This is a genomic window from Candidatus Bathyanammoxibius amoris (assembly GCA_024451685.1).
GTDB lineage: Bacteria > Planctomycetota > Brocadiia > Brocadiales > Bathyanammoxibiaceae > Bathyanammoxibius > Bathyanammoxibius amoris.
The window spans coordinates 1-57,671 of record JAMXCW010000005.1; the positions used below are offsets into that span (position 1 = coordinate 1).

46 protein-coding genes (1 of these 46 running past the window's edge) are annotated in these 57,671 nt (G+C 51.5%); 23 read left to right on the forward strand and 23 right to left on the reverse strand.

Annotation, left to right across the window (positions count from 1 at the left end; all coding sequences use genetic code 11):
• Positions 1-1,665 (reverse strand): tetratricopeptide repeat protein (locus NOU37_04220; protein MCQ4574430.1); only part of this gene is annotated, 1,665 nt, incomplete at its 3' end.
• 582 nt (positions 1,666-2,247) lie between these two features.
• Here NOU37_04220 and NOU37_04225 point away from each other — a divergent pair.
• The 5 genes from NOU37_04225 to NOU37_04245 all read left to right on the forward strand — a co-directional run bounded on the left by NOU37_04225 (position 2,248) and on the right by NOU37_04245 (position 8,989).
• On the forward strand, positions 2,248-3,555 hold the full coding sequence (locus NOU37_04225) for a porin (GenBank protein MCQ4574431.1): 1,308 nt from the start codon (positions 2,248-2,250) through the stop codon (positions 3,553-3,555).
• Positions 3,556-3,585: 30 nt separating this feature from the next.
• Positions 3,586-4,983: a glutamate decarboxylase gene (locus tag NOU37_04230; GenBank protein ID MCQ4574432.1), complete on the forward strand. Its 1,398-nt coding sequence runs from the start codon at positions 3,586-3,588 to the stop codon at positions 4,981-4,983.
• A 52-nt stretch (positions 4,984-5,035) separates the two neighbouring features.
• Complete coding sequence (locus NOU37_04235) at positions 5,036-6,463, forward strand: APC family permease (protein MCQ4574433.1); 1,428 nt, start codon at positions 5,036-5,038, stop codon at positions 6,461-6,463.
• A gap of 230 nt (positions 6,464-6,693) precedes the next feature.
• Positions 6,694-8,007, forward strand: a complete 1,314-nt coding sequence (locus NOU37_04240; GenBank protein MCQ4574434.1) for a porin — start codon at positions 6,694-6,696, stop codon at positions 8,005-8,007.
• Positions 8,008-8,563: 556 nt separating this feature from the next.
• A complete protein-coding gene (locus NOU37_04245; protein ID MCQ4574435.1) occupies positions 8,564-8,989 on the forward strand; it encodes a cyclic nucleotide-binding domain-containing protein in 426 nt (141 codons plus the stop codon).
• Positions 8,990-9,035: 46 nt separating this feature from the next.
• Here NOU37_04245 and NOU37_04250 read toward each other — a convergent pair whose 3' ends face one another.
• The gene (locus NOU37_04250) at positions 9,036-9,731 is read right to left on the reverse strand and encodes a TIGR04283 family arsenosugar biosynthesis glycosyltransferase (protein MCQ4574436.1); all 696 of its coding nucleotides are present in this window, start codon (positions 9,729-9,731) and stop codon (positions 9,036-9,038) included.
• Positions 9,732-9,854: 123 nt separating this feature from the next.
• Between NOU37_04250 and NOU37_04255 the strand changes: the two genes are divergently transcribed.
• Positions 9,855-10,193, forward strand: a complete 339-nt coding sequence (locus NOU37_04255; GenBank protein MCQ4574437.1) for a hypothetical protein — start codon at positions 9,855-9,857, stop codon at positions 10,191-10,193.
• A gap of 48 nt (positions 10,194-10,241) precedes the next feature.
• Here NOU37_04255 and NOU37_04260 read toward each other — a convergent pair whose 3' ends face one another.
• The 4 genes from NOU37_04260 to miaA form a co-directional block, all read right to left on the reverse strand.
• Entirely contained in the window at positions 10,242-10,811 is a 570-nt protein-coding gene (locus NOU37_04260; protein MCQ4574438.1) for an isoprenylcysteine carboxylmethyltransferase family protein, read from the reverse strand.
• 60 nt (positions 10,812-10,871) lie between these two features.
• On the reverse strand, positions 10,872-11,828 hold the full coding sequence (locus NOU37_04265; protein ID MCQ4574439.1) for an HD domain-containing protein: 957 nt from the start codon (positions 11,826-11,828) through the stop codon (positions 10,872-10,874).
• Between the two features lie 33 nt (positions 11,829-11,861).
• Positions 11,862-12,254, reverse strand: coding sequence for a hypothetical protein (locus tag NOU37_04270; GenBank protein MCQ4574440.1), 393 nt, complete (start codon positions 12,252-12,254; stop codon positions 11,862-11,864).
• Positions 12,255-12,320: 66 nt separating this feature from the next.
• A complete protein-coding gene (gene miaA, locus NOU37_04275) occupies positions 12,321-13,244 on the reverse strand; it encodes a tRNA (adenosine(37)-N6)-dimethylallyltransferase MiaA (protein ID MCQ4574441.1) in 924 nt (307 codons plus the stop codon).
• Positions 13,245-13,536: 292 nt separating this feature from the next.
• Here miaA and NOU37_04280 point away from each other — a divergent pair, with 292 nt between their 5' ends.
• From NOU37_04280 to NOU37_04295, 4 genes are all read left to right on the forward strand, one after another.
• Positions 13,537-14,892 (forward strand): DUF262 domain-containing protein, encoded by a 1,356-nt coding sequence (locus tag NOU37_04280; GenBank protein MCQ4574442.1) that lies wholly within the window; start codon positions 13,537-13,539, stop codon positions 14,890-14,892.
• Between the two features lie 38 nt (positions 14,893-14,930).
• Positions 14,931-15,482: a hypothetical protein gene (locus NOU37_04285; protein ID MCQ4574443.1), complete on the forward strand. Its 552-nt coding sequence runs from the start codon at positions 14,931-14,933 to the stop codon at positions 15,480-15,482.
• Positions 15,483-15,657: 175 nt separating this feature from the next.
• Positions 15,658-18,870: an exodeoxyribonuclease V subunit gamma gene (locus tag NOU37_04290; GenBank protein ID MCQ4574444.1), complete on the forward strand. Its 3,213-nt coding sequence runs from the start codon at positions 15,658-15,660 to the stop codon at positions 18,868-18,870.
• The gene (locus NOU37_04295; protein ID MCQ4574445.1) at positions 18,867-22,355 is read left to right on the forward strand and encodes a UvrD-helicase domain-containing protein; all 3,489 of its coding nucleotides are present in this window, start codon (positions 18,867-18,869) and stop codon (positions 22,353-22,355) included. Before NOU37_04290 ends, NOU37_04295 begins: the two co-directional genes overlap by 4 nt.
• A gap of 54 nt (positions 22,356-22,409) precedes the next feature.
• Here the strand turns inward: NOU37_04295 and NOU37_04300 are convergent, their stop codons facing one another.
• Together NOU37_04300 and NOU37_04305 are read right to left on the reverse strand one after the other, a co-directional pair.
• Entirely contained in the window at positions 22,410-23,192 is a 783-nt protein-coding gene (locus tag NOU37_04300; protein ID MCQ4574446.1) for a glycosyltransferase, read from the reverse strand.
• 132 nt (positions 23,193-23,324) lie between these two features.
• A complete protein-coding gene (locus NOU37_04305; protein MCQ4574447.1) occupies positions 23,325-24,305 on the reverse strand; it encodes a methyltransferase domain-containing protein in 981 nt (326 codons plus the stop codon).
• A 698-nt stretch (positions 24,306-25,003) separates the two neighbouring features.
• On the opposite strand from NOU37_04305, the gene NOU37_04310 reads away from it, so the two are divergent.
• Both NOU37_04310 and NOU37_04315 read left to right on the forward strand, forming a co-directional pair.
• Positions 25,004-26,212: a glycosyltransferase family 4 protein gene (locus tag NOU37_04310; GenBank protein MCQ4574448.1), complete on the forward strand. Its 1,209-nt coding sequence runs from the start codon at positions 25,004-25,006 to the stop codon at positions 26,210-26,212.
• The gene (locus tag NOU37_04315) at positions 26,209-26,955 is read left to right on the forward strand and encodes a class I SAM-dependent methyltransferase (protein ID MCQ4574449.1); all 747 of its coding nucleotides are present in this window, start codon (positions 26,209-26,211) and stop codon (positions 26,953-26,955) included. Before NOU37_04310 ends, NOU37_04315 begins: the two co-directional genes overlap by 4 nt.
• A gap of 68 nt (positions 26,956-27,023) precedes the next feature.
• Here NOU37_04315 and NOU37_04320 read toward each other — a convergent pair whose 3' ends face one another.
• The 4 genes from NOU37_04320 to rnpA form a co-directional block, all read right to left on the reverse strand.
• Positions 27,024-28,166, reverse strand: coding sequence for a DegT/DnrJ/EryC1/StrS family aminotransferase (locus tag NOU37_04320; GenBank protein ID MCQ4574450.1), 1,143 nt, complete (start codon positions 28,164-28,166; stop codon positions 27,024-27,026).
• The gene (gene alr / locus NOU37_04325; protein ID MCQ4574451.1) at positions 28,105-29,322 is read right to left on the reverse strand and encodes an alanine racemase; all 1,218 of its coding nucleotides are present in this window, start codon (positions 29,320-29,322) and stop codon (positions 28,105-28,107) included. The genes NOU37_04320 and alr overlap by 62 nt, the downstream gene beginning before the upstream one ends.
• Positions 29,323-29,469: 147 nt before the next feature.
• On the reverse strand, positions 29,470-29,679 hold the full coding sequence (gene yidD, locus NOU37_04330; GenBank protein ID MCQ4574452.1) for a membrane protein insertion efficiency factor YidD: 210 nt from the start codon (positions 29,677-29,679) through the stop codon (positions 29,470-29,472).
• Entirely contained in the window at positions 29,676-30,065 is a 390-nt protein-coding gene (gene rnpA, locus NOU37_04335) for a ribonuclease P protein component (GenBank protein MCQ4574453.1), read from the reverse strand. The genes yidD and rnpA overlap by 4 nt, the downstream gene beginning before the upstream one ends.
• 275 nt (positions 30,066-30,340) lie before the next feature.
• On the opposite strand from rnpA, the gene NOU37_04340 reads away from it, so the two are divergent.
• From NOU37_04340 to cobA, 5 genes are read left to right on the forward strand one after another with little or no spacing between them, the layout of a single operon-like run.
• Positions 30,341-31,312, forward strand: coding sequence for a KpsF/GutQ family sugar-phosphate isomerase (locus NOU37_04340; GenBank protein ID MCQ4574454.1), 972 nt, complete (start codon positions 30,341-30,343; stop codon positions 31,310-31,312).
• Positions 31,313-31,315: 3 nt separating this feature from the next.
• Positions 31,316-31,822, forward strand: coding sequence for an HAD-IIIA family hydrolase (locus NOU37_04345; protein MCQ4574455.1), 507 nt, complete (start codon positions 31,316-31,318; stop codon positions 31,820-31,822).
• 25 nt (positions 31,823-31,847) lie between these two features.
• Positions 31,848-33,755, forward strand: coding sequence for an LPS export ABC transporter periplasmic protein LptC (gene lptC / locus NOU37_04350; protein ID MCQ4574456.1), 1,908 nt, complete (start codon positions 31,848-31,850; stop codon positions 33,753-33,755).
• Positions 33,756-33,814: 59 nt separating this feature from the next.
• Positions 33,815-35,827 carry a HEAT repeat domain-containing protein gene (locus NOU37_04355; GenBank protein ID MCQ4574457.1) on the forward strand — a complete coding sequence of 671 codons (2,013 nt, stop codon included), beginning with the start codon at positions 33,815-33,817 and terminating at the stop codon, positions 35,825-35,827.
• Entirely contained in the window at positions 35,824-37,335 is a 1,512-nt protein-coding gene (gene cobA / locus NOU37_04360) for a uroporphyrinogen-III C-methyltransferase (protein ID MCQ4574458.1), read from the forward strand. Before NOU37_04355 ends, cobA begins: the two co-directional genes overlap by 4 nt.
• A 236-nt stretch (positions 37,336-37,571) precedes the next feature.
• Here the strand turns inward: cobA and NOU37_04365 are convergent, their stop codons facing one another.
• The 8 genes from NOU37_04365 to NOU37_04400 all read right to left on the reverse strand — a co-directional run bounded on the left by NOU37_04365 (position 37,572) and on the right by NOU37_04400 (position 46,224).
• Complete coding sequence (locus tag NOU37_04365) at positions 37,572-38,006, reverse strand: cyclic nucleotide-binding domain-containing protein (protein MCQ4574459.1); 435 nt, start codon at positions 38,004-38,006, stop codon at positions 37,572-37,574.
• A 144-nt stretch (positions 38,007-38,150) separates the two neighbouring features.
• Positions 38,151-39,500, reverse strand: a complete 1,350-nt coding sequence (locus tag NOU37_04370) for a hypothetical protein (GenBank protein MCQ4574460.1) — start codon at positions 39,498-39,500, stop codon at positions 38,151-38,153.
• 180 nt (positions 39,501-39,680) lie between these two features.
• A complete protein-coding gene (locus NOU37_04375) occupies positions 39,681-40,799 on the reverse strand; it encodes a response regulator (protein ID MCQ4574461.1) in 1,119 nt (372 codons plus the stop codon).
• Positions 40,786-42,453 (reverse strand): ATP-binding protein, encoded by a 1,668-nt coding sequence (locus NOU37_04380; protein ID MCQ4574462.1) that lies wholly within the window; start codon positions 42,451-42,453, stop codon positions 40,786-40,788. Before NOU37_04380 ends, NOU37_04375 begins: the two co-directional genes overlap by 14 nt.
• Before the next feature lie 74 nt (positions 42,454-42,527).
• A complete protein-coding gene (locus NOU37_04385; GenBank protein MCQ4574463.1) occupies positions 42,528-43,172 on the reverse strand; it encodes a hypothetical protein in 645 nt (214 codons plus the stop codon).
• Positions 43,173-43,269: 97 nt separating this feature from the next.
• Entirely contained in the window at positions 43,270-43,593 is a 324-nt protein-coding gene (locus NOU37_04390) for a DnaJ domain-containing protein (GenBank protein MCQ4574464.1), read from the reverse strand.
• Positions 43,593-44,792: a pyridoxal phosphate-dependent aminotransferase gene (locus tag NOU37_04395; protein MCQ4574465.1), complete on the reverse strand. Its 1,200-nt coding sequence runs from the start codon at positions 44,790-44,792 to the stop codon at positions 43,593-43,595. Before NOU37_04395 ends, NOU37_04390 begins: the two co-directional genes overlap by 1 nt.
• A gap of 283 nt (positions 44,793-45,075) precedes the next feature.
• Positions 45,076-46,224 (reverse strand): GAF domain-containing protein, encoded by a 1,149-nt coding sequence (locus NOU37_04400; GenBank protein ID MCQ4574466.1) that lies wholly within the window; start codon positions 46,222-46,224, stop codon positions 45,076-45,078.
• 533 nt (positions 46,225-46,757) lie between these two features.
• Here NOU37_04400 and NOU37_04405 point away from each other — a divergent pair.
• Both NOU37_04405 and NOU37_04410 read left to right on the forward strand, forming a co-directional pair.
• Positions 46,758-48,035, forward strand: a complete 1,278-nt coding sequence (locus NOU37_04405) for a hemolysin family protein (GenBank protein MCQ4574467.1) — start codon at positions 46,758-46,760, stop codon at positions 48,033-48,035.
• 13 nt (positions 48,036-48,048) lie between these two features.
• Complete coding sequence (locus NOU37_04410) at positions 48,049-49,026, forward strand: CNNM domain-containing protein (protein ID MCQ4574468.1); 978 nt, start codon at positions 48,049-48,051, stop codon at positions 49,024-49,026.
• 131 nt (positions 49,027-49,157) lie between these two features.
• Here the strand turns inward: NOU37_04410 and NOU37_04415 are convergent, their stop codons facing one another.
• A complete protein-coding gene (locus tag NOU37_04415; GenBank protein MCQ4574469.1) occupies positions 49,158-49,907 on the reverse strand; it encodes a nucleotidyltransferase family protein in 750 nt (249 codons plus the stop codon).
• Positions 49,908-50,242: 335 nt separating this feature from the next.
• Between NOU37_04415 and NOU37_04420 the strand changes: the two genes are divergently transcribed.
• From NOU37_04420 to sat, 4 genes are all read left to right on the forward strand, one after another.
• Complete coding sequence (locus tag NOU37_04420) at positions 50,243-50,689, forward strand: Rrf2 family transcriptional regulator (GenBank protein ID MCQ4574470.1); 447 nt, start codon at positions 50,243-50,245, stop codon at positions 50,687-50,689.
• A 73-nt stretch (positions 50,690-50,762) separates the two neighbouring features.
• Positions 50,763-52,460, forward strand: coding sequence for an adenylyl-sulfate reductase subunit alpha (locus NOU37_04425; GenBank protein MCQ4574471.1), 1,698 nt, complete (start codon positions 50,763-50,765; stop codon positions 52,458-52,460).
• Positions 52,441-52,788, forward strand: a complete 348-nt coding sequence (locus tag NOU37_04430) for a 4Fe-4S binding protein (protein MCQ4574472.1) — start codon at positions 52,441-52,443, stop codon at positions 52,786-52,788. Before NOU37_04425 ends, NOU37_04430 begins: the two co-directional genes overlap by 20 nt.
• 2 nt (positions 52,789-52,790) lie before the next feature.
• The gene (gene sat / locus NOU37_04435) at positions 52,791-53,972 is read left to right on the forward strand and encodes a sulfate adenylyltransferase (protein MCQ4574473.1); all 1,182 of its coding nucleotides are present in this window, start codon (positions 52,791-52,793) and stop codon (positions 53,970-53,972) included.
• Between the two features lie 70 nt (positions 53,973-54,042).
• Here sat and NOU37_04440 read toward each other — a convergent pair whose 3' ends face one another.
• A complete protein-coding gene (locus NOU37_04440; GenBank protein MCQ4574474.1) occupies positions 54,043-57,087 on the reverse strand; it encodes a S41 family peptidase in 3,045 nt (1,014 codons plus the stop codon).
• A gap of 105 nt (positions 57,088-57,192) precedes the next feature.
• Positions 57,193-57,671 carry the 3' portion of an N-acetylmuramic acid 6-phosphate etherase gene (gene murQ, locus NOU37_04445; GenBank protein ID MCQ4574475.1) on the reverse strand. 472 nt of this gene lie beyond the right edge of the window, so only the last 479 of its 951 coding nucleotides appear in the window; its start codon lies off the right edge, out of view; the stop codon is at positions 57,193-57,195.

A 57,671-nucleotide genomic window follows, 5' to 3' on the forward strand; every position in this document is an offset into this window, starting at 1 on the left:
CCGGGCGGCTTCCTGTCTCTGCTCCGCAAAAGCCCTCTGCGTATATTCCCTTTGGGCTTCCTCTAGCCTCCTCTGCTGTGCCCCCGCCGGATCGTTGACGTCGAACTCCGCCCTGCCAAGCTCCCTGTAGGTCAGCGCCTTTACGAAACTGTCTTCTACCTTCTCGGCGGACTTCTTGGCCAGCTCAAGGGTTTCACGCGCGCCGGCAGTATCCCCTGCCTGGGCCTGTTCTCTAGCCATCTTTTGGTAAGTCCAAGCCCTCTCAAAATCGTTCTCAATCCGGGCGGCTTCCTGTCTCTGCTCCGCAAAAGCCCTCTGCGTATATTCCCTTTGGGCTTCCTCTAGCCTCCTCTGCTCTGCCCCCGCCGGATCGTTGACGTCGAACTCCGCCCTGCCAAGCTCCCTGTAAGTCAGCGCCTTTACGAAACTGTCTTCTACCTTCTCGGCGGACTTCTTGGCCAGCTCAAGAGATTCACGTGCGCCGGCAGTGTCCCCTGCCTTGGCCTGTGCGCGGGCTATACTCTGGTAGGCCCACGCCCTCTCAGCATCGTTCTCAATCCTGGAGATATTCTCTTTCTCACCCGCCAGGTACATCTGCATAGCTTGCCTTCGTGTCTCCTCCTGCCTTCTCTGCTGTGCCCCCGCCGGGTCGTTGACGTCAAGCTCCGCCTTGTCAAGTTCCCCATAGACCAGCGCCTTTGCGAAGCTGTCTTCTACCTTCTCGGCGGACTTTCTGGCCAGCTCAAGGGTTTCACGTGCGCCGGCAGTGTCCCCTGCTTGGGCCTGTGCGCGGGCTATCCTCTGGTAGGCCCACGCCTTCTCAAAGCTGCCCGTAATCCTGGCTGCGTCTGCCCTGGCACCCGCTATGTCACCCTCATTAAGCTGCTTGGCGACCTCCTTCGTGTAGTTCCCCGGCCCTGTACCCTTAACGTCTTCAGGGTGGACGACTACGGGTTTGTCTGGAGGTATAAGTCTGAGGTCAACGGGGGCAGAGCCCTTGGTGCCCTTCTCAAAGAGGCGTGTTGTAGGCCCCATTAGGCTCAAGCCGGACGAGCTGGAGGATTTAGAGGCGCCAACGGGGGGTGAGATGTCAAACTTCTTTGCCAGACTATCAAGCATATTATTCACCCTATGTTTTGCCTCTTTGAGCTTTTGTTCCTCTAGGCGTTCTTTTTCTTCGCGCTTTTGCTTTGCAAGCCGCTCTTCTTCCAACTGGGCCTCAAACCTTTGTTCTCTAAGCCGTCTTGTCTCTGCCTCCCCCTGCTCTTTCTTTCTCTCTTTGGCCTCTTTTAGGTTGTCCCGGGCGGTTTGATGTTCCGGATTAACCTTTATCGCTTCTTCAAAACGGCTTATAGCGCTGTCATAATCTCTCTTCTCGTAGTATTCAATACCTTTCTTATTAACTATCCTGCTTTTGACCAGTAGGATATTTTTGCGGGTGACTGCATTATTCGGGTTAATCCTTAGCGATTCTTCGTACAATTTTAAGGCGTTTTCGTATTCCTTCCTGTTATCGTATTCAACACCTTTATTATTTATGGCGCCTGCGAGATTTAGACGGGCGGTTTCATTATTCGGATTAATCCTTAGCGCTTCTTTGTGCAATCTTATGGCGTTATCCCAATCACCAATCTCCTCGTACTTAAGACCTTCATTGCTTGCCAAAATACTATCATTTATCTGTTGCTGCCTCGCCAATTCCGCGGGTGAAAGACCTCCGCCGCTGCCACCACCGCCGCCACCACTACCACTACCGCCGCCACCACCGCCCCCTCCATCATGGGGAAAATGTGACTGCGGCTGATCCTTTTGGCAGATCGGACACCAAAACAGGTCAAAACCACCTCCTTCAACCAGAGAAGGGTAGCAAATGTCCAACGTAAGGGGCACTAGAAGAACACAAAGGCAGGTAAGCCATATTGAAGGCTTAAATTGCATCGTGAAACACCTCCCTTAAATAGGGATTCATGCTGAGTCTCTCTGCGGAAAGTCTATCACCAGAGAAAGAATTGTCAAGTTTTTATAGGAGAAGTATTTGCATTCCGGGCACTGCTCTCTGAGGGATGGACAGACCCCTGGAGGAAGAACTGAAACTACTACTGCCGAGGCCCTTGATAATGCTCTCACCGGGTATTACAATGGCCTCGACACTTACCCGGAAAGGGCGCCGCTTCTTGGAAAAATCTGTGAAAGACACTGCAGAGGCCTCTTACGTGAGTAGGGCAAATACACAGAGGGGAAGGCTATATGCGTCTGGGTAAACAAGTATCCGCGTGTGGATTAGTTTTTGCGACGTTACTCCTTTCACCCATCCTCATTGTTGCCGCCGGGCTTACTGATACTGAGATTGGAGAGTTCCGGGCGCTCCTGGAAGAAAGAAGACTGGGAACGCCTGAGGTTAAATCCGGGCCGTTTACTGATAAGGAGGCATCCGTGCTGCGGGGCTTGCTCGACCGGTTCAAGGGCGTAACGTTTGGCGGGTATATTAATAACTATTACCAGTATGAGAGTGTTGACCCTCCCGCGGGGGACAGTCGCGCCATTCCGCCGATGCTGTATAACAAGCAGGTGAACTCCTTTACGGTAAAAGACATCGAGCTCTGGCTCTACAAGGATGCACCGGATCCCGGTGACGTTGGATTCAAGATAACGCTTGACTGGGGAGACAGGGCCAGGCACCTTACCCCTGCTGGACCCGTACGTGACGATACTGCCGTTCAGCCCAATCCTCCCGGTACACCAACCGGCGGCAGGCAGACAACCTTTAGTCAAGCCTACGTTACATGGAATATCCCTGTTGGCAAGGGACTTACTGCAAAATTCGGCAAGTTTCCCGACTGGGTAGGCTACGAGCAACCTTTTTCGATATGGAATCCCAATTTCTCGGCCTCCTATATAAGCAAGATTGTGCCCGCCAGAAGCACCGGTGTCTGGCTCAGTTATGATGTCACGGACAGGTTTTTTGCCGACTACTACTTTACCAACACTACAGGTACGTTCGTTAACAACAATAAGAGCTTTTCCCACGGTATTAAGTTAAGATATTCTCCGCCGGACCTTGCGTTCTTCAAAAATGCCGACATAACCCTGGATACCATGTGGGGACCGGAACATGCGAGCAATAATTCAGATTGGTATCAGATTTACGATTTGACAATTGCATTTTCCCCACTCGATAAACTAAGATTAGTCACAGACAGCAACTGGAGTTATGACCCTGCGGGGATTGTGCGGCCATCGGGGCGTGTAAAGAAGGACAATAACGCATGGGGCGTGGCACAGTACTTTATATACGACTATACCGACAACATTGAATTCGTCCTCAGAGGCGAGTACTACTGGGACCAGGAAAATTTACAACGCCTTAGCGGCGGCAGTGGCGCGTCACTGGCGGAGGTTACCGGCACGATAAACCTGAGGCTGCGGGAGAATGTCTTGATCAGGCCGGAGATACGCTACGATAAGGTAATAAGTGTCCCTAACGGACCTTCACATATATGGCAGGGCAAGAACAAGAACGTTACGGGTTCAATCGCCGTGTCTTATCAGTTCTAATTATGTGTGGTTGAGCAGAGGAGAAGAATAATGCTTCACAAGAAATCTGACATTCACAAGCTGGAAGGTGACCGGTTAGTGCTCACGCCTACTTACGCTTTAAGTGAACTGAACAGGCCGGTTCCGAAGTACAGGATGCATGAGGAGGAGATGCTGCCGCAGACAGCGTATGAAATCGTGAGGGATGAGCTAATGCTGGACGGCAATTCCAGGCTCAACCTGGCGACCTTTGTTACCACCTGGATGGAGTCGGAGGCCAAACAGTTGATGGTAGAGGCGTTCGACAAGAATATGATTGATAAGGACGAGTATCCGCAGACGGCCGAACAGGAGCTGCGCTGTGTGCATATGCTGGCGGACCTCTGGAACATTCCCGACGCGGGCAACTCCATCGGCTGCTCGACTATCGGCTCGAGCGAGGCCTGCCTTCTCGCCGGGCTGGCGTTGAAATGGAAGTGGCGCGAACGGATGAAGGCCAGGGGCAAGCCTGACGGCAGGCCCAACATCGTAATGGGCGCGAATGCCCAGATATGCTGGTACAAGTTCTGCCGTTACTGGGACGTTGAACCGCGTTGCGTTCCCTGTGAAGGAGACCGCTTTATTCTTGACGCCGGGGAGGCGATTAAACTCTGCGACGAGAATACTATCGGCATAGTTGTTATCATGGGGAGCACTATGGACGGCAGGTATGAACCTGCGAAGGAGGTCAACGACGGGCTTGAGAAGTTGAACGCAAAGACGGGCTGGGAGATTCCTATCCACGTAGACGCGGCCAGCGGTGGTTTCGTTGCGCCGTTTATTCATCCGAAGCTGGAGTGGGATTTCCGTCTGAAGTGGGTAAAATCCATAAACGTCTCAGGACACAAGTACGGGTTGGTCTATCCGGGCGTGGGATGGGTAGTCTGGAGGGACGAGGAAGAATTGCCGCAGGACCTCATTTTCAACGTCAACTACCTGGGCGGGGAGATGCCTACCTTTGCCCTCAGCTTCTCGCGGCCCGGTGCCCAGATATGCGCGCAGTACTATAACTTCCTGCGGCTGGGCAAGGAGGGGTACAGGCGTATTATGGAGTCGTGTCGTGACACGGCATTGTTCCTGTCCGGCGAGATTGCCAGGATGGGGCCGTTTGAGCTCGTTAGCGACGGCAGCGACATACCGGTTTTTTGCTGGAAGTTGAAAGAACAGACCAACTACTCATTATTTGATTTAGCGGAGAAGCTTCGTGACCGCGGCTGGCTCGTACCCGCTTACGCCATGCCGGCAAACCGGGAAGACCTTGTTGTCCAGCGGATTGTCGTTAAACATGGTTTCAGCCGGGACATGGCCTACATGTTGCTTGATGACATTCGCCGGCATCTCAAACATTTTGCGTCGCAGCCGGGCCGTACACCCAAGAAATCCGGTACGCATTTCCACCATAATCACTAAGTGGTTTTTGTGAAGGTTAAACAAAACAATATCATCCGAGGAAGCTGAGACGATGACTGGCAAACCATCTCCCGTAGAGCACAGGATTAGCGTATTCAAACTAATGATGATCTCAACGGCCTTCATTATTAGTATACGTAACTTTCCGATAATGGCGGAGATGGGTTTTCATTTGGTCTTCTTTACGCTGATTGCGGCAGTGCTGTATCTGATTCCCGTCGCCCTTGTCTCGGCAGAACTCGCCACGGGTTGGCCGCAGCGGGGGGGCGTACATGTCTGGGTGAGAGAGGCCTTTGGCGAACGATGGGGATTTCTTGCCATCTGGCTGCAGTGGGTGCAGATGCTATTTGCCGGGGTGGCAATACTTTCCTTTATTGCCGCTTCCCTTGCCTATGTGTATGACCCGGAGTTGGCAAAGAATAAGGTTTTTTTGTGCGCGGTTATCTTAATCGTGTACTGGGCGTTGACGTTCGCCAACCTCTTTGGGATGAAGGTCTCCGGATTGATAAGTACGGTATGCCTCATTTGTGGCGTATTCGTGCCGTCTGCCATGCTTTTTATCTTCGCCGCAATCTATTTGATTGGAGGCAATGCTCCCCAGATTAGCCTGTCCTTTACCGAGCAGAACGTGGTCCCTGACTTTACCGATATTCGCAGCATGGCACTGCTGGCGGGTTTCATCCTTGGCTTCGCCGGTCTTGAGGTCTCGGCAGTCCATGCCAATGAGGTAAAAAACCCTCATCGCGACTACCCCGTTGCGATGTTTGTGACGGCCATTATTGTGTTTTGTCTTTACATTCTGGGAGGCATGGCCGTTGCTGTAGTGATACCGCAGAAAGATATCAGTCTGGTTGCAGGGATTATGGAGACCTTCGCGATAATCTTTAAGAAATATCACATTAGCTGGCTTATCCCCTTTGTCGCTATCCTGGTCGGGTGTGGCGCGATAGGACAGGCCAGCACCTGGATTGTGGGTCCCGTTAAGGGCCTGCTTGTTACCGCCGAAAGCGGGGGCCTCCCGCCCCTCTTACAGAGGGTAAATAAGAAGGGCATACCCATAGCCCTGATCATTCTTCAGGCAGCCCTAGTCTCGCTGTTCGGATTGGTGTTCCTTTTTATACCTGGCATAAACGCATCTTACTGGATGGTGGTTGACCTTGCCGTAATGCTGTACTTAATTATGTATGTCTTGATGTTCCTTGCCGCCATCCGCCTGCGCTTCTCGGAACCGAACGTCCACAGGGCCTACAGGGTTCCTGGCGGCAAGGCCGGTATGTTAATTTGTGCGGGTATAGGGCTTTTTACCTCAATCTTCACGTTCATAGTCGGCTTCTTCCCGCCGGAACAGCTCAAGACCGGTAGTGTCTTTATTTACGACCTGTCTCTGGGCGTGGGTGTCCTCGCCATGGTGGCTATCCCCATGTGCATCTATCACTTCAGGAAGCCAAGCTGGGTGGCAAAACCTCATGCCTCTCAATAGGAACTACCTCCCGCTCAAGAAACTTGATACTTGACACTGGAAGCGGAGCATACCAAAATAATCCTGTGAAATTTCGGATTTTGTGTCCGCCCCGAAGACAATCAGTTTCTATAAACCCGGGTGGCTTCTTAGGTCTTGGCCAGATGAAAGGGTATTGAAAGGAACGGTCATTCCGTAAAAAGGTTCTCCGTAGACTGAAAATATTATGCCGCCTCAGAAGGGGGGGACGTGTGTATTTAGGAAGGTGGGTGTCCCTGCGTATATTGGCGCTCGTACTGTTTCTATTTACACCGCTGCGAGTCATTGGCGCCGAGCTTACTGATACTGAGATAGGAAGTTTCCGTGCGCTCGTGGAAGAAAGAAGGCTGGGGCCGCCTGAGGTTAAAGGCGGACCGCTTACCGGGGAAGAGACGTCCGTGCTGCGGGGTCTGCTCGACCGGTTCGATGGTGTGGGGTTTGGTGGTTTTATAGCGAATTACTACCAGTACGAGAGTGTTGACCCTCCCGCGGGGGACCAAAATGCCATTCCGCCGATGGACATTGCCGTTCAGGTGAACTCCTTTACGGTGAATAACATCGAACTGTGGCTTTTCAAGGGTGCTCCCGAACCCGGTGATATCGGGTTCAATATAAGCCTCGACTGGGGCGATTTCGCCCGGCGCATAACCCAAAATGGTCCCGTACGTGACGATACCGCCGTTCAGCCCAATCCTCCCGGTGCGCCGACCGGTGGAAGGCAGACGACCTTCAGCGAGGCTTACCTCCTGTACAATCTTCCCGTAGGTAAGGGTCTTACCGTAAAGTTCGGTAAATTTCCGAGCTGGATAGAGTTTGAGTCCTGGGTGCCGCTCTGGAATCCGAATTTCACGAATTCCTACATAGACGTTTACGGTGCTATCGGCACCGTTACGGGTGTTGGCCTGGGTTACCCCGTTACAGACCGGTTCACGGCCAATTACTACTTTATCAACAGCTTTGACACGTTCGTCAACAATAATAAAAGCTTTATGCACGGGCTTCAATTGGACTACAATCCACCCGACCTTGCGTTCTTTAAGGATATTAATATAAACCTCGATACGCTGTGGGGCCCTGACCATGAAAGCAACAACTCGGACTGGCATCAAGTCTACAACCTGGAGTTCTCTTTCTCTCCGCTCGACAAAGTTGTCTTGATTACGAACAGCATCATTCACAGTGAACCCAAGGGGATAAAGCAGCCGTCGGGCAAGATAAAGAGGGACAACCACATGTGGGGCGTGGCGCAGTACCTTATATACGATTTCACCGATAGGATTGGCCTTGCTTTCAGGGGAGAATACTACTGGGACCATGATAATATGGGAGAGCTTGCCGGCGGTACCGCCGGTGCTTCCCTCGCAGAGGTTACCGGTACGCTGAACCTGAGGCTCCGGGAGAGGGTCATGGTCAGGCCGGAAGTGCGTTACGACAAGATAATCAGTGTCGATAATGGGCCGGCTCACATATGGCAGGGCCATAACAAGAACGTTACCGGATTAATCGCTGTGACATATGAGTTCTAGTGTGTTATTCAAATGTGAGGAATAAAGAGGCAGTTTTTAGTATATCACAGGTTACAGATTGGAAATGTGTGGGTGTTGTATCTATTTATATAAGGGTAACCCGGTTAGGAGAAAGGGGTTATAGAAAAGGCGTTCAAGTAATAGAGCTTTACTGTAAAATAAGACATCAGGGGCAGAGAGACGTACATGAGTCATGCCGGATGAAATAAGTATTGTTTAATAGCAGGGTTAGAGAGTACTTTCTCCGTTCCAACTTTTTCTCAGGTTTTTCCTGCAGCGGGCTTCTCTATATAAGCAACGTGTGGTACAATTATTAAAAAGAAAGTAGTAGTAGGCCAGTTAGGATTTATTTGGTTTTTTGGCGATTTTCACGGTGAATGCGGCGTGAGAATATTCTTCTATGGCAAAACGTTACAGGATTTGCTTCGTAATATATGGCTTGTCTCCAGGGCTATGTGTGTGAACAGTTAAATGTAATGTTCGTCAACACGCAAATTGGCAGAAGTATTAGTTCCAGGGCGCATAATCTCGTACGGTTAGTGTGAGGGTTAAGACAATGCAAGAAGGTGAACTCTTAGGAACAGTCTATAACGACGGTGATGTCATTCTCGAGGAGGGTGCCAGAAGTAGGGAGATGTATATAGTCCAGTCCGGGAAAGTGGAGATAATAAAGAAGGTTGGCGACAAGGAGGCGGTATTGACCACTCTGGACGAAGGCGGGATATTTGGCGCAATCAGTATGATCGATGCAAAGCCTCGCACGGCTACCGTCAGGGCGGTCGGTGAAACAAGGGTACTCGGGGTCGACCAGTTAGAGTTCCTCAGGATGGCAAAAGCGGACCCCGCACTTACGCAGAGGATTTTAATTAGTATGGGTAACAGGATAAGGGAGCAGAACGATAAGCTGTGTATGACCCTGGACAGGTTAGGGACGATTATGGAAGAACTTGCAGAACTGAGAGAGTTCTTTCATATCCGCTGATACAGCCGGACTTAGGCTTCAGAGGACTTAATTGAAATATGTATCTCTACCTGGCGTCGTCGTACAGCTTTTTTAGTCTCTCGGGTGACACGCCGCAGAAATAGGCTGCAAACAAGAAGAGATTCAAAAAGTGCTGCCTGTAGATGCCCCTGTCCAGGTATCTCCTTGCGGACGTTACCACAGGGTCCTGGATTATATGCAGGCGGCCGCGCCGCCTGAGCCTCCGTATTATGTCCACGTCTTCCATTATCGGTATGTCCTTAAAGCCGCCGAGTTTCTCAAATGTCTTTCGGGTGAGAAAAAGCCCCTGGTCGCCGTAGCGGGCCCACCACCAGCCGAAGCGGGTAAAGAAGGTCAGGAATCCGAGAAACGGACGTGAGGTGTCAAACCTCAACCTGAACGAGCCGGCCGTCACCCCCGGTCTTTTAAGCCCCTCAGCTATCTCCTCAAACGCGCCTTGCGGGATGACTGTATCGGCATGGAGAAAGAGCAGTATATCCCCGGAGGCGTGTCTTACGCCCATGTTCATCTGGGCGGCCCGGCCTCTTTTGCCCTCAATTACCCTGGCGTACGGGCCTGCGATCTCACGCGTTCGGTCGCGGCTCCCGCCGTCCACCACAATCACCTCAGAACGGCCTGAGCGCCACCTCTGCTCCGTAACGGCCTTCAGCGTGGCCGCAATCGTGTCCGCCTCGTTCAGCGCCGGTATTATGACAGAAATTGTTTCTGCACGTTCAGTCAAGAGATTTCAGCCCCTTGTAGAATTAGCTTGAGAAAGTCGGCGTTTGGTGATAGATTTTTTATCAGTTAAAGTAAGGTAAGCCAAGAGTTTTTTTAGGTTTTTACACGCAAAGGGGGGGATGAAATGGGTAACGCCTTTGGAGGTATTTATACCTGCCGGACCTGTGGCATGATTGCCACCGAAAAGGGCCACCTCTGCGCACCGGCGCAGACCACAAAGGTAACCAAATGTTCCTACTGCGGCAGGGTTGCGTCTGACCCGAGGCACGTATGTGAGCCGAAGCTTGTTACCCTGAAGTTCTATTGCGATACGTGCGGGCGGCTCTCTAACGTTAGAAACATGCTGTGTAATCCATTACCCATACCCGGGGCCGCTTCAAAGAAGGCAGCTAAAAAGAAAAAGGTGAAGCGGACGAAGAAGGTGAAAAAAAAGGCGAAGAAGAAGGTAAAAGCTAAGAGGTGATAGCGGCAGGGGAACCACAAATTCTTGTATACCGGGTTAACGTTTGCGTTACCAGGACTTGAAAACGCCAGGGAGGAGGAAAGGAACATGTTTTTTATATTCTTCATGCTTTTCAGCATATTCTTCGGAGAGCCTCTTTTCTTCTAGAAGGGCGATCGTTAGAAGTAAGGCGATCCATACAGGCGTAACGGCCAGGGCCCAGAGCGCCTTAAACAGGATGGCCCAGCCTATGGGCCACAGGATTTCTCCAAGGTATATCGGGTGTCTGAGACGCCTGTAGATACCATTCGTTACCAGCCTGCGCTGGCGGTTTGGCGCGCTGGCTGCGGCGGGCAGGCCTATCTGCCACACCGCCAGGATTATTATTAATGCGCCCGTTCCAAACAGCGTAAGGCCCACACCCCATGCTGCGGCGTCGGGTATCGCCAGGCGCGGCTGCGGACACAGTGGCAGCAATAACCTCGACATGGTGGTGCATGTTATGAGTATAGAAAACGTGACCACGTTGAAGGGGAACACCAGGAGGTTTCTCACGCCGGCCGACATATAACCCACTACGACAGAGACAAAGCCAATGACACCGGCAACGATGAGATGTAGGAAGGGGAATTCGGTCATTTTATGATTTTATGAACAGTACGTTCTGATGTGAGAATAAAGACGCTTTCGTCAAACCACTCAGGACGCCTTCCCACCCTTGTAAAGCATCGTCCCGAACATCCTGTGGTATGCCGTCCAGTTGTTTTCCGGGTCCTGGCTCTCGGCCACGACCCTGGAGAAGCCCTGCAGCTTTGCGTCAAGGTTGTCGAGGTAGTGTACTGCCAGGGCCTCCGCGATCATGGGCATCCTGGGGGAGTTGGTGTCGACCTCGCCGTGGTGGCTCAGTATGATGTGCATGACCCGGTCAAGCAGCTCGGCTGGAAAATCCTTTATCTTTGCGGCCTTCTCCTCGACCATAAGCACTCCGGTTACGATATGCCCCACCAGGCGTCCGTGGTCGGTGTACTGAAAGCCGGCCTTGTAGGAAAGTTCCCGCAGCTTGCCGATGTCGTGGAGTATCATGCCCGTGATGAGGAGGTCCCTGTCAAGGAAGTTGTGGTAGTGGTCGGCGGTCTTCGCAGCAAGCTTGGTCACGGACACGGTATGGTCCAGCAGGCCCCCGAGATAGGCATGATGATAGCTGACCGAGGCGGGACACTGGCGGAGCCTGTTGGTTATATCCTCGTCCTCCAGAAAGAGTTTCAGGAGCCTGGAGAGGTGCGGGTCCTTGACCGAGTCGGCGAGCCCTTCGAGTTCTTCCATTAACTCCCCGGCGTCTTTTTCGGAAGACGGGAACAGGTCGTTCATATCGGGCGGGATAAGTTCCCGAGAAAAGCTCGTTATCTTCAGCTGCGGTTTGTTATTATATTCTCCGACCTCCCCCTGGACCCTTAGGAAGCCGTCTGTCCCGAAGGACTCTATTTGGTTGACGTCTACGTCCCACATCACGGCGGCAATGCTGCCGGTCTTGTCGGCCAGTTCGGCACGTATAGAGTTCTTCCCGTTGCCGTAGGACCGCACCACCTTCGATTTGAGTACAAAGACCTCGTCTACTTTGACGCCGGGTTTTAGTTGATTGATAAACGTTCTGCCCATGATAGGTCTGGCTACTGCACTTTCGCCTTTAAGTTACCTTCTTACCTTTTTCTGCGTACTGGCTAGATAATCCTCTGGACTCAAGAGCGTATCATCAATGCGAGGCGGGCTCGAGAGCTTAATCTTCAACAACCATCCCCGCTTGTACGGGTCTTTATCGATTATGGTGGGGTTTTTTAAGACAGCACTGTTGGTCTCGACCACTATACCCTCGAGGGGAGACATTATTTCGTGAAGGGCATCGGTCGTTTCCACGTCACCCAGGGCCACACCCACAAGGAGTTCATCTTCCTTCTTGGGTAGTTCCAGGTTGAGGACCTTGCCCAGGCCTTCCAGGGCGAATTCGGTGAGGCCGATATAGGCCGTGCGGCCCCTGGTCCTTACCCATTCATGGGTTAGAGCGTATTTTAAGTCTTTTGGTAGCATGGTTTAAATGTGCCCCGCCGCGCGACTCTAGCAAAGAATTGGCAGACTGTCAAGGGGTGATAAAACTTATCGTTCGAGCACCCGTTGCACGCGTTTTGATACGGATTTTGTGTCTTCTCCCTCGTTTATCACCATCCATATAGCGCGGGGGAAACTTCTGAACCAGGTCATCTGCCGCTTGGCGAATCTTCGCGTGTGTTGTTTAATATTGTCGCGCATCTGATCGGCGCTCAGTTTGCCGTCGAGATATTCGATGACCTCTTTGTAGCCCAGCGCCTCGCGGGCCTGTTTGCCCAAAGAACCTTTCGGATGGCTGAGCAGTCTTTGGGTCTCTTCTACGAGGCCCTGCTCAAGCATCTTGTCCACCCGTTGTTCAATCCTCCGGTGGAGGTCGGATTTGCTGCGGTACAGGACTATCAGGCTAGATTCGCCGCCGTCGCGGCCCCATTCCCGCTGAAGCAGGGATATGGCACGGCCCGTCTTCTGGTGGACCTCGAGCGCGCGGACGATGCGGCGCAGGTCGCCGTCGTTTATCCTGGCCGCGCCGCCGGGGTCGGCGTCTTTCAGTATATTATGGAGATACGCGCTGCCCTTTTCCTCTGCCACGGCCATGAGTTCCTCCCTCAGCGCCCAGTCGGCCTCAGGGCCGCTGAAGAGGCCCTCCCTGAGGGCCTTTATATACAGCCCCGTGCCGCCTGTGACGAGATGTCTCCCGCCCCTCTGTTCCACATCAGTGATTACCTGCTGCGCGTCACGCACGAAACGGCCGACGCTGTAGGACTCAGACGGCTCCACCACGTCTATCAGGTGATGCGGCACCCCGGCCCTTGCCTCGCTGGACGGCTTGGCCGTCCCGATATCCATCCCGCGGTACACCTGCATAGAGTCCGCCGAGATTATCTCAGCGCCCATTGCGCGCGCCACGTGGAATGCCACGTCAGACTTGCCGCTGGCGGTAGGCCCGGTAAGAATCCATAAGGGTTGGTTCATAATTTGATGGTATATAGAATTTACGGAAACGCTCAGGTTGTATACACTTACAAGATATAGTACCACATGCTCCCAAACAATCAAGTTATAGTAATCTTTCGGCTTGACAAAGTTCTTGGCGTGGGGAATAATTTTCACTGGGATTATCTTTTTTACACAGGATTTTATACCTCCGAAAATATCCAAGTTAGTGTTTAAGATTTTTACTGTAGGAGCTTGATTTATCAAGCTATTTGTAAGCCATTTAGAGTGTTCAAAGCCCAGATCATTTCCGATTTAAGGAGATATTAGGATGAATGAAGAGATTAAGGAACAAAGCGAACTCGAATTTGAGCAACCATTAGAGGAAGAAATTGAACGTATAGAACTCCTTCCATCAAAGAGAAGGGTCTATACTAATCAAGGAGACCCTGAAATAGATTCACTTCATGGAAAATTTAAAAGAGGCAAATTAAACATACAACCAGATTTCCAACGTCATTTTGTATGGGATGTAGCGAAATCAAGCAGGCTAATAGAATCAGCATTCTTGGATATACCTCTTCCTGTGATATACATATCCGAAGAAAGAGACGGAAAAGAATGTGTTATTGATGGGCAACAGCGATTGACGGCCTTTTTCTCATTTATAGATGGGCAGTTTCCAGATGGGAGAGATTCTAAGCTTACTGGATTAAAAGTCTTTACAGAACTCAACAAAAAATCGTTTAAAGAGCTAGACGATGAGATGCAAGACAAAACAAGGTATTGTAAGATTCGTACAATAACCTTTAGGAAAGAATCAGATCCCGACTTAAAATTTGAAATATTCGAGAGATTGAATACGGGCGCTGTTTCTTTGAATGACCAAGAATTAAGAAATTGTATTTATAGAGGCCCATATAACAAATTATTAAAGGCACTTTCTAAAGAAAAGGATTTTATGTCTCTTTTAGGACTTAAGCAGCCAGATAAAAGGATGAAAGACGTTGAACTTGTTTTAAGGTTTGCAGCGTTTTATCACTCTACTTACTTAAACTATAAACCACCTATGAGAAAGTTTCTTAACAATGATATGCAACAGTACCAAGGTATATCAGAAGCACAATCTACTGAATTAAGAAATGCATTTAAAAACTCAATCACGATAATAAAATCCTTATTGGATGTTCATGCTTTTAAGAGGTTCTATAAAGGTAATGAAAAAGATCCAAATGGATATTGGGAACCCAAGAAATTCAATGCTTCTTTATACGATATTTTAATGTATTCTTTTGTAAGAGAGGATAAAAACAAAGTTTACCAGAATTTGGACTCAACTCGTGAAGCATTGATACATTTAATGACAAACGATCGAGAACTCATCGATTCCATAGAGCTTTCCACTAGCAGCGTACAAGCGGTAACAAAGCGATTTGATAAGTGGAGACTTGTGTTACAAGATATAATTGGTATTGCACAAAAAGAACCACGCTGCTTTTCGTCAAAATTAAAGAAAGAGTTATACGATAGTGACCCAACTTGTACAATTTGTTGTCAGAAGATTCTAAAGGCCGATGACGCAGCAATAGACCATATAGAGCAGTATTGGACAGGAGGTAAAACTATACCAGAAAATGCAAGATTGACCCATAGATATTGCAATTGGGCAAGACCAAGGAAAGGTTAGTAGGGTGCGTCTTGATGCGCTCAAGAAAATGAGATGACATGCAATCGCGCAAACACCACCGCCGTTCCATCCGGTTAAAGGGCTACGATTATTCACGGAAGGGGGCGTATTTTGTAACGATATGCACGCAGAAGAAAACGTGTTTATTTGGTGACATTGAAGATAGAAATATGGTTTTAAATGCAATAGGGCAAATAGTAGAAAACTGTTGGGAGGAAATCCCTAAACATTTTGATAACGTGAAACTCGACGTATTTGTTATCATGCCGAATCATTTGCATGGGATTATTGTTCTTCCCAATGACCAGCAGCTTCACGAGCGTAGGGGCACGGCATGCCGTGCCCCTACAATTGAATCATATGGCAAACCTGTAGTAAGGTCGTTACCAACCATCATACGATCACTTAAATCAAGCGTTACAAAATACGTTAATCAACTTCGCAGAACACCTGGTTCTCACGTTTGGCAACGCAACTATTATGAGCATGTAATCCGTAATGAAGATGACTTGAATGAAATAAGGGAATACGTAATGAATAATCCACTGAAATGGGAGCTGGACGAAGAAAATCCGAGCGCTAGTGTGTAAAATATGTAGGGAAAGGCCCCTGTGCCTGCCCTGAGAATGAAGGGTAACTATCCGCCCGCCCCAAAAATGGTGGATTTCCAACCTGAGGCGGATTGCCCCTGCAAAGATATTGTCAATAGCAGAGGTTGTACACAATTAGGTTTAGCACGGAGACGTTCAGTTAGAAGCAGAATCAATGCCTGAAAGATTTCTTATTCTTGGCCGAGCGGGAAGCGGTAAGACCACGTATGCGCTGGAGAAATTCTATTCATACATAAAGACCGCCGGCACCGGCAGGGTAATATTCCTCCTCCCCACCTATGGCCAGGCGGAACACCTGAAGGACGTAATCATACGCAACGGCCCTGCCCGCGGCTTCGTTGATAACAGCATCTTCACGTTCTCACAACTTGCTGGAAAAATCCTCGACCAAGAGCCTCCCGGCAGGCTGATTTCCGAACTGGAAAAAGACACGTTACTCAGGGACATACTGGAAAAAAACCCGCCAGAGTATCTGACAAAGGGTTCGTGGGAGCACCGTGGGCTTCGCCATGCGCTCCTGAGGTTCATTAAGGAGTTGAAGGAAGACTCCCTGTATCCCGCCGATTTCAAGGCCCGGATTGATATGCTCATTAACAAGGGCATGTTAAAATCCCCTGCCGTAAAGGAGAAATACAAGGCGCTTGCCGGTGTCTATTCCCGTTTTCAGGGGGCGTTTGACAGGAAAGGTCTCTATGACGAGGACGACGTCCTGAACGCAGCCCTCAAACGCCTTGAAGGAGACGGCTCCGTCCTGAACGCGAAGGAGACACTATTCGTTGACGGTTTCCACAGCTTTACCCCCGTTGAGTTCAGGATACTGAAGGTCCTTACACAGAAAATTCCAGACGTATATATAAGCCTGGCCCTCGACCCGGAGACCTCTGATTCACCTATATTCGAGAGGTGCAGGGACGTATACCGGCGACTGAAACCGCTGGGGTTCAAGGAGGTGGTGCTTGACGGTGGCGGGCGTTTCTCGTCCAGCAAGACGCTTACCCACGTGGAGAAAAATCTTTTCGCCAAGAACCCGCCTGAGGCCGCTGCGGTAACAGGTGACGACCTTACGATAATAGAGGCGGCGAACATAGAGGACGAGGTCGAGCAGATGGCGCGCCTTATATACGGGATGGTCTCCGGGGGTTCCCGGCGCTTCAGTGACGTCGGGATAGTACTTCGGGACATAGAACCATACTATGACATTATCGAGACCATTTTCCCGAAATACGGCGTCCCGGTGCGCCTTTGCGTCAAGAGGTCCCTGGTAGAGAACCCGTTAATCCAGACCATAATGACCCTGGCCCGCATATTCACCTCGGGTTGGAGGGAAGGGGAGGACGTACGCAAGACACTCAGGTCCCATTATATTAAATTGCCCTGCGATGGATCAGGTTCCAGTTCCAATTACAATTACAACGGTCCGGGGCTGGCTGCGGAAGAAGTGGACCGGCTTGAGCGGGAGGCCATGAAGAGGGGGCTTATGACGGGCAGCGGGGATTGGCTGGAGCTGGCCCGGAAAGGTTCCTTTCCGGGCGTGCAGAAATTCATTGAAAAATTGATGGAACTGGAGAAGGGCGTATCCTCACCGAAACCCGCCAAAGCCTTCCGGCAGTGGTTCCTCACGCTTATAGACGAATGCGTCACGCTGCCCGGGGTTACAGACCCGTCGTGTAAGGAGCTGGTCAAGAAAGAAGCTCAGGCGTTGGGGGCGTTTCTGTCCGTCCTTGAGTCCCTGACACATATTTTTGGGGATAAACCCGTTGCGTTCAACGTTTTTGTGGAGGAGTTGTCTTATGGCCTGTCGGCCACATCGTATTCACTCAACGACAAGAGGTATGATGTTGTCAACGTGATAGACGCGCTTGAGGCCCGGCAGTGGGAGCTTCCGGTCGTATTCGTAGGAGGGCTGCTGGAGCAATGGTTTCCCCGGCAGGCCCGTGAGAATTTATTTCTTAAGGATAAAGAACGGCGGGAGCTAAGGGATTCAACGGGCGCAGACCTCAGAGAATTGCAGAAAAACACCGTTCAGGAAGAGCGCTTTCTCTTCTATATCGCTCTCACCCGGGCAAAAGAGAAGCTCGTCCTTTCATATCCTGCCATGGACAGCCGCGGCAACCGTAACATTCCGTCCTTCTTCCTCAGGGGGGTACGGAAGCTTTTCCGCCGTGATAGTTACAGCGGTAAAATCTTCCGGCAGAGGACGCCTTCCGACCTGATCCCGACACCCGGCAGCGTCCTGACGCGGAAAGACCTTCGGAACTTCGTGTGTTACCGCCTGAACACGCCTTACAGGAAGGGCAGCGACAAGGAGACCCTGCACGTGCTGGCGCGCGCGGCATATAACAACGGTCTTCGCGCGGAAGATTCAGCCCTTGCGGAAGACCTCAAGGTGGTCCTGGGCACCCCTGAGGCGGGAGACATAGGGCCGCACCGCAGCGTCATAAAGGAAATCATCCCGGTATTCAAGGCCACCCAGTTCAGGGACTTTGCCCAGTGTCCCTTCCTCCACTTTTCCAGACACATACTGCGGCTGGACGCCCTCAGGTCGCTCGTGGAAGAGGGACTGAACCCCTCCCTTCAGGGCAATATAATCCATGAGACACTTTACAGGTACTACAAATATAAAGAGAAGGACATAACGGACACCTTCAATAACGTCTTTACCAGGAAGACCCGGGGGATTCGACTGGGGCTGAACGAGTTGCGCGTCAAGGACGAGATGCTCCAGGCCTTGAGGGCGCTGGTCGAGAAGGACGAGTATTACCGGGAGCAACTGCGCCTGGAACCGGCGTACTTTGAGGAATCCTTTGGCGACAGCCGTGTACCCTTGCTTGATATTGACAACCCTTACGATAAGGACACGGGTACCATAAGGATAAGGGGGAGAATAGACAGGATTGACGTAGCTGACATAAACGGCGAACGTGTCGGGCTGATTCTCGACTACAAGTATACCGGTTATGACAAGGGCGGTTTTACCAAACGCAGGTTCAAGGAGATTGAGGAAGAAGGTGTGGACCTCCAGCTACCCGTATACCTGATGGCCGCCAGGGGATGTCTCAACATAGTGCCGATAGGGGCGCAGCTGTACACGTTGAAGCCGCCGCCGGAGAGAAGCGGCATACTGGGGTCGCGGGCCAAAGAGCTGGCTCCGTCGCTTACGATAAAAGGAATGCCCTGTATAGATGAAGAGGACATGGAGGCATTCCTGAAACACTCCAGAGAGCACATATGCAGACACGCCGGAGACATCATGTCGGGGAATAAGGACGTATCGCCCAGGAACGTACAGAGATGCGAGGATGGCGGGTGTGAATTCCTGGACGTATGCAGGTTTGAGAAATGGTCGGCAGGGAAGAAGGGGAAATGAAGTCAAAATCAACAACTTCTCTAACCGCCGCGCAGAGGAAGGGCGTAGAGTTTGTACACAGTGACGTCTGTGTTACTGCGGGTGCGGGTTCCGGGAAGACACGTGTACTGGTAGAGCGTTTTGTCCATCTTGTAGTCAACGAGAAGACACCTATCCAGAACGTCCTGACCATAACCTTTACGGAAAAGGCCGCTAACGAGATGAAAGAGAGGATAGCGGAGTGGTTTGAGCAGGAAGGTCTGGTGGAAGAGTTCCAGCAGGTAGAGTCCGCTTACATCTCTACAATAGACAGCTTTTCGGCCAGGCTCCTCAGGGAGTACGCGCTTGAGGCAGACGTCGACCCTGAGTTCACCGTCTTGGACGAATACGAGTCCCGGTACCTGCTGTGTAACCTGGCCGAGACGCTCCTCTCGGAATGGGGGGCGTCCAACCGCCGGGACTTTGACATCCTCCTCAAGGGCCTCCACTGCCAGGGTCTTGGGGAGGCTGCCGTCAATATTATCGGTAAGGCGCGAAGCACCGGCACCGCCATGCGGGACATAATTGAGATAGACGTCGGGCCCGGGGAGATGAAGGCCGTGCTGGGAAATATATCCGCATGTCTGGATAAGCTGAAGGGGCATATTGAGGGCAATACGGTTTCTGAAAAAACCCTGGAAAAGATTAGAGCAATCACTTCCAAGCTGTTCCCGATTATTGGTCTTGGCGGCAACGCACGCGGGGAACTGACGGTGGACCATATAAACAGTATCGACGAGGTGCTAAAAGTGCACGGGGGGCTTCAGGTGTCGAAGGCCGTAAAGAGCGACCTCAGGGAACTGCGGGATGAATTGTTGCCGGAACTTCGCAGGCTGTTTTTTGAGCGGAAGTCTGTGGGTGTGAAACGTACCCTAAAAAAGTTTCTGGCGGAACTGGTGGAGAAATACGGGGAGGAGAAACGTTCCCGCAGCGCGCTGGATTTCTCCGACCTGGCGGAGAAGGCGATTCAGCTCTTGAGAACCGCCCCGCACGTGAGGTCGGAGCTCAGGGACAAATTCAAACACATACTTGTAGACGAATTTCAGGACACCAATAAACTGCAAAAATCCCTTATAGACCTGCTCAGGTCGCACGGTAACCTGTTTGTGGTGGGAGACGCGCGGCAGTCAATCTACGGGTTCAGAGACGCTGACCTGGACGTGTTTCTCCAGCATAGAGAAGAGGTTGCAGGGAAAGGCGGAGCCGTTATCCGGCTGGACGAGAATTTCAGGACCAGACCGGAGGTGATTGATTTTATTAATTACGTCTTTGAAGACGTTCCAGAGGGTGACGGACGCGTAGAACATTCTGAACTTATTGCGGCCTCGCACTTCAAAAAAAAGAGGGGTCCCTCAGTGGAATTGATTATGGCCAGGGGGGAGACCATGGACGTGGCCCGGCCGCTGGAGGCCGCCGCACTTGCCAGGCGTATACACGATATAGTCGAAAAAGAAGAAATCAAGATTACCCGGCTGAACGGGACTGATGTTGACACCCCCGTGTCTTACGGTGACATCGCCATCCTCATGCGCGCCACGGCAGATATAAAGTTATACGAACGGGCCCTGGCGGAACTGAACATACCCTTCTTTGTCGTCAGGGGAAGGGGTCTCTATAACACCAGGGAGATAACGGACCTGGTGAACTTACTGAAGGTGATTGACAACCCGCTGGACGAGATAAGGCTTGCGGCGGTGTTGCGTTCACCGTTTGTTGGTGTTAGCGATGAGTGCCTGTTCTGGCTGGCACACTACGGCAAGGACAAAAACGGCGACGGGAAGGAGATGTTTTATACCCTGAGTCACGCGGATGAAATACCGGAGATAGAGCCGCGCCACAGGGATCGGCTCCTGAGATTTGCGGAGCATATGAGGGTATTCCGGGACCTCAAGGGGAGGCTGTCGCTGGGCGCCCTCATGGACGCCGTAATAGACAGGACTGATTTTGACACCCGGATGCTGGCGCTGCCGTCAGGGATGCAAAAATATGCGAACATACGTAAGGTGGTGGAACTGGCCAGGGGTCTCGAGAAGAAAGGTTTTTCCGGGCTTAATGAATTCTTCAGGGTCGTCTCCGACCTGAGGGTCATGGAGACGAGAGAGTCTGAGGCGCCCATCGACGTGGAGAAAAGTGACGTGGTGAAGTTGATGACCATACACTCTGCAAAGGGGCTTGAATTCCCCGTGGTCGCCCTGGCGGACCTGAGCAGGGGAAGACGCAGCCGGACTGGTGACCTGACGTTCTCAAAAGGGGTTGGCCTGGGGTTCAAGACGCTTAACCCTGTCACCGGGAGGCCTGAAACTACCCGCAGCCATTACCGGATAGCGGAGGAACAGGAGCAGAAGGACCTGCAGGAAATGGGGCGTGTCTTCTACGTTGCCCTGACCCGCGCGGAGGAACATCTCCTCCTCAGCGGGGCGCTGTGTCCCCGCGACAGGGGTGGATGGTTAAAGTATCTGGTGGAAAACCTGGGTCTGTCAATGGAGGTTGAGGATGATATACCGAAGTCAATTACGTACGGGAGCAACGGCTGCAGGCTCCGGATAATTACGGAGGTTGGCCAGCACAAGACACGCCGGTCATTTAAGAAACTACCGGCGCTCGACAGGCAAAAGCTCCTGGGCGGCAAGAAGCTTGAGCTTCCACCGGAGGCCCCCGGGCCCGTGAAGGACGCCGTGTCCCTCTTAAGAGCCGCTCCTGAGCCTGGAGGCGGGGCGGGGAATTACGTGTATTCCACTACCGAGATTATGTCGTTTCTCTTGTGCCCCAGATTATATTATCTCAGGTATAACCTGGGAGTTCCCGCCATACACGCCGCGCCGAGGGAGGAGGATGCCGGTCACTTGAGAGAGCAGGACGAAATCAGGAGGGACGTCCTGGGCGACGTCGCGCACATGGTACTGGAAAGATGTGGGGTTGCTTGCAAGGAAACGGAACTGCGGGAATCCGTTTTGCAGGCCTTTAACAGGGCGTTGATTGCAAAGCCAAAACAGGCACAGGTTGACCTGGTTACAAAATGGGTTGAGGATTTCTACTCCAGCTCTCTGGGACGTATGGTGAGGGATTCAGAAATGGTGGAGCGGGAACTGCCCTTTGTCTTTAACCACAAGGGGAATCCCATCCGGGGGAAGATAGACCTCCTGTTCTCCCCGGACGGTTCAGGCCTGCATCTGGTAGATTACAAGTCTTCCGCCGTTATACCGAAGGAGGTGAAGGGTTACGAGTTTCAGATGCGGCTGTACAGCCTGGCGGTAGAGGCGATTTACGGGCGGAGGCCGCGCGAGGCCCTCCTGTTCTTTATTGCCGCGAAGGAGGCGGTGCCAGTAGATATCTCACCCGGTGCGATAAAACGTCTTGAGGACGAACTGGAGACCTTTTTCAGGGCACGGGGGAGAGACGTCCTTGCGGAGATAAAAGGCCCGCATTGCGAGTGGTGTGAATACCACGCATACTGTGACGCTGAATGAGCGCCTGAACTTTATGGGATGTATTGTGTGTGCGGGAAAACCGCCTCTGGCAGGTTAAGGCTTCTCAATACCGTGTGTACAGCGTACCGGGATGTTCCTGCGTCTGGAGTATGAGAAGTTTGGCTTATCGGCCTTTGTCGAATGCGGCTTATGGTACAGGTGAAAGACTATGGCCTGGGTCAGGATGGACTTTGGTTTCTTACCAAGCTTTTTCAGCCTTTCCCTCATGTCGCCGTCTTCCTGCCCCCAGCCAACAAAGTTTTCATCAAACCCGTTGACCTCATAGAGTATTTTTTTTGGCGCTGAGAAATTCAGCCCCAGGAACTTGGGTCTTCTCTTCTTCGCCACCAGCATGTAGAAAATATTCTTCCGCTGTTTCCACTTCAGTCCGGATAGTACGTCGTCAGTCAGCTGGTTCTCGAACTCGCCGCTGGAGACAGCTTCGGGCATGAGGTTATCGCTGTAGTTTTTTGAAAGCCGCACATGGCCACCCCCGAGGAAGTAATTATCACCGGAATTTGAGATGTGGGTCTGAATAAAATTGGCCTTGGGTATGCAATCACCGTCGGAGAATATTATATAGTCGTATCGACTGGCCTTTATCCCTTCATTACGTATCTTGGCCAGCCTGAAGCCCTTATTCTCCTGCCACAGGTATTTTATGGGGAAAGGCGCCAGTGCCTTGTATTTCTGAACGACCGCGCCGGTATCGTCCGTGGAGCCATCATCGGTGATAATGAGCTCAAAGTCCCTGTGGGTCTGTCTCATGTATCCAAGGATGCTCAGCTCCAGATACCTTGCCCTGTTGTATGTACTAAGTATTACACTTGCGTGCATTGCCATACTACCGGAAATAAAGACAACTTGAGACCTCTGCTAAATCCTACGTAAGTGTTGTTCTGTAAGGGAATAAAATCACAAAAGCCATGCCATAGGCAAATTCGCCCAGGGCCAAAGATAAAACGTCTTCTATTCCTTAGAGATAAACTCTGTGATAATATTTCTTGGTGAGAATACGGAGGGAAAGTAGCTTTTAAGAGAGTCTACCGATAGTCTGTTTGTGGGACGCAACGAAAATTTTACCCACCAGGGAACATTTCTTTTCAGTTTGTAAAAGTGAAATCGTTTTCTTGTTAGTTTTAAGTGTGGGAACAGCACCTCTAAATCCTTCTCATCTTCAAAGTTTCTTAAATGCAAAGCCGTGCGTCTCTTCTTGTGGCTGCCAGAGGGGTATTTCATGACGATCCTATTTGTGTCCTCGTCTATCCTAGAGAGAGATTCATCGGTTTCGCCGAAAGGTACCTCAATGACAGCCTTACCCGTTGGCCTCATAACCCTCTCTATTTCAGCGGTCATCGCCTCTGGGCGTAACACGTGCTCAAGGACATGCGAACTTATCACTAGATCAAAGGAATTATCCTTAAAAGGCAATCTTTCTGCAAATCCAGCGACACCACTATTCCCCTTCTTTTTGATATATTTTAGATGGAAGGGTGAGATGTCAAGCCCAACCTTGTTACCTCCCCCCATAAGGAAGCTCAAAACAAGACCTTCTCGGCAACCAATGTCCAAGATTGTCAGGCCCTCTGTAGGCCCGATGAATTGGCAAAAAGACAAGGCCACCATTTGCCCCCGCGTTGCGTTTCTCCTCGCTTTCAGGCTAGAGGAACCACCAAGGATAAGGTGTTTAGCTTTTTCCCATGGAGTCATGTTTATGTAGCTTCTGTCGGTAAGGTAACTCTCCACCGTTTCTTTTTCAATTTTTTCATATTCCTCCAGGTAAACCTTATATGTAGATTCCTGTTGCATTTTCTTTGAAAAGAGTATTTGTATGTCCTCTTCTGCAGGAAAGGTGATACTGCATTTCTCGCATCTTAGGGCGTTGTCGAGAGAGAGCAATTCGCCACTGCAATCAGGGCAACAGATTATCTGTTTAAGAAAGTTTTCCATGTACAGTATATGCCAATTCACGAGATAGTTATATGGGCATCCTAAAACCTCTGCGCTATTATTTGTTGAGTTTTGCCCTCACTTCATAATATTCGCCATATTACACTCCTGGCAAAGCCTGTCAAGAATCTTGTTCTGAATTATAGAAATTAAGACAGAGCGAAAGTATCACAGACACACAAAATTTGCAAGATTACGCTGAGTGGAGGCTATAACTTTTTCAGTGTGTGAGCTCAACATGCAGCAGGGAGGGGACGAATAGTGACGGGAGGGCCCTTTTAAGAGAGTCAGGCACCCATCGGAAGGGTCTTAGCAGCATCTTAAGCGGTTTGGTGAAATGGCGCTTTCTTTTATAAAAACAGCATTCAGCCCTTGTCGGGGCAACCTTCACACGCGACGGTGTCGTTGTGTTCGTAAAGTGTGGAACTGCAATCGGGGCAGCAGATTAGACTTTGAATGAGTTCTTGCACGTTCAGTGTTCAGGGTTTCCAGATTTACAAGTATGGGCGCAAAGCCAGTCCGCGGATATACTAGCAAAAAAGGCCGCGTGTTTACAAGGTCATGTAAGGAGGACCTTATATTTAATGAACGTGTCTGGCTAATATGAGATTTTCAATATCCTCGATATTACGGGGCTTGATTAACTTTCAGGGGATAATATAATGACACAAATTAAGAGTTGATATGCACATGAAGCCATGAAAGTCATATACGTCCTCAGCCATTCCTACGTGGGAGATGACTATGACAAAGACATCTCCAAACTAGGCTCGATTATCCACACCTACGCGTACAAACTCAGGAATTTCACGAACCGCTACCAGGTAGAGTGCTGGTGGACGGAGAAGAGGATATCCTCGCCAATCTCCGAACAGGCGGACGGCATCACCTTCAGGGCCTTCCCGGCCTTATCATACAAATTTCCATACAGGTACATCTCTTTTTCTATGCTGAGGGCGTTACGGCTGGAGACCAGGAGAGGACCTGTGTTGATTTTTATCCATGGACTCAGGGGGAAGTGGACCTCGCTTATACCGCTGTTTATAAGAAACGTGCCAATAGTAATCCAGCAGCACGGTGAGAGAACAGGCTACAGGGGGTCTCGCTTGAGGAAGAGGCCGTGGTTGATTCCACTCTCAATGCTGGAGAATATGGCCTTCAGGAAGACAGACCACTTCTTTCTCTTGTTCCAGCGCGCCAGAGAAGGTATGAAGAAATATGTACCCCCTGAGAGACTGAGCGTTATTACATGCGGTGTAGATTTTGATGTCTTCAGGCCGATGGATAAAACGGCGGCACGGGAGGAGCTGGGTCTGGATACGGAGAAGCGTTACGTCCTCTTTGTGGGCAGGATAAACGAGCGAAAGGGGGCCAGGTATCTGATAGAGGCGATGCCTGCCGTACTGGACGAGTATCCGGCGACAGAACTGCTTCTGGCAGGCCCGGCGCGCAGGGAAAGGACCGTTGCCGATTTAGGGGAGCTGGTAAAGTCGAAGGGCATAGAGGGCAGTGTCCATTTTCTTGGGCCAGTCCCCAACAAAAGGCTTCCGCTGTTTTACAACGCTTCCGACGTCTTTGTGCTGCCCAGCATGACCGAGGGGCTGGGGCTGGTTTTGATAGAAGCGGCAGCTTGCAACTGTCCCATTATCGGCACAGAGGTGGGTGGGATAGTCGACCTTATGAAGGCTGTAAAGAAGGGTATAATGGTGCCTCCCGGGTCATCCGCTGAGCTTGCAGATGCCGTAAAGGAGGTGCTTGAACGGCCGGACCAATACAATAGCGGCTTGAGGGAGGCCGTGCGCCAATATAGTTGGGACAGCATTTTTGAGAGGACGGTTAATGTCTTTGAGCAGTTGAGAAAGAGCTATTTTCCTGATGAAAGCCCTCGGGAAGGGACCCAGGCATGAACACAGAGAACTCGGACGTAAGAGAACGCCTCCGAAAAGGTTATCAGGATGAAGTGGTCGCCGGAACGTATGAAGGAGAGAGGGATTTCCGGGAGGGAGACCTGTCACTGCATTACGAGACCGAGGTACTGGCCATCTCAGAGGCCCTCAGGGAGGTGAGAGGGCCTATATTGGAAGTGGCGGTAGGGACAGGAAGACTGTGCAGAAGGCTCAAGCGGTTCGGCACCGGCTACGTGGGAATGGACGTATCCATGCAGATGCTTACAGAAGCGAAGAAGAACCTGTGGCAGAATAGACACTGGCCCCAGCTCGTAAGAGGCGACGCCTTTCAATTACCCTTCGGGGATGGACGTTTTAGTGCCGTCGTATCCTTCCGTTTCGTAAAACACCTCGATAAATCCGGCCGGGGGGACATGTATAGAGAGATCAGACGGATGCTCTGTGACGGAGGTCTTCTCATATTTGACTTCTACGGGTGGAGGAGGAGGGTATCCAAAGAAGAGGATAGTGACAGGCTCACCGTGGCGGCCCTGAGGGCGGAACTGGACAGTAATGGCCTGGAGCTGATAAAAGTCTATGGGACCCGGCACGTCATCTGCGACGCAATGTCCGTCCCCTTCAGATGGCTCAAGATACGCCCGGCAGTACAGGCGGCAGGATGGGTTGGGGTAAAGGTCTTGAGCCCGCTGGATGAACTACTTGACCGGTCGAGGGGCGGGGTCGCAGTATGTAAGAAGACGTAAGGAGAGAGACGTTGTCCGCCTCAGGTTGGAAATCCGCCGCAAAATTCCGGTCGGGCGGATACATCCCGTTACGGTTTCGCCAGAAAATCTCTTATGCAGTCGCAGACGTACCGGATGGCTTTTTCCTCAAGCTCAGGATAGAGGGGCAGGCTGAGACATTCCTTTGCGCACGCCTCCGCGGCGGGGAAATCACCCTCCTTGTATCCCAGGTGCCGGTATGCTTCCTGAGACGGAATAAGCAGCGGATAATAAATCCCCGTCTCGACGCCTCTTTCTTCAAGATACCTTTTCAACCCGTCTCTATTCTTAACCATTACCACGTACTGATGATACACCCCTTTCAGGTTCTTCTCCTTCGGAGGGGTTTTTAGCGGCGTGTCTTTCAACCCCTCGTCGTATAGTGCCGCTTTGCCGCGCCGGGCCTCAACCCACTCGTCCAACTTTTTCAGTTTTACCGCCAGCACCGCCCCCTGAAACGCGCTCATTCGATAATTGTACCCGATGAACGGGTGAAGGTACTCTTTACCCTTTTGTCCGTGATTCCTCAACATCCTTATCTTCTCAGAGAGTTCCCCGCTGTCGGTCACCACCGCGCCCCCTTCACCGCAGGCGCCTAGGTTTTTTGTGGGATAGAAGCTGAAACAACCAATGTCCCCTATGGAACCGGCCTTCTTCCACCTGCCGCTACCATTAGCTTCGATGAGACATTCGGCGCCGTGTGCCTGGGCGGCATCCTCTATCACAGGGATGTCACGTTCCCCGGCAAGTTCCATGAGCCTCGCCATGTCAACAGGGTGGCCGTAGAGGTGGACGGGCATGATGGCCCTGGTTTTTCGTGTAATTGCTTTCCCTGCCAGGGTGACGTCAAGGTTAAGGCTCCCGGCATCTATGTCTACAAAGACGGGTGTTGCGCCTGTATAGGAGATTGCTTCTGCGGGGGCGATAAAGCCGTGGGGTGAGGTAATGACCTCGTCGCCTTCCTTAACGCCCAGTGCAACCAAGGCAAGGTGGAGTGCCGAGGTGCCGGAGTTGAGGGCCACGCAGTACTTCGCACCCAGGTACGCGGCAAAATTTTTCTCGAAACGCTCAACTTCCTCACCAAGGATGAAGCTTGTACTGTCAACTACTCTGTCAAGCGCTTGTCGTATTTCATCCCTTATAGACCGGTACTGAGTATGCAGGTCTATGAACGGGATCTTCTTTATAGTCATCTTTATAGCCATCCCTGGTGGTCTCGTTAATGTATACCCTGTGGTTTGACCTCCCTGCCGCGCAGACCACCTCGTAAGGGATAGTACCCATGAGCCCCGCCACCTCCTCCGCCGAGATGGACGGGTTGCCATGTCCGCCAAACAGGATTACTTCGTCACCCACCTTTGCCCCGGGCACGTCAGTTATATCCACGTGCACGAAGTTCATGCGCACCCGCCCGATGACCGGCGCGCGCCGCCCGTGAATGATTACTTCGCTCCTGTTGGACAGGGCCCGTATGTAACCGTTGTCATAACCCAGGGGCAACACGCCTACCCTCGTGGGCCTCCGGGCCTTGAACGTACGTCCATAACTGACCGTCTCACCAGCCGGGACGTCCTTTATAAAGCCGAGGCTGGTCTTAAGCGCCATTGCAGGGCGGACACCTATTGCGTGTCCCCTGTGTTTAATGTCTGAGCATGACGGGCACAGCCCGTATAGCAGCATACCCGGGCGAACCATGTTAAACAAGGACTCGGGCGTTCGCAATATCGCGCCGCTGTTCGCCGCATGCTTTAGGGGCACGCGGATACCCAGGGACTCAATCTCTCTTATAATATCCTTAAAGATACGAAGCTGCTCATGCGTATGGCCAGTATTTATTTCAGAGGAAGAGCTGAAGTGTGTGAATAAACCTTCGATAAACAGGTTTTCGGTATTTGCCACCTCCGTTATAAATTTTACCGCATCGCTGTGGTGGACACCCAGGCTGCCCATGCCAGTGTCTATCTTCACATGGACCTTTGCCACCTTGCCGATAGTCCCGGCACACTCGGAGACCTTTTGTGTTAGAACGTTATCGCAGAGGGTGGGTATAAGAGAATATCTGAGGAGGACGCCAGCTTCTTCCGGGAATATACAGCCCAGGACCAGGATAGGCGTCTTTATGCCCCTGTCCCGCAGGGCTATCCCCTCTTCAACACTGGCAACAGCCAGCATCTCTGCGTCCAGTGACTCTAAGAGGCGGGCGACGCGCGAGGCGCCGTGGCCGTAGGCCTCAGACTTTACCACACCGATAATGCCCACACTGCGGCCGATCTTCTTACGGACCATGCGGACGTTATGGGTGATGGATGCGAGATCGACTTCTACCCAGTTCTTACCGGGTGATTGCACGGGCTGTCTCTACCTTTCCTCAATAGAGTACAGCCACCCCATCGAGTGCTTGACAGCGAGGGCATAATTTACTATTAAACCCAAAAATATTCAAGCAAAATCTTCCAGGCGGTGTTTTTGTGGCAGGAAAGAACCAGAATGATTTCACTAATCCACCGGGTTGTAGCCTGAGCCGCCCAGCGGGTGGCAGCGCAGGATGCGCCAGATGCCCGTGGGGATACCTGATATAACCCCTTTCTTCTCTATGGCCTCTATCATATACTCCGAACAGGTGGGGGAGTAGCGGCAGGAACGCGGCATAAGGGGCGATATGTAACGTTGATACATTTTGACGGCGCTGATTACCAGAAAACTCATTTGGGCCTTCTCGCGTTACACCAGCCTGCAAATATCTTAAACTCTGCCTCCGCGCCCTCGTATGTGTTTGGGAAGCCCCTCCTGGGCAAAAGGACGACGTCAAGCCCGGGCCCAAGCAACGCCTTATTCAACCGAAAACACTCCCGGAGGAGACGTTTGATGCGGTTTCGCGCTACGGCACCGCCGACCTTTTTGGACAGCATTATCCCCAGGCGCGAGAACTTGAGGGCGTTCGGGAGTACGTAGGCGTTAAAGTTCTTGCCGCGGAAAACAACCCTGCCTTCGAATACCCTGTCGAAGTCCTTCCTCTTTTTCAGCCTCTCCGCCTGTTTAAATCGTGTATCTTTTTTTATGTGTGCCGTGTCGCCCATATGGTCTTTGCGCATCCCAAAGGTTATTTTTCTATATGCGCGCGGAATCTCATTAGTATCAGTATAATAAGAACTTCTACCCTTTCCTCAAGACAGCCCTTTTTTTCTTTATTATTTCTTATATCACCTGGTTGGTGGAAATGCCATTGAAAACCGGGTGTCTGCGGAGGTCTGTATTTAAGGCGCCAGGAGTTCTTAAGGCGTGCCGACGGCCCCTCTTAAGGTGGGCCTTTCCCCTTGAATAATATTTACTTAGGGAATATAATTGATATGTTTAAGTGGAGGATTTTGTGAAGGAAACCAGCCAGGACATCCAGTTCGGCAAAGAGGTCTTAGAGCTTGAGGCCCGGGCCGTACAAAATCTTATCGAAAAGATAGACGACGGCTTCCAGCGGGCGGTAGACCTCATCTTCAATTGCAGCGGGCGCGTGGTGGTTACGGGAATTGGCAAGGCCGGCATAGTAGGCCAAAAGGTCTCTGCCACGCTTGCCTCCACAGGGACCCCCTCATACTGGCTGCATCCGGTGGATGCGCGCCACGGCGACCTGGGCAGGGTGGTTAAGGAAGACGTGGTGCTTGCGTTCTCATACAGCGGTCAGACGGAGGTCGTGCTGTTACTTCCCCACGTGAGGAAGATAGGCGCGAAGGTTGTGTCCATAACGGGTGACAGCGAGTCCTCTCTTGCGCTCCACAGCGACGTGGTACTGGAGACAGGGAGGATAGAGGAGCCGTGCCACCTGGGCCTGGCACCCAGCGCGAGCTCAACGGCCATGCTGGCCCTTGGCGATGCGCTGGCACTCACTGTATTCAAGAAGAGAAACCTTAAGAAAGAGGATTTTGCGGCCTATCACCCCGGCGGGGAACTGGGCAAGAAACTCATTACCGTTGATATGGTTATGCGTACGGGGGACGGTAATCCCGTTACGTCTGAATCTACCACTGTTAGTGAAGCGCTTAAGGCCATGACGTATACCAAAGGCAGCCCCGGGGCGGTAAGCATGGTGGATGCAGGCGGCCGGCTCTGTGGCTTCTTTACCGACGGGGACCTCAGAAGGCATCTGGAAAACGGACATGACTTCCTTAATAAGCCAATAAAGGAGATAATGACCACAGAACCGACGACCGTCAAGATGGGTTCCCTTGCTGCAGACGTTTACAGGGTCTTGAGGGATCACAAGATAGACCAGCTTCCGGTCGTGGACGATAAGGGTGTGCCGGTGGGTTTAGTAGACGTACAAGACCTCCTGGATGTGGGATACTGAAAAGTGGGACTAAAGGACATAAAGCTCTTGGTTGTTGACGTCGACGGCGTGCTGACTGACGGCAGGATATTTTGCAGCGACAGCGGGGAGGAACAAAAGGTCTTTCACGTGAGAGACGGTTCGGGGATAACATACTGGCACCGGAGCGGCCTTAAATCAGTTATTATCAGCGGGAGGGCCTCAAAGGCCGTCGAGCACAGGGCCAGGGAGCTTGGGATAGCGGACGTCTACCAGGGCGCCACGGATAAGCTTGAGGTTTATGAAAGGATGATAGAGAAGCATAAGATGAAGGACGAAGAGGTTTGTTATATCGGAGACGACCTGATAGACCTGCCCGTGCTGAGACGTGTGGGGTTTTCAGTTGCTGTGGCGGGTTCACCCGAGGAGTTATTGAGTGCCGTGGATTACGTGACGGTGGCTCCGGGCGGAGGGGGTGCGGTAAGAGAGGTGGTGGAAAAGGTGTTAAAATTGCAGGGTAAGTGGGGAGCCGTTTTGAAAAGGTACGTGTAAGTACGTGTAAGATATAAAAGAAGCTATGAGTAAGAAGAGAATAATATTGTTTGCCGTGCTGGGGTGCCTCCTGCTTAGTGCCGTATTGTCGCTATTCGGGGTCATTCCCAACAAGTATGCCGTAACTCATAAGGTGGAGTCGAAAGACCCCTACAGGGGAAAGTCGTATACCGAGCTCCAAGAGACCGCCGGGGAAGGAACGCAGGTAAGCCAGTACATCAGGGATTTCAATCTCCCGAGATACGATGAAACGGGGGAAGAGGTTTTTACTATTGTAGGTAAGGAGGCATTTCTCGTAAACGACTCGGTTTACAAGATAAACAGGCCGGAGATTCATTTGAAGGGTTCTGCCATGGACTTTGGCTCTTCCGATGAGGACGAGGAAGAGGAAACAGAGGCTTCTGCGGAAGACACGGGCGATTCTGAAGCTCAGGACATGGTAATAACCGCCAAAAAGGGAGAGATGGACCGGCTGTCAAACAAGGGCGTCCTGACAGGTAATGTGGTGGTGAGACTGGGGAATAATACCACACTGAAGACGGAGTATCTCATATATTACCCGGACGAGAAGAAAGCTATAACCGATCACCCCGTTGCTATTCAGAGTGAGAAGATGAACGTTACGGGCGTGGGTATGGAGGCCGAAATGGGCAGCGGGAGGATGTGGATTGAAAAGTCCGTTGTGGCTGAGATAAAGGGCTCGCAAAGCGGTGCGTTTATGGTCTCCTTTGGCAAGGGTGAGAAGGAGAAGAAAGAGGCACCCAAAAGGATTTATATACGCTGCAACGGGAAAATGGTCTTTGAGAAGGAACCAAACATGGTTACCTTTCATGACAACGTAAGGGTCAGAAAGGGTGATTCTACGATGACGTCAGATAAGTTGATAATTATCTTTGGCAAGGACGCCGATAAACCAAAGATGATTGTCGGTGAGGGCAACGTCACGGCCTCGGACGGCGTGAAGGTGGCCAAAGGCGATTTCCTTGTCTGGGACGCGGTTACTGACGCCACCACCCTGAAAGGAACGCCCACCGCATCCTTTTTCGAGAAGAAGATGTCTATAATCTCCCCGAAGCTGTTGTTTTATCAGGCGGAAGACAAGGTGATTGCCCCGAAGGGCGGCCAGCTGATCACAAAAGGTTTCGATGACAAAGACGACAAGGACGGGATGTTGGGTTCTGGAAGTGTTACCATCACGTGGAAGGGCAGGATGAACTTTGAGAAGGCCAAGAGACGGGCGGTTTTTGAAGATGATGTCCATTTGACCCGAAGAGATTTCAAGCTGAACAGCGAAAAGCTCATAATCGGTTTTGATGAGGAAGAAGGCCGTAAAGTAAACTCGATGAGGGCGACAGGTGGAGTGTATATTGTGGAGAAAAATGAGGATAATCTCAGAGAGGTTTATGGAGAAGAGGCGGTCTGGGAGAAAGACACCGGCGTGATTGAGGTCCTGGGGGAGGGCACACTGTATATTCAGGGTAAGGGGGGAGCCGGAAACAAGGGTATGACAAACATAAGTTGGGGCAGAAAGATGGTCAGGGACGAGGCCAACAAAAAAATCAGTTTCTTCGAGAACGTTTTGGCCCTTAAGGGAAATGAACAGGTGGAGTGCAATCAGCTTAATGCCTTTCTCGGAGAGGACGGGAGCAAGGTAAGGCGTGTGGTGGCCCTGGGAGACGTGGTGTATAACGACACAAAGGAAGACGGTATTGAAGGCCTTGGTGACGTTTTGGAATGGGACTGGAAGCAAAGCAAGATGATCCTTAGCGGCACTCCGACGGCAGAGATAAGGAGGCACGGGGTAAAGACTTTTGCGAAAAGGGTATACTATGACCCAAAGTCCCAGCGTTTGAGTTGGAGGGAAAAACCGCATTGGCAGATACCTCTTGGGGGGCGGGACGCCGGTGTCAACGTGCCCATAACACTGTATTAATGACAGTCCGTTGCCGGTCTAAACTTTTGTAATCAGTTAATTGTGTAAGGGATTAGACATTGAAAAGTAGAGTCGTAGTATCTCTTTATGTAATTGTCCTTTTGCAGTGTTTTCTTGCTGCGCCGGCCTTTCCGGAGTCACCTGCAGAAGTGCTGATAGCCGCAAACAGCGGTGTCTTGGAGGAGGCTCCGGAGAACACCATGTATGCGTTTGAGATGGCCGTTGAACAGAAAGCGAGTATCCTTAAGGTTGACGTACGGGGGACGAAGGATGGGGGACTCGTCATTATGAGGGACGCCACTATTGACAGGACCACAAACGGCAAAGGACTTGTGGGTGATATGCTCCTGGAAGAGATTAAGGTATATGACGCGGGCTCATGGCGGGGCAAACAGTTCAAAGGTGAACCAGTTCCCCTCCTCAGGGAGGTATTAAGGTTCGCCAAGATAAACGGTCTTAAGGTTATACTGGACGTCAAGGACCAGGGGCTGGAGAACAACATCCTGGCCCTTGTAGAAAGTCTGGGGATGATGAAAAAGGTCTATTTCTGGGGTGTATTGAGCCATTTAAGAGAATCAGAACCCTCATTGGTGGGGCAGGATCTTGTGTTTCTCACCCCGGAAGAGTTGACGCCTTCTAACATAAAACAGGCACATACCCGTCATAAGGACGTCATGACCTCTCTATTGAATTGCGATGACATGGAGAAGATGCGGAAGGTCATGCTGAAGGGGCCAGACATTATACTGGTAGACTTTCCTGCAGTCGCCAACGAGGCGTTGACTTTCAGAGAGCGGCGTAGAGCGATAAGGAGGATACAGAAACGCGACGCCCTGACCACAGTACCTTTCGATGGGCGCCTCTACGGAGTGGGTAGTGACGATGCGTTTATGTTTGAGGAGCGAGGAGGTGGTATTGGAGGCATAGACCTTCTTGACCCGGTAGGCGTCTTGCAAGGTCTCCTTTTTGGGAAGGAGGAGGTCGAATATGTTGACGGTCTGGAGAAGGGTACCCCCAAGGCCGAACTTCGCAAGGAGGTAAGGTCCCTGGCTCTGGACCTGTATGAGCCGGGTTTGAGTGAAAAGGGTTTTTTTGGAAAGGCCACCAGCAAGTTTATGAAAGGGATGAGTGATGAGGAGGCCGATGACTCCAGGATGGCCGCACTTGAGATGACGTCGCTTCCTCCTTTTGCGGTGATTCCGCAGCTTGTCCATGCCTTGGGCTCTAAAAGGCCGGCAGTAAGGGACAATGCAGTTTGGGCCCTGGGGCTTATTGGTGACTATAATGTTATACCAGAGGTGGTCGTGTTGTTAGAAGACGTGAATCAAGAGGTTGATATCAGGAGGAGCGCGGCTTTAGCGCTTGGCAGACTTCGGCAGACCTATGCGGTAGAACCCCTGCGGGACGTACTTGTGGAAAGCAACATACCACCTGTGAGGTATGATGCGGCAAGGTCACTTGGGGATATTGGAGACGCCAGCGCCGTGGGTGACCTGATAAGGACCACTGAGGGAAGCGCTGACTGGAGGGTAAAGGCCGCCTGTGTAGGGGCGTTAGGTAAGATTGGCGACCCCGGCGCGGTGACCAGGCTTGGCGAACTGCTGAGGCAGAATACGGGGGCCCCGCATTCCATATGGGCCCGTCACCGGGCGGCTTGGGCCCTTTCATCAATAGGAGAAGACTCGCTCAGGGTCCTTCTGGCCGGCCTGAGAGACGATGAAGAATTTATTAGAAGAAAAAGTGCATGGGCGATGGTAAGGATAGGGAAGCCCGCCATTCCTGCACTTATAAGGGGATTAAGGGACCCCAATGCGAGAGTCAGGTTAAGGGGTGCTCTGGCACTAGGTTGGATAGGAGACACCAAGGCCGTACCGTCTCTGGCCCGTTCCATGTATGATGAGGATTTTGAGGTGAGGCAGGCCGTTGTGTGGGCCATCGGGCACATAGGCGGTGTCAGGGCGGACAAGGTGTTGGAAAAGCTCGTGAATTCTGACGACGATGAGAGAATAAAGGAATTAGCGGGGGAAGCCATCGCAAGAGGGTCGAAGAAAAATAAGGGGTATCGGAGGTGAAAAAAGTCTATCTGGTGGGGTCAGGGCCCGGGGACCCGGGCCTTATTACCGTAAAGGCCGTCGAGTGTATAACAAAGGCGGATGTCATAATATACGACTATCTGGTCGGTGAAGAACTGCTTAAGTACGCGAGAGAGGATGCAGAGATTATCTACGTCGGTAAACAGGGGAACCGGCATACTCTTGAGCAGGATGAAATAAATGACCTCATCGTAGAAAAGGCCAGGCAAGATAAGACCGTGACAAGGCTCAAGGGTGGCGACCCGTTTGTGTTTGGCAGGGGTGGAGAAGAGGCCGTGTATATGGCTGAAAGGGGAATCCCCTTTGAAGTCGTGCCGGGCATCACTGCTGCGATAGCCGCTCCGGCTTATGCGGGCATACCCGTAACTCACAGGGATTATACCTCTACGCTGGGTCTGATAACCGGACACGAAAACCCCGAAAAGGGCGGGAGCGCCCTGCCATGGGACAAGCTGAGTACCGCGGTCGGCACCCTCGGGGTGTACATGGGAATAAAGAACCTTCCTTATATTGTGAAAGAACTCCTTAAGAACGGCAGGCCCAAGGACACCCCTGTGGCTATAATACGCTGGGGCACCACGTCGCGACAGGAAACATTGGTAGGGACACTGGAAGACATTGTGGAAAGGTCTAAGGATATAAAACCCCCTGCCGTTACCGTAGTGGGTGAGGTAGTTAAACTCAGGAAGTGTCTGAACTGGTTTGAGACCAGACCGCTCTTCAGGCGGACAGTGGTGGTCACAAGGTCAAGGGACCAGGCAAGCGATTTCGCGAGAGAGTTGGAAGAACGGGGTGCAAGGGTTATAGAGTTTCCTACCATTAAGATCACGGAGCCAACGGACATTTCACCTCTCGATAAGGCAATCCGTGAGCTAAGCACCTTCCACTGGGTGGTTTTTACCAGCGTAAACGGGGTAGAGGCCTTTTTCCGGCGGCTGTTCCATCTGGGGATGGACGTGCGGGAACTGAAGGGCGTAGAGATATGTGCAATCGGGCCTGCGACTGCCGGGGAGGTGCGGAGGTACTGTCTGAGTGTTGATTGTCAGCCCTCAAAATACGTGGCGGAAGAGGTGCTGGAGGAACTGAAGAAGAGAGGAGATTTGAAAGGAAAGCGGATCCTGATGCCAAGGGCCGATATTGCCAGGAGTTTTCTGCCGGAGGAGTTAAAGAAATTGGGTGCAGAGGCCGTCGAGGTCACCGCCTATTGCACCGTGCTTGCGGAAACGGGTGAGAAAAAACTGCTGGAGAGGATAACTGCTGGAGAGGTAGACGTAGTTACCTTTACCAGCTCGTCCACGGTGAGGAACTTTGTGAAGATAATAGGCAAGGAGAACCTGGCCAGGTTAAACGGCAAGGCACGCTTTGCCAGTATAGGACCTATAACTACCGGTACGGCGGAAGAACTGGGTCTTAATATATCCAAAGAGGCGAAGGAATATACCATCCCCGGCCTGGTAAAGGCCGTTGAGGAAATGCTGACGACGTAGCTGTCCGGCTGGCTGGTTTGAAATTACTGATGCAAGAGCAGGGAACTTCAGGTCCATATCTGTAAGGCCCGGAAAATTATATCCCGGCAAGAGTCGCTTTTTTAGACAGGTCTATCTGTAATGTTGAGTTCTTATGCCCCGCACAACAGGGTTTTTCCAGGGCGTCACCCGGGGATAGGGGCTGCATCTGGTTCCGGGGCACTGAAATAGTACATTGCCCGCGCCCGGACTGGATTCTAGCCGTCAACCTGGGTCTTGAGATACTCCCTGAGTTCAATAAGACCTTCCGGAATTTCTTCCAACCTGTCGAGGGCAGAGCTCAGTTTCGTGTTCAGCGTCCTTATCCTGTGGCCCATCTGCCGGAGGACCCGTAGCGCAAGTGTGGGGTCCACTCTTACGCGTTTAAGGAACATTTCGTGGTCGATGGCAAGTACCCTTGCATCACCCATGGCCTTAACGGTGGCAGACCGGGGCTTTGCGTCAAGCAGACTCATCTCGCCAAATATGTCCCCCTCTTTTAATATGGCCAGTGCCGTCTCCATTTTTCCGTGGCCCTTAACGACCTTTACGTTTCCGGACTGGATTATGTACATTACCCGGCTTTCTGAGCCTTCTTCTACAATAACGTCACCGTCCTTATAGGTTGTTCCCAAGAATCCTTCTTCTGCCATGATATGGCCCCCCACTGTACGTGTAAGTGTATTAGACCTTTATAAACATGTCTTTCCGTTTGATGCGAAGACAGAAAGCTGTGACAACAACATGTCTCTTAGGATTTCCGGCGCGAATGACTTTTCGTAGCTGCATCATTTCTTTTAAAAGGGAATGTATCTTTTCCAGAACTCTCCCAGGACGCCCTTAATGAGTGAGAATTGTGCCCTGGGGCTGATTGCAGAGTAAAAGATTTCCGTATAGTTTCTACCCCCGGTGAACATGTCCCACAGTATGGAGCTGTGGGGTGTACCGTCTGAGGGATTCTCCTGTTCGTGCCGCACGGTGTTAAAAAACCCTTTACTGAGTAATGGAGTGCTTGTTACATAGTCGTTTATGGTGAACAGTACCTTTCCGAATCTGTTGTCCTTGTCTATGGCTTTACACGTTGGGAGATAGTGTTCGGCAAAATCTGTTTCGCTGATCCCGTAAAGCGTAGTGGTGTAAGCGGCGGCCTTTCCTGTTACATAGGCTGAACCTATTCCGTCCTTGTAGAGACGGGCGCTTGCGGCGTCACCGACTATGACGATGTGGTCGGCGAAAGGTTTGTGTGCGGGGTTGAGGGTCATCTTTGGGAAGCAGTGGCAGAACCTATCCGGCAGCCGCCAGCCTTCTGGCAGCATCTTTTGCATGGCCGGATGGGCGACAAAGGCCTGTACCGTCTCTTTGTTAACCTGTTTGCCGAGGAGGCTGATGGTAGCGTAGTCACTCTTAGGTGTTATGGCGGCAAATTTCACGCCCGGCATGTTCAGGAGAAAGACGTGGATGGCGTTCCCGAAGTACTTGTTTACCCATTCCTTGTCCAGTTCCAGCTCTGTCTGCATGCATCTTATGGTCTCTGGAGGGACATAGCCAAAGCCGAGGTCTCTAAATTTCTCTACGGTGCGTGCGTTTACGCCGAATGCCCCCACCAGGAGGTCCGGTTCCATCAAAGGTTTTTTGTTGGAATAGAGTACGGGTTTATCACCGTTCAGCTTTATCTCATCTATTACGGTGTGTTCTATTGTAGCCCCTTCTTCAGTGGCTTTTTGCAGCAAAAATTCGTCAAAGCTTAAGATATCTCTTCCACTACTGCCTCTAGGTCCGCCACCGCGATATGTGGTGGCTATACCTCTCTGCTGGAGCCGCGGGGACTTTATATAAACCTCACCGGCAGGGGTGTGGAAGCAGTAAGAGTCTATACTGCGCTGTACTACCGTGGGTGGGATGTTTATTCCGTCTATGGCGAGATGCTGTACCATGGTTTCGGAGATGACTCCGGCACACATGTTACAACCCGCCGGACCCTGGTTGGTGAAGGTCTTGCGGTCAAAAATCTTTAGGTGCAGTTTTTTCCCCAGGTCCTTGGCCAGTTTAAGTGTATATATACTGAAGAAGGACCCGGCGGGACCGCCCCCGATTACTGCAACCTCTGCCCCATCGGACAGGGTGAGATGCTTACGTACCCCCCCCATATTACGTTGACCCTCAATATCTTGCAATTAGTGGTCTATAAGTGAAATTAAAGGTCTGTCCCGAACTACCTGAAAGACATACATCAAATCTGCGATTCCAGGGCAACCCCCAAGCCGCATACCGGGTAGTTGCACTATCGTACGTTTAGCCTATACGCAGATATATTGATTAGAGGCCTTTTATGTATTTGCGGTGGCCAGTACCTCCTGGACCTCGAAGAGTTCCATCTCTTCCGAACGTCCCTTAAGGAGTTTCTTACCCACGCTTGTGGCCTTAACCTTGTCTGAAATCATGTCGTACGTATCTTTACCGATAAGGATGGAGTTGGGTTTTTCTTTCGTACAATCCTGGATGTGGAAGGCCATGTTTACGGGACCGCCTATCACGGTGTATTCCATTTTCTCTTTGGACCCCACGTTTCCGGATATAACCTTACCTGAGTTGATGCCGATGCCGATTGCAATGGTTTCGCCCATCCTGTCCTTAAGCCAGTCGTTGAACTTTGCAAGGGACTTTTGTATTTCGAGGGCGGCTGAGACGGCACAAAGTGCGTGGTCGTCCAGTGAGGCCGGTGCCCCAAAGACGGCCAGAACACCGTCACCGATGAATTTATCCACCACACCGCCTTTAGCTATTACTATTTTGCTTATCTCGGAAAACAGTTTATTCAGTACCTCCACCACCTCCTCCGGTGTGTGCTTCTCAGAGAACGGGGTAAAACTTCTTATGTCGAGAGAGAGTATCGTGACGCTTCGGTTTTCCCCCGTGAACAGGTGTTCGTCTGCGCGTTCCAGGACCTCGCTGACTACCTTCTCGGGCACGTAACGTTCAAAGACCTTCCTTATTCTCACTTCCTTTTCGATGGAGGCGGAGAGCTTGGTTACCTGGTCCTGGACTTCTTGTAGCAGCTCTTCGTTTTCCTCTTCAAGGTCCATTCTGGATAGTACGTCCCGGACCGTGGATTTTAGTTCTTCGGGCTTCCAGGGTTTTGTTATATATCGATACACGTGTCCCGTGTTTATGGCATCTATCAGGTCTTCAACGTCGGTGTATCCGGTAAGAACGATCCGGGTGACGTCGGGACATATATCCATGGTACGTTTAAAAAGTTCCGTTCCCGTCATCTCAGGCATCTTCTGGTCTGAGATTATCATGGAGATGTTGCTGTCCTTCAGGATTCTCAAGGCAGCTTCGCCGCTATGCGCCGCAAAAACGATGCATTCCCTGCGCAGCGTGCGTTGAAGCAAGTCCAGACTGTCCTGTTCGTCATCAACTACTAAGATGTTATGCCTTGACATCTTGCTTTGGTCCTTCTATCGGTAGCTCTATGTTAAAAGTGGTTCCTTCTCCCACTTTGCTCTCTGCCCATATCCGGCCCTGGTGTTTTTCTATTATACCATAACTGATGCTGAGGCCAAGACCGGTTCCTTTACCCACGGGTTTTGTGGTAAAGAAGGGTGTAAAGAGCTTTTTCTTGTTCTCCTCCGAAATGCCCTTTCCGCTGTCTCTGATGGAGATTTTTACTTTTGTGTCCGTCTTTTCAGTCTTTATCCAGACATCCCCCTTATCCTCTATTGCCTGGGCGGCGTTTGCCAGCAGGTTCATGAAGACCTGGTTGAGCTCACCGGCGAAGCAATTGATTTTTGGGATATCTCCGTATTCTTTGTGTACGTTGATACGGTTCTTATAAAGGTGAGTGAGAATTTCCAGTGTGCTGTTAATACCCTCATGAATATCTGCCCGCTTTAGCGCAGCCTCGTCCAGCCTGGAGAAGCTTCGCAGGGAAGCTACAATGTCTTTTGTCCGCTCGGCTCCATTTTTACAGCTTTTTATTAATTTGTCCAGGTCTTTTAGTAAAAAATCAAGGTCTATCTCCTGGATTAAATGGTCCATCTGCTTTTTTTCTTCCGGGCTGACGGATTTTAGGTCTCTAAACCCGGAGAGGATCTCTTTTATGTTGTTTATGTATTCCTCCAGGTGGTCCATATTGCCGTAAATAAAGCTTACCGGATTATTTAATTCGTGGGCTATGCCGGCGACCAGTTGGCCCAGGGAGGCCATTTTCTCCGACTGCACGAGTTGAGCCTGTGCCCCCTGGAGCTCTTTGTAGGCCTTCTCCAGGTCTTGATGAGATTTCTGCAGGGCTACGGTCCGCTCCCGTACCTTTTCTTCCAGATTGGTGTTCAGGTCGGCGAGTTCATTTGCGTAGTTGTCCTTTTCGGTAAGTGTGTTCTTGAGATTCTTGGTAAGCTTGTTGAACTCAGACGCGAGCTGTCCGATTTCGTTCCGGGAGCGTATGTTTACCTGATGGTCCAGGTTGCCGCCCGAGATTATCTTTATGTCTTTGACAAAGTTCTTTACGGGTTTTGTTATGGTATAGGCCGTCAGGAAACTTGCCCCCAGTGACACAAGCAGTCCGACGCCGCCGGCGAAGAGTCCTATCTTCAGGGCCCGCCCCGCCCCGCTGGTCATAAGCTCGCGCGCGTAGCCTATCCGGACGGTGCCGTATTTTACGTTGCCTTCAAACAGGGGTACTTGCGCCTCCATAATCCAGCGCTCTGCGCCGGGGCTAAAATATTTTTGTACAGAATAGATGTCGGATGAATAGGTATTCTTTATCCTGGTCTTTTCTGACAAGAACTCTTCGGCGTTCTTGCTCTTGGCGATGACCTTGCCTTTCTGGTCCTCGACTACGGCGTAGATGACGTTCTTGTCTGTGGCAAGGTCTTGGACAAAGCCGGAAAGGGGTTCATAATTGCTGATGGCCATGAATGGCACGAGCTGTTTATTGAGGTTTTTCGAGAGTACCCCGCTTGCTTCCTTAATCTGCTTTTTTTGTTCCCGGTTGTTTAGAAGGCTGTATGACCCCGTGACAATGAAGACTACAAAGAACACTATTGGTATGGTCATGAGGAATATCTTGTTGCGGAAACTTAGGGAAGGCTTTCTCATAAGATTTCTATACTACTGTGATATACCCGCCGGAGCCTACTGCAGGCACCCTGAAACGTGCGCCACCTGAGGGTTTATCTGGCCTTCGTTCTTTTAGGTTCCCACAGTAAAAAGTATATTATTCCCCCAATTATCACTACCGCCTGAGTCACGATGATACTTCTAATCCAGATGCTAAGACACCTGCTTAAGTAAGTACTAAATCTGGCCTCGTCAACCCCGCCAATCTGTACTATAGAGTAAATGGCCACAGAAATAATTACGATACACATGAGAGTTATATCAATAATCCTGAGAACCCTTTTGCCCGTAGAGCCGCCTTCCTCTTCTTCGTAGTATGAATCCTCGTAGGCTGGTGCTTCAGTCTCTTGAGGTGGTGTGGGTGAGACCTCGCCCAGTTCCTTGCCCAGGTCTTCGAAATCCTCGTAAACAGACTGTCCTGGTTCTTCAATGTCCAGGTGTAACCCTTCTTCTTCCTCGGTTTTCCTGTGGGCTGCGGCTGGAGCCGGCGTGGGTGTGGGCGCGGGTGTTGGAACAGATTCTATTTCTTTTGTCGTATAGTGTACAGGTTCTTCCAGCTCTCGCTGGGCCTTCTCTATGTCCTCGAGAGCGGAGGGGTACTCCTCCTCGGCCGATTCCTGGAGGTCTCGCTCTCTTCCGCAGCTTGTGCAGACGAGAGAGTCTTCTTCATTTTGTGAACTACACGGACACAGCCACATTTTAGTGCCTTAATTGTTAAGGTTGTCTCGATAAGTCTATATTTTTACGAAATCTAACAGAAAATCCGGCAAACAACAAGAAGCATTTCGCGGTATTTTAAAGACCCCGTTCCTTTCGGACCTCTTCGTATGCGTTACTTACTTCTACGAACTTCCGATGGGCGAGGGCTTTGAGTTCTTCTCCCAGGTGTGTAACCTTGTCTGGATGGTACTTGACGGAGAGTTCCAGGTAGCGCTTCTTTACCTCTTCATTTGTTGCGGACCTGTCAATCCCCAACACCGTGTACGGGTTTTCCACGGGGTTTACCTTTACGGAATCGTATACGCGGCCGAGGGTTGCACCCAATATGGAGCCCAGGAACCGGCCTGTAAACCATCCCAGGCCTAAACCGATTAGCGTGCCCTTGTACTCTACTTTCATTACGGCGCCCCCTGGGAGGTCAAGACTTCTTGCAGTCTATCCATCCCTTCTTCAATGTGTTTCATGTTTGTGGCAAAGGATATTCTTACGTGGTTGTCGGAACCGAAGCACACTCCGGGGACAAGGGCCACCCCGGCCTTTTCTATTAGCATTTCCACAAACTCAGTTGAATTGCTTACTTCTATACCTGACATGCTTCGCCCGTAAAGGCCTGAGACATTGGGGAAGACGTAGAATGCCCCTTCGGGCATGGTGCAGGATATACCTTCTAATCCCCGGAGTTTTTCGACCATATACCTTCTTCTTTTGTCGAATTGCTCCACCATGTGTCTTACAGGTGTTTGGTCGCCCCGGAGGGCCTCCACTGCGGCCTTCTGGGCGATGGAGTTGGCGCAGCTGGTGGTATGGTCCTGAAGTCTTATGGCCGCCTTTATAATCTGCTCCGGCCCTGCCGCATAGCCCACACGCCAGCCTGTCATGGCATAGGCCTTTGAAAACCCGTTTACCGTTATAACTTTTCCCATAAACTCGTCGCCAAAGCCGGCAGGGCTAACGTGTTTCATCCCATCGTATATTATCTTCTCGTATATCTCGTCAGAGACGATGTATATATCGTTCTCCACGGCGATACTTACCAGCGCCCTCATTTCCTCCTCTGTATATACTACTCCCGCGGGGTTACTGGGACTGTTTATGATAAGAACCTTGGTCCTGGATGTGATCGCCGCCTTCAGGGATTCGGGCGTTAACTTGAATCCTGACCCGTCATCGGTATGTACGAAGACAGGCGTGGCACCAGCCATCTTTACCTGTTCCGGGTAGCTGACCCAGTATGGGGCGGGGATTATTACTTCGTCTCCGCTGTCACACAGTACCAGTAACAGGTTGTGGACGGCCTGCTTTGCGCCGATTGTTACCGCCACCTGTGTGGGAGAGTATTGTAGGCCGTTGTCTTGCAATAGCTTCTCACAGATAACCTCTTTGAGTTCTAAGATCCCGGAGGTTGGTGTGTATCTGGTGAAGCCGTCCTTTATGGCCTTTATGGCTGCGTCAGTGATGTTCTTTGGGGTATCAAAGTCGGGCTCCCCCATGCCGAAACCGATGACGCTGATACCCTCCTGCACCATATTTTTGACCTTGGTACTTATCTTGATAGTACCGGAGGGCTTTATTTTTTCAGCAATCCTTGATAGGTTCATCTTTAATACTTCATTACAGAGAAAAAAAATCGTAAAAGGAACTTTCCGTCCAATTTATCAAATTACGCGGTCGCTGTCAAATCCTTTAGATATCTCCCTTAAGGCATACGTGGAGCATAATAACCCTGCGGAGGCAGCGGTTTCAGTACTGGAACAGTGCCCACTGTCGGAGAAGGGTGCTGGTTTGCATCCAGCCGTCAGGGGATCCGGTATGTTTAGGGGACGTGACCCTTCAGGGGAGATTATGGGCGACGCGTGATATCTGTCTGTGTTGTCTGAAAGGTCAGGGTTCCTCGTGGAAGATTCTGTCACCGTAGATTGATTTGAGAAGTGACGGGTCCAAGCCGTTCAGGGCCTCGTATACTGTATTATCATATAAATCCTTTTTAACTTCTTCGCCCAGGTAATCGACTACCTTCTTATGGGATAAGGCCCGCCGGTAGGGCCTGTCTATTGCTACGAGGGCGTCGTAGGTGTCTGCTAAGGCGAGTATTCGTGCAATAAAGGGCATTTCACGTGCCGTGTGTTTTTTGGGATAACCGCTTCCGTCGAGCCTTTCGTGGTGCATGGTGGCGACCGCGGGGATATCATGCCATTCTTCGGGCCAGTGCATCTTGTAGAGTATTTCTCCGGTATGGACTGCATGTAGTTTGATAGTGGCATACTCATCGTCGTCAAGCCTGCCGGGTTTTAGGAGTACGGCATCGGGCACACCGATTTTTCCTATGTCATGAAGAAGTGCGGCATATCCGATGACAGCCAGTTCATTTTCCGAAAGCCCCATTTCTTGAGCGAGCGACAGACACAACCTGCTTACACGGACCGAGTGTCCTGCCGTGGCGGGGTCCCTTTTGTCAATGGCGCTGGTTATCATCTCAACGGCGCTTCTAAAGGTCTTTTCTCGTTCCTTATACAGCTGGGCGTTTTCAATGGACACGGCGATGTATGACGCAAAGGTTTCCACGAACTTCTCGTCACCGGCCGTAAAGTGCGGTTGCTTATTGACAAGCTGTATAATCCCGATTATCAGATTTTTCTGGTTTATGACGGGTGCGGAGAGCATGGAACGTGTTTTGAAGCCGGTTCGAGCGTCGGAGCCTTTATCAAAGAACGGGCACTCGTTGACATCCGGGCAGTTATGGAGTTTCCCCGTCCTGGCCACGTGCCCTGCGGCCCCCGACCCGATAGGCAGTGTGATTGTTTCTGTCGCCAGCCCATGGGCGATGTAGCTGGTCAGGATACCCTTTTTTTGGTCGACCAGGTACAGGGTGCCGCGTTCGGCTTTGGTGATTTGTGTGGCTTCGTCTATGATATCAAAGAGAAGCCGGGGCAGGTCCTGAACCTGTAGTATCTTTGGAGGGTTAAAGACGGACAGAAAACTGCCGAGAGTCTCCTGCGCGCTGGATGTGTCAGAGTCGCCTTTTAGTTCCATCGGTGGCCCTTCGAGGACCATTTAAGGAAATCATCATATTCACGAGACGATGTCTTATTGGTCATCTAATCAACAAGTCCCCCGGCAATGCCCCCAGAGACAGTTACTTGGACAAGGACGGCGCCTCAGAATGCGCGAACGGCACAGGCACCACGATACGTAAATAACTTATAATGGATAAATGCCCCTTTGTCAAGTTAAGATTATGCATAACCCTATTGAATATTCAAGTCAATTCATATATATTTAGTCTATAATGCTGCAAATTTGGTTGCCTGGCTTCATAATGTATGGCATCTGAAGAACTGTAGGGCCGCCCTGTTTAGCTCTAATGTGCCGTAAGGCCGTGGGTGAGCCCGGGTATAATGGGCCAACTTTGCAAGAATACGTGCTTTTCCAGGTGCCTCACATTATGATGAAGGACGACGGCAAATCATCCTCTGATCCCTTATGTAGCCGCTTTTGTACCTCCGGGGATGAACTGACATCTTCAAGGCCGAGGCCCTGCATAGGTCGGGCAGGGGGACGATAAAATGGAAGAAGGCAGTAGATTTTTCCTTATGGAATGGTTGGGCGTATTCTGTCTGATGGGGGTTCTGCTGTTTCTCTCCGCCCTGTTTTCCTCCTCAGAGACGGCACTCTTTTCACTCGGCAAAGAGGATATAAAACGGCTTAAAGGGGAAAACACCCGCATCGGCAGTATATTAGCCGGTCTGACAGGCTCTCCCAAAAGGCTTCTCATAACCATCCTGCTTGGTAATACCGCCGTAAACGTTGCTTTTTACAGCATTTCCTTCGGTCTGTCCCGGGAGATATTGAACTCTGGTACGCCTGATGCGGCGTTCTGGGCGTGGATGGTCGGCTTCGGCAGCCTTCTGGCGGTCATTGTCCTAGGTGAGGCAATACCGAAGAGTGTTGCCGTACGGATTCCCGAACACCTGTCCCGCCTTGTTGCCGTACCAATATCAATCTTAGAGAAACTCCTTCTGCCCGTCCGTGTCCCCATTACCATGATACTGGACGGTCTTGGAAAGCTCTTTGCCGGGGGGGGAGAAAAGGAGCCCTATATCACTGCAGAGGAACTGAAGGTGATGCTGGCCCTTAGTGAACGGCATGGTGTGGTTGACACCAGGGAAAGGACCATGATACATGCGGTGCTCGATTTCGGCAGGATGCGGGTAAAAGACGCAATGGTTCCCAGAGTGGACATGACGACCTTTGACATCTCCGACTCCGTGGACGACTTTCTGGCACTCGTACGCAAAACGAAACACAAAAAGGTACCCGTATATGAAGGAAGCAACGACAACATCCTTGGCGTGGTCTACGCCAAAGACGTATTTCTTAACCCGGGCGAGGACCTTAGAACCATGATACGGGACGTTACTTTTGTGCCGGAGACAAAGACCATAGAGAGCCTTTTGAGGGAGTTCCGAAGGGAACACCAGCAGATGGCTGTCGTCGCCGATGAGTACGGAGGTACGGCAGGGCTTATAACCCTGGAGGATATCCTGGAAGAGGTGGTGGGCGAGATTCAGGACGAGACAGAACGCTATGAAGAGCCTATCAGGAAGCTTGGAGGAAAGAGATACATGGTCCATGGGAGTATAAGTCTTATGGACTGGTGTGAAACCTTTGGTGTAGAGCTGAACCCGGTCGCGGACACCATTGGCGGTTACGTTGTGTCTCTGCTGGGGCGCATACCCCAGAAAAACGACTCGGTAAGCTACAAAGACATAGTCTTCACCGTTAAAGAGGTTAGGAAGAGACGCATTACCAGGCTTCTGGTCGAATTTGTAGGAGAAAGGTAGTCAGTTTAATATTATGCCGGCAAATATATACATATTACTGTTTGTAGGCCTCTTGTTCTCGTTCATATACGCCGCAACGGAGACGGGCTTTTATTGTCTTAACCGAATCCGCCTGAGATACAGGGAAGAAAGGGGCTGGTGGACGGCCGGGGTTATAAACCGGATGCTTAACGACCCGCAGGGTATGGTCTGTACCGTGCTTATCGGCAACAATATTGCCAACTACGTTGCCGTTGCAGCCTTCACGTATATAGTAGCGGCAAGGGTCTCGCAGGTTAAGGCGGAGTTGATTGCCACCCTTATGCTCACCCCGGTTATCTTGATATTCTGTGAGATCTTGCCGAAGACCATCTTCCAGAGACACGCCGACAGTCTGCTCTACAAGGTGATACCCGTTGCGGACGTTTCTTATAAGATCTTCCGCCCCTTTGTCTTCCTGCTCAGGGTGATAAGCAGGCTGCTGCACCTGTTTCTCAAGGGGCTAGAGGCGAAGGAGAGCCCCTTCTTCAGCCCGCAGCGCCTCAGGTATTTCCTGGATGAGGGCGCCGAAGAGGGTGCCGTGTCCGTGTACCAGAGCACAATGGCTCGGAACATCATGGACCTGGGAAATACTCCCGTGAAAGAGGTCATGATACCGCTGGAAGAAGTTACCATGGTGCCTGAAACCGTGGGGCCAAAGAGCCTGAAGAGTATGGCCAGAGAGAAAAAATTCTCCCGTATACCGGTATATGACAGGGAGAGGACAAAGGTAATAGGGATAGTAACCCTTCTTGAATTTCTTATGGAGGGTAAGGCGCAGGGCGGTATACATAAATTCGTGCGGGCGGCTACTTACATCAGTGCGGACACACCGGTGGATGACGCGTTGATGAAACTCCGCCTTTCCAGGCAGCGGATGGGTATTGTTACCGGTAGTGACGGTAAGGCGGCGGGAATCATCACAATGAAAGACCTGGTGGAAGAGATTGTAGGCGAGCTTAGTGTGTGGTAACGGGTGTTTTGCTCAGGCAGTCAGTTTATGTTCAATATGTCATTCTGAACCGAAGCCCTGAGCGTAGCGAAGGGGCAGCGAAGAATCTAGTTGATGTAGGATGCATCTTGACGCACCCTACAATGTACTTGTTACCGGGGCAGTCCGTCCTTCAACTTCTCGTAGCTCTCAATATCTCCTACATCGTAACACCCGCCCTTGAATATATAGCCGTATACGGGTCTGCGCTCGAGTAGCCAGGCGATCAGGTTGCCCGGCGCGTCGGTATCGTTCCCCTCATAGATGTATTCGGCCACCAGCGGCAGCGTGTCTTTCCGGAGTATGTACAGCGGCGGGACGGCCAGTTCCGAGACGGGCTCGGCGGGTTTTTCCTGCATAAGAGTGATTCTGGAATCCTCGTCCATCAGTATTACCCCCGTGCGCCTGAGCCTTTCGGGATCGGTAACCCTGTGGACGGCTACCACGTCGCCTTTCTTCTTCTTAAGAAAGGCGTTTGTGAAATCACTAAAACTCAGGTCATAGATGTTGTCCCCGCCGATTATCATCAAATCGTCCCGGATGTTTTTTTCGGTTATGACCAGATGAATGTCTCTGATACTGCCGAGACGTGTCTCGTTGGTAATCGTTCCGTCGTTTATCAGCTCTATTTTTTTCCTGGATGACGGGCTTAATTTCCCGTGCCACCCCGCGAAGGCGTCATAGAATTTATGGTTGGTTACAACATAGATTTTATCTATATTGCGGACCGCCGTGACCTTTCTTATCAGGTAGTCCATGAGCGGCTTGCCGCCCACGGGCAACAGCCCCTTCGGCATGTCCTCCGTCAGAGGGTACATCCTCGTCCCGTACCCCGCCTGTAGTATCAGCGCCTTCATCACCATTTATGGGCCTTTATATAAAGGTTTGACGAATCGGGCAACTACAAAATCTTTCTGAAGGGGCAATCCCAAAGACTGTAGTGGTCGAGCCGTGCCGGGGGCAGGTCTGCCCGCCAAAATGATTGGCGGACTTTCTGCCTCTAGCATAATTTATCTCGCATGTGCGACACAAGGTCGCACGCTACATCATTGTATACAAGCAGAGTAAACTCTGCCGCTACAATGACAATCGCAGAGGATTCTTATGGTCTGGTTTTGGAATGCACGAAAATTCATTTGACAAAATTTGTAGGAAATTATAGAATTTGTTTACTTTCTTTTAGAGTTGGTCAAGAATAGTGAAATTATCGAATAAAACAGAGTATGCCATATTGGCTCTTATGGAGCTAGGTCAAAGGTACGGAAAGGGTTACGTGCTTTCGCGCGAGATAGCCCGCTCCAGGGAGATTCCCACGTCTTTTCTTGAAAGGATATTGCTGAACCTCAGAAACGCGGGCCTGGTAATGAGCCACAGGGGCGCAAACGGCGGCCACTGTCTGGCGCAGGACCCGAAGGACATTAGCATTAAGGAGGTTATAGAGATATTTGAGGGCTCTCTGGCACCGGCAGATTGTGTGAACGAACGTTCACAGATGCCTGTGTGCCACATCGCCGCCTGCTGCGTGATAAAGGACCTGTGGCAGGATATGTACGATGCCATGCTGGAAAGCATTGAAAATGTGACACTTAACGAGCTTCTTGTCCAGGAAAGACAGGGCCAGGAAGCGGCCATGTACTATATTTAATTTTTATTTCTGACATTCTTGATTTAGTTTGCGGAAAAGTTGAAAAAGTATGCCGGAGGATTTTTCGGAGCATATGGTGACAACGGAAGTAGTTAACATTGAGACTGACATACTGATAATCGGCGGAGGTGCTGCGGGCTGTTTTGCTGCCGTGGAGGCCAGGACGCTGGAGCCCGCGGTCCGTTGTCTCATCATGGAAAAGGCGCATATTGACAGGAGTGGCTGTCTGGCCATGGGGCTTAATTCAATAAACGCCTACCTGCACCCGGGGCAGAGCCCGGAGTCGTATGTCGACTATGTGAAGAAGGAGTTCATGGACGTGGTGAGAGAGGATCTGGTGCTGAGTATTGCCGAGGGGCTCAACGACGTGGTGAGGAAGGTCGAGGAGTGGGGGCTGCCTATAGAGAAGGACGATGAAGGGAGATACATACCCAGGGGCAGGCGTGGCGTAAGGGTGCAGGGTGAGCGGCTTAAACCCATCCTGGCGGAGGCCGTCAGGAGGAGCGGGGCCGAGGTGCTTAACCGCGTGGCGGCCACCAATCTGATAGTCTCCGGTGGCAAGGTGGTGGGTGCATTTGGCCTGGGTGTAAGGGACGGGCGTCTCTATGTTGTGAAGGCGAAGGGTGTGATCGTGGCGGCGGGCGGCGCCTCAGGTATCTACAGGTCTGTTAATGATGGCTGTGGCAGACATCTTATCTGGTATTGTCCCTGGAACGTGGGCACGGGTTACGCCGTTGGTATCCGTGCCGGCGCAGAGATGACGAGTTTTGAGAACCGCTTTATCGCCCTCAGGGTGAAGGACGTTCAGGCCCCTACGGGCACGCTGGCGCTTGGTGCCGGTGCAAGGCAGATAAATGCACGAGGAGAGGCTTATTTAGACAAATATGATGAGGGTCATCCTGTCAGGAAGAGCAGCACTTATTTTAGATTATTTGCCACCATGCGGGAGAATGCCGCGGGCAGGGGGCCTTGCTATCTGGACCTGGGACATCTGGGCAAAGGCAGCAAGGAGGAGGGGCGGTTCAAGGTGGACCTGCTCAATATGAGCCCCTCAATGGCGCTCCTGTGGGCGGGGCGTGATGGTGGTGACGGCCGTTTTGAGATATCGGGCAGTGAGCCGTATGTAGTGGGCGGGCATGGTGAGGCCGGGTACTGGATAGACGTTAATCGTCGGACGACGCTGGCCGGACTCTATGCGGCGGGCGACGTTGCCGGTGGTGCGCCCAAGAAATACGCAAGCGGCTCGTGGGTGGAGGGCCGTATCGCCGTCAAGACCGCGCTTGAAGAGATACGGTTGGTAGAGACCCCGGAGGTTGATGCCGGTAGTGTGGAGAGAGAGAAAGAGCGGGTAACAGCACCCATGAAGAGGGACGGGGGCGTAAGCCCGCAGGAGATGGAAGAAAGGCTTCAGAAACTGATGGACGAGTACGCAGGCGGGCTTTCTACACGGTATGAACTCAGTGAAGAAAGGCTCCTTATCGCCAGAGACCTGTTGTCGAGGCTCCGTGGCCAGAGTGACTTATTAAAGGCGGGCGACTGTAGCGAGCTCATATCGGCTATGGAGGTGGTGGACCGTATAGACGTGGCCCGTATGGTGGTAGAACACCTGTTATACAGGAAGGAGACCCGTTGGCCGTACTCACAGAGCCGTCTCGATTATCCGGAGAGGGATGACGGCCACTGGTTAAGGTTCGTGAACTCGGTTATGGATGCAGATACCGGGGATATAAGAATGGTAGAGCGAGGGTTGAATGGTAACGATAGACTATAAGGTCTGTAATCGCTGCGGTGACGCCAAAGAGAAGCTTTGCGAGCGTATATGTCCGGGTAACCTCATTACACAGGATGAAGACGGGTGGCCCGTGGTGCGGCCGCTTGAAGACTGCTGGGGCTGTACCGCCTGTGTAAAGGACTGCCCGGTAGGGGCAATAAGCATGCGGCTGCCGTTTAAAATAGAGCAGGATGCCGGTGCATTTCTAAATGCAAGTGTGAGAGGTAATAAAACCTTTTGGACCATAACGGACGGCCGGGGGAAAAAGGAGGAGTTCTCCCTGGAGGAGGTAAGGAAGTCTGTTTCTTACAAAGGAGGGATTGAGTAGCGATGACAATAGAACCCCATGGTGGAAGACTTGTAGACGGGATTGTTCGCGGTGCCGCCAGGGCGGAGATGTTAGACAGGGCGACAAAAGAGATGAAGCGGCTGAGGCTTGCATCTCAAGAAATATATGACGTTGAGTTGATTGCAACCGGCGCGTTTAGTCCTCTTGAGGGATTTATGTGCAGGGAAGACTACAACAGTGTCGTGGACACCATGCGGCTGGAGAATGGAACCGTCTGGACCATCCCGATTGTCCTTACCGCCAGTGAAAAAGAGGCCGGCAACTTTAAGGAGGGTATGGACCTTGCACTGGAGGATGAAACGGGCACGGTGCTGGCGGTGTTGCACCTCCAGGAGAAATTCCAGTATGATAAGGCGAAAGAGGCCCTGGAGGTATACGGAACAAGTGACGATAAGCACCCCGGTGTCAACCGCCTCTACAATAATGGTGATGTGTTGCTGGGCGGTAAGATAAGCGTGCTCAATCGGCCCAAGCACAATGATTTTATTAAATACAGGCTGGACCCGGCGGACACAAGGGAGTTCTTTCGAAAGAAGGGCTGGAGGCGGGTTGTGGGTTTTCAGACCCGGAACCCGGTACACAGGGCGCATGAGTACATTCAGAAATGTGCGCTTGAGACGGTGGACGCGATGCTCTTACACCCGCTGGTGGGTGAGACGAAGGAGGGTGACATACCGGCCGAGATAAGGATGGCCTGTTACGAGGTACTGCTGGAAAAATACTATCCGAAAGACAGGGTGGCCCTGTCGGTTTTTCCTGCGGCCATGCGATATGCAGGGCCCAGAGAGGCCATATTTCACGCCCTGGTGAGAAAGAATTACGGGTGCTCGCACTTCATAGTGGGCAGGGACCATGCAGGCGTAGGAAATTATTACGGCAGCTTCGACGCCCACTACATCTTTGATGAGTTTGACAGGGAGGATATAGGCATTGTGCCGCTGTTCTTCGACTATACCTTTTACTGCAGGAGCTGCTACGGAATGGCCTCTTTCAAGACCTGCCCGCATGATTCAAAGCGCCATGTGGCACTTAGTGGTACCGAGGTAAGGAGGATACTTGCGGAGGGTCATGCCCCGCCGTCTTCGTTTACCAGGCCCGAGATAGCCAAGATCCTTAGCGCGTACTACAGGTGTGAGTCGGAATACCATAAGCAGCCCAGCTAGAGCGAAACCTGGTTGAGCCTTTCTTCACGCGGATGTCACCGGGAGGGGGTGGGCGCCTCAGCCGGCGTCGTTACTGTAGCTCTGATTCGCCTGTCTCGCCTATTCCCTTTACGAGAGCAGTCTTTGCGCTGGTGACAAAGCTTTTAGTGGACAGAAGTCCTGAGGTGTCTCTGGCTACAACGGTAATGTTATTTGGCCCTTCTTCAAGGGACACCTCGGCCTTAAATTCCAGCAATTTTGTCTCTGTGGCATTCTCCGGGGTGTTCAGGTAGACTTTATCGTTATTTACCAGAACGTAGACGTGCTTTACGCCGTCTTCGTCAAAAACCTCGCCGGAGATAACTATTCTAGGTGTTTGAGTCGGAGTGGGCGGACGTTCGATTCCTATAACGGGCGGGGCATGTTGAACGTAAATTTTCACTCTGTCTTCCACCGGGACTTGTGCGCTGGTCTCGGCCACGTCTCTGGCAACTACCCAGCCCCAGCCGCCGTTGGAGAGCTTTACCCTGTACCAACCCGGCACGGAACCGTCCGACTTAAGGACGAAGCCTTTGTTCATTTCGCTCATTATGGGTGCGTCTATGGACCGGCCACCGTATACAGATGCTTCATCTTGAACAACGATTAAGTCTCTGGATTCCTCAGCCAGCAATGGGACCGCCTTGGGTTCCAATATGGGGAAGGTAAGTTTATCCGTAAGGTATACACCGTAGGTCAGATCGGTTATAACAAGGTCCACGGTGAACTCATTTGCCTCTATGTTTTCCCTTACGTGGAAACGCAAGGATACGGTCTTATTCTCCCCGGGCGCAAGTTCGCCCAGCTCCTTAGAGCCTTCTTCAACAAAGACCTCTTTATGGCTCAGTTCCCTGAGGGTGACCATGTTTTTGGAGCTATTGCCTTCTCCCACGTTTTTGACGGTTACCAGCAGGTCTATGTGCTCACCCTTCTGTATAAGGCCGTCGTCATTTGGTCCGTGACCGTTAGAGCCGCTTTCTATGACCTGGTACGAGTAAGCGAACCTGGGCCTCTTCTGGGCGACGGTGGTCAGGTCTCCGTGGAGGTCTTTCGGGATATAGCCGTTTAGTTCATTAAATTTGATAATGAATTCGTCACTTCTATCGAGGGCGCCTTTCGGCATCTCTATTTCATTTGTGTAACTCCTGGTCTCTCCCGCGTCGATCTTTCCCAGAGGGAATTCCAGTTTGTCCAGCAGTGGGTTCTTTGACTCAGAGACGGCAAACATTCTATAAAGGGCACCGTCTCTTTCGTTGGTAACACTGATGGTGATAGAGGCTTTTTCCCCGGCCATAATCCTTTTGTCAAAGGGGTCGGTCTCCAGTGAGACGGTGGGTCTGGGCGTCTCTGTGCTCTTTCCCTCGGACCAGTCTATCCCCGCCTTTTCGAGTGCGGCGACTATGTGTTCTTCTTCGCTTTTTTGCAGGTCTTCAAGTGTGGCCCTCATGTCTTCCAGCATCTCCTCACTTCTGGCGAAGTTTGTACTCTTTAGGAGTTCTTTTGACAGCTGGACCTGGCGGTCGTTGGCCAGGTCGGTCGGTTTATATGGGTCCTCACCTTCCAGCTTTTCATCCTCGGGCGCGTCTTGAGGGGTCTTTAGATAGCGCAGTGTCGCCAGGGGTTCTTCCTGGATGCTGGGAGTGCCGCGCAAATGTCCCTCCATGTCCGACTCTCTTATTGTGTCTGAATTGCCCTTGACAAGAAATATCTCGTCCTTTCCCACGGCCACCGGCACAAGTGAGATATCGGGGGTCACGCCTATAGTCTGGATATCTCTGTATAAAGGGGTGAGATACTTTGCAATGGTGAGTTTTAACGCCGAACCGTCTGCCATATCTATAAGCTGCTGGACGGTGCCTTTCCCGAAGCTTCTGTCGCCTACAATAACAGCCCTGCCGTTTTCCTTAAGGGCGGCCGCAACTATTTCCGCTCCGGAGGCGCTGCTGGAGTCCATAAGTACTACTATGGGGCACGTGAGCACGTCGTCTTCCGATGGTTCAGCCACCTGCACTTCGCGGCGTCTCTTCCCCGGCCCTGTCGTCACTACTATTACCCCGTCCTCCAGGAACCTGTCTGATACCTTTATGGCCTGGTCAAGCAACCCTCCGGAATTGTTTCTCATGTCGATGATCAGGCCTCTGATCTCACCGTATTCCGATTTCAGTTCATCGAGATGTATGTCCAGGTCTTCGGCGGTGTCTTCCTGGAAGCTCCTGATTCTTATGTACCCCAGACCTTCGCCAAGGGGCTGGGCCTCGATGCTGGGCAAGGCTATTACCGCCCTTTTGATTGGGATGGTTTCGGGTTTAGAGGTCTTGTCTCTGTGTATATAGAGGGTGACGTTCGTGCCGGGCTCACCCCTCAATTTGCCTACGGCTTCAAAGAGAGACATGTTGACCGTGGACTCATTGTCTATTTGCATGATCTTGTCACCACGTTTAAGGCCTGCCTTATGGGCGGGGGTACCCTCAATAGTTGATATTACGGTGAGATACATGTCCCTTATTCCGACTACCATGCCCAGTCCGCCAAACCTCCCTGAGGTGCCTATCCTGAATTCCTTGTATTCCTTCGGTGGGAGCAATAAGGAGTGTGGGTCAAGGTCGGTGAGGATGCCGTTTATGGCCGTATATTCAAGATCCTCCGGTTTCGGGTCGTTCGGTTCCGGGCGGTTTGCCTGGATAAATACCAGGGATTCCCTGAGCGCCAAAAGCATGTCGTCAAGGGTCTCTATGTTTTCGGTGGACAGTTCCTTTCTTGCCCCGCCGCTCGATATCTCTATTGTGTCGGATGCTTCGGAGGTCGTTACTAAGACGCTGGGCAGCAACCTTTCTGTCCAGGACAACGCCTCAAGCAGCATATGCTTAGGCCGTACATTGTCCTGGTCTACATAGAATCTCTCGATATAAGAAGTTACAGCCCCGGACAGCCTGTATTTAGACTCGCCGTCGGAACTGTACCAGTCCATAAAGAATGCGCTGCTCGGTCTGGCCAGTATTGCCAGAAACAGCACGATTGATAGAAGAAAGGCTATGCACAGTGGTTTGGAGGGATTCTTGAATGTGAAGAAACTTCGATTGTTACGCTCATTCAACATACAGCATAGGGACCTAAGGTTATTGCTCCTGTAGGAGGCCGGGCTCGTTGAAGGGAAAATCAACGGCTTAAGTCGCTACTATACTACGGCTAATAGCTGTTTTTGTCAAGAAAAACCATCCATGGCATCCCTCAGGGAACCTTCTGATTCAGAGAGTCTTTTTCGTGCGTTCGTGTAGGGAATATCAAGCAGGTGCATTAATATAGCCGTCTTCGTCCCTCCATGGGCCTCTTCCAGGAGCCGTCTTGCCCTCTGCCTGGACAGGCCCGTTACACCCATTATTATCCGCTCGCTGCGGTCGATGAGCTTGCTGTTTGTGGCGTGCAGGTCTACCATCAGGTTTCCCCATACACGGCCGGTCTTTATCATGGCGGCAGTGGTTAACGTGTTCAGGATGAGCTTTGTGGCCGTACCCGCCTTCATTCGTGTGGAACCCGTAATCACCTCCGGTCCGGTTACGGGCCTTATGATGACGTCAACGTCAGTGCCTGGTTTGGTATCGGGGTTACAGGTGAGGAAGACGGTCCCCGCCCCTAATGCGCTTGCGGTCTTCAGGGCGGACTGCACGAACGGGGTGGTGCCTC

What these genes read in the sequence shown, in the direction of transcription:
- NOU37_04225 (MCQ4574431.1), top strand. Translation starts at nt 2,248, where the DNA reads ATGCGTCTGGGTAAACAAGTATCCGCGTGTGGATTAGTTTTTGCGACG.
- NOU37_04230 (MCQ4574432.1), top strand. Translation starts at nt 3,586, where the DNA reads ATGCTTCACAAGAAATCTGACATTCACAAGCTGGAAGGTGACCGGTTA.
- NOU37_04235 (MCQ4574433.1), top strand. Translation starts at nt 5,036, where the DNA reads ATGACTGGCAAACCATCTCCCGTAGAGCACAGGATTAGCGTATTCAAA.
- NOU37_04245 (MCQ4574435.1), top strand. Translation starts at nt 8,564, where the DNA reads ATGCAAGAAGGTGAACTCTTAGGAACAGTCTATAACGACGGTGATGTC.
- NOU37_04255 (MCQ4574437.1), top strand. Translation starts at nt 9,855, where the DNA reads ATGGGTAACGCCTTTGGAGGTATTTATACCTGCCGGACCTGTGGCATG.
- NOU37_04260 (MCQ4574438.1), bottom strand. Translation starts at nt 10,811, where the DNA reads ATGACCGAATTCCCCTTCCTACATCTCATCGTTGCCGGTGTCATTGGC.
- NOU37_04265 (MCQ4574439.1), bottom strand. Translation starts at nt 11,828, where the DNA reads ATGGGCAGAACGTTTATCAATCAACTAAAACCCGGCGTCAAAGTAGAC.
- NOU37_04270 (MCQ4574440.1), bottom strand. Translation starts at nt 12,254, where the DNA reads ATGCTACCAAAAGACTTAAAATACGCTCTAACCCATGAATGGGTAAGG.
- miaA (MCQ4574441.1), bottom strand. Translation starts at nt 13,244, where the DNA reads ATGAACCAACCCTTATGGATTCTTACCGGGCCTACCGCCAGCGGCAAG.
- NOU37_04280 (MCQ4574442.1), top strand. Translation starts at nt 13,537, where the DNA reads ATGAATGAAGAGATTAAGGAACAAAGCGAACTCGAATTTGAGCAACCA.
- NOU37_04285 (MCQ4574443.1), top strand. Translation starts at nt 14,931, where the DNA reads ATGCAATCGCGCAAACACCACCGCCGTTCCATCCGGTTAAAGGGCTAC.
- NOU37_04290 (MCQ4574444.1), top strand. Translation starts at nt 15,658, where the DNA reads ATGCCTGAAAGATTTCTTATTCTTGGCCGAGCGGGAAGCGGTAAGACC.
- NOU37_04295 (MCQ4574445.1), top strand. Translation starts at nt 18,867, where the DNA reads ATGAAGTCAAAATCAACAACTTCTCTAACCGCCGCGCAGAGGAAGGGC.
- NOU37_04300 (MCQ4574446.1), bottom strand. Translation starts at nt 23,192, where the DNA reads ATGCACGCAAGTGTAATACTTAGTACATACAACAGGGCAAGGTATCTG.
- NOU37_04305 (MCQ4574447.1), bottom strand. Translation starts at nt 24,305, where the DNA reads ATGGAAAACTTTCTTAAACAGATAATCTGTTGCCCTGATTGCAGTGGC.
- NOU37_04310 (MCQ4574448.1), top strand. Translation starts at nt 25,004, where the DNA reads ATGAAAGTCATATACGTCCTCAGCCATTCCTACGTGGGAGATGACTAT.
- NOU37_04315 (MCQ4574449.1), top strand. Translation starts at nt 26,209, where the DNA reads ATGAACACAGAGAACTCGGACGTAAGAGAACGCCTCCGAAAAGGTTAT.
- NOU37_04320 (MCQ4574450.1), bottom strand. Translation starts at nt 28,166, where the DNA reads ATGACTATAAAGAAGATCCCGTTCATAGACCTGCATACTCAGTACCGG.
- yidD (MCQ4574452.1), bottom strand. Translation starts at nt 29,679, where the DNA reads ATGAGTTTTCTGGTAATCAGCGCCGTCAAAATGTATCAACGTTACATA.
- rnpA (MCQ4574453.1), bottom strand. Translation starts at nt 30,065, where the DNA reads ATGCGCAAAGACCATATGGGCGACACGGCACACATAAAAAAAGATACA.
- lptC (MCQ4574456.1), top strand. Translation starts at nt 31,848, where the DNA reads ATGAGTAAGAAGAGAATAATATTGTTTGCCGTGCTGGGGTGCCTCCTG.
- NOU37_04365 (MCQ4574459.1), bottom strand. Translation starts at nt 38,006, where the DNA reads ATGGCAGAAGAAGGATTCTTGGGAACAACCTATAAGGACGGTGACGTT.
- NOU37_04370 (MCQ4574460.1), bottom strand. Translation starts at nt 39,500, where the DNA reads ATGGGGGGGGTACGTAAGCATCTCACCCTGTCCGATGGGGCAGAGGTT.
- NOU37_04375 (MCQ4574461.1), bottom strand. Translation starts at nt 40,799, where the DNA reads ATGTCAAGGCATAACATCTTAGTAGTTGATGACGAACAGGACAGTCTG.
- NOU37_04380 (MCQ4574462.1), bottom strand. Translation starts at nt 42,453, where the DNA reads ATGAGAAAGCCTTCCCTAAGTTTCCGCAACAAGATATTCCTCATGACC.
- NOU37_04385 (MCQ4574463.1), bottom strand. Translation starts at nt 43,172, where the DNA reads ATGTGGCTGTGTCCGTGTAGTTCACAAAATGAAGAAGACTCTCTCGTC.
- NOU37_04390 (MCQ4574464.1), bottom strand. Translation starts at nt 43,593, where the DNA reads ATGAAAGTAGAGTACAAGGGCACGCTAATCGGTTTAGGCCTGGGATGG.
- NOU37_04395 (MCQ4574465.1), bottom strand. Translation starts at nt 44,792, where the DNA reads ATGAACCTATCAAGGATTGCTGAAAAAATAAAGCCCTCCGGTACTATC.
- NOU37_04400 (MCQ4574466.1), bottom strand. Translation starts at nt 46,224, where the DNA reads ATGGAACTAAAAGGCGACTCTGACACATCCAGCGCGCAGGAGACTCTC.
- NOU37_04405 (MCQ4574467.1), top strand. Translation starts at nt 46,758, where the DNA reads ATGGAAGAAGGCAGTAGATTTTTCCTTATGGAATGGTTGGGCGTATTC.
- NOU37_04410 (MCQ4574468.1), top strand. Translation starts at nt 48,049, where the DNA reads ATGCCGGCAAATATATACATATTACTGTTTGTAGGCCTCTTGTTCTCG.
- NOU37_04415 (MCQ4574469.1), bottom strand. Translation starts at nt 49,907, where the DNA reads ATGGTGATGAAGGCGCTGATACTACAGGCGGGGTACGGGACGAGGATG.
- NOU37_04425 (MCQ4574471.1), top strand. Translation starts at nt 50,763, where the DNA reads ATGGTGACAACGGAAGTAGTTAACATTGAGACTGACATACTGATAATC.
- NOU37_04430 (MCQ4574472.1), top strand. Translation starts at nt 52,441, where the DNA reads ATGGTAACGATAGACTATAAGGTCTGTAATCGCTGCGGTGACGCCAAA.
- sat (MCQ4574473.1), top strand. Translation starts at nt 52,791, where the DNA reads ATGACAATAGAACCCCATGGTGGAAGACTTGTAGACGGGATTGTTCGC.
- NOU37_04440 (MCQ4574474.1), bottom strand. Translation starts at nt 57,087, where the DNA reads ATGTTGAATGAGCGTAACAATCGAAGTTTCTTCACATTCAAGAATCCC.